The 57,671-nt window shown below is 48.5% G+C and carries 50 protein-coding genes (1 of these 50 running past the window's edge); 17 read left to right on the top strand and 33 right to left on the bottom strand.

What is annotated here, in order from left to right; translation table 11 throughout:
* A protein-coding gene (gene queF, locus ACFQ0N_RS27660; RefSeq protein WP_379332495.1) for a preQ(1) synthase crosses the window boundary here: on the top strand, positions 1–428 show its 3' portion. Its footprint begins 70 nt before the window's first position; 428 of the gene's 498 nt are visible here — the last part of the coding sequence; its start codon lies beyond the left edge, outside the window; the stop codon is at positions 426–428.
* Positions 429–1,153: 725 nt separating this feature from the next.
* Here the strand turns inward: queF and abc-f are convergent.
* Together abc-f and ACFQ0N_RS27650 are read right to left on the bottom strand one after the other, a co-directional pair.
* Positions 1,154–3,079 carry a ribosomal protection-like ABC-F family protein gene (gene abc-f / locus ACFQ0N_RS27655; RefSeq protein ID WP_379332493.1) on the bottom strand — a complete coding sequence of 642 codons (1,926 nt, stop codon included), beginning with the start codon at positions 3,077–3,079 and terminating at the stop codon, positions 1,154–1,156.
* 94 nt (positions 3,080–3,173) lie between these two features.
* Positions 3,174–3,326 (bottom strand): RAxF-45 family protein, encoded by a 153-nt coding sequence (locus ACFQ0N_RS27650; protein ID WP_379332491.1) that lies wholly within the window; start codon positions 3,324–3,326, stop codon positions 3,174–3,176.
* A 185-nt stretch (positions 3,327–3,511) separates the two neighbouring features.
* Between ACFQ0N_RS27650 and ACFQ0N_RS27645 the strand changes: the two genes are divergently transcribed.
* The gene (locus ACFQ0N_RS27645; protein ID WP_379332489.1) at positions 3,512–4,402 is read left to right on the top strand and encodes a diguanylate cyclase domain-containing protein; all 891 of its coding nucleotides are present in this window, start codon (positions 3,512–3,514) and stop codon (positions 4,400–4,402) included.
* A gap of 782 nt (positions 4,403–5,184) precedes the next feature.
* On the top strand, positions 5,185–6,081 hold the full coding sequence (locus ACFQ0N_RS27640) for a putative RNA methyltransferase (protein ID WP_379332486.1): 897 nt from the start codon (positions 5,185–5,187) through the stop codon (positions 6,079–6,081).
* Positions 6,082–6,102: 21 nt separating this feature from the next.
* Here the strand turns inward: ACFQ0N_RS27640 and ACFQ0N_RS27635 are convergent, their stop codons facing one another.
* The 4 genes from ACFQ0N_RS27635 to ACFQ0N_RS27620 all read right to left on the bottom strand — a co-directional run bounded on the left by ACFQ0N_RS27635 (position 6,103) and on the right by ACFQ0N_RS27620 (position 12,833).
* Positions 6,103–7,032, bottom strand: coding sequence for a macro domain-containing protein (locus tag ACFQ0N_RS27635; RefSeq protein WP_379332484.1), 930 nt, complete (start codon positions 7,030–7,032; stop codon positions 6,103–6,105).
* 22 nt (positions 7,033–7,054) lie between these two features.
* On the bottom strand, positions 7,055–10,396 hold the full coding sequence (locus ACFQ0N_RS27630; protein WP_379332482.1) for a hypothetical protein: 3,342 nt from the start codon (positions 10,394–10,396) through the stop codon (positions 7,055–7,057).
* Complete coding sequence (locus ACFQ0N_RS27625; RefSeq protein ID WP_379332480.1) at positions 10,380–12,137, bottom strand: hypothetical protein; 1,758 nt, start codon at positions 12,135–12,137, stop codon at positions 10,380–10,382. Before ACFQ0N_RS27625 ends, ACFQ0N_RS27630 begins: the two co-directional genes overlap by 17 nt.
* A gap of 219 nt (positions 12,138–12,356) precedes the next feature.
* A complete protein-coding gene (locus tag ACFQ0N_RS27620) occupies positions 12,357–12,833 on the bottom strand; it encodes a GyrI-like domain-containing protein (protein WP_379332478.1) in 477 nt (158 codons plus the stop codon).
* A gap of 136 nt (positions 12,834–12,969) precedes the next feature.
* Here ACFQ0N_RS27620 and ACFQ0N_RS27615 point away from each other — a divergent pair, with 136 nt between their 5' ends.
* Entirely contained in the window at positions 12,970–13,254 is a 285-nt protein-coding gene (locus tag ACFQ0N_RS27615; RefSeq protein WP_379332476.1) for a hypothetical protein, read from the top strand.
* Between the two features lie 164 nt (positions 13,255–13,418).
* Here the strand turns inward: ACFQ0N_RS27615 and ACFQ0N_RS27610 are convergent, their stop codons facing one another.
* The 10 genes from ACFQ0N_RS27610 to ACFQ0N_RS27565 all read right to left on the bottom strand — a co-directional run bounded on the left by ACFQ0N_RS27610 (position 13,419) and on the right by ACFQ0N_RS27565 (position 24,241).
* Entirely contained in the window at positions 13,419–14,594 is a 1,176-nt protein-coding gene (locus ACFQ0N_RS27610; protein ID WP_379332474.1) for a bis-aminopropyl spermidine synthase family protein, read from the bottom strand.
* Positions 14,595–15,194: 600 nt separating this feature from the next.
* On the bottom strand, positions 15,195–16,166 hold the full coding sequence (locus tag ACFQ0N_RS27605) for a hypothetical protein (protein ID WP_379332472.1): 972 nt from the start codon (positions 16,164–16,166) through the stop codon (positions 15,195–15,197).
* Positions 16,156–16,734, bottom strand: a complete 579-nt coding sequence (locus tag ACFQ0N_RS27600; protein ID WP_379332470.1) for a sigma-70 family RNA polymerase sigma factor — start codon at positions 16,732–16,734, stop codon at positions 16,156–16,158. Before ACFQ0N_RS27600 ends, ACFQ0N_RS27605 begins: the two co-directional genes overlap by 11 nt.
* A 690-nt stretch (positions 16,735–17,424) precedes the next feature.
* Positions 17,425–17,865, bottom strand: coding sequence for an SRPBCC family protein (locus tag ACFQ0N_RS27595; protein WP_379332468.1), 441 nt, complete (start codon positions 17,863–17,865; stop codon positions 17,425–17,427).
* Positions 17,866–17,867: 2 nt separating this feature from the next.
* Positions 17,868–18,311 (bottom strand): SRPBCC family protein, encoded by a 444-nt coding sequence (locus ACFQ0N_RS27590; RefSeq protein WP_379332466.1) that lies wholly within the window; start codon positions 18,309–18,311, stop codon positions 17,868–17,870.
* On the bottom strand, positions 18,308–18,814 hold the full coding sequence (locus tag ACFQ0N_RS27585) for a MerR family transcriptional regulator (RefSeq protein ID WP_379332464.1): 507 nt from the start codon (positions 18,812–18,814) through the stop codon (positions 18,308–18,310). Before ACFQ0N_RS27585 ends, ACFQ0N_RS27590 begins: the two co-directional genes overlap by 4 nt.
* Before the next feature lie 927 nt (positions 18,815–19,741).
* A complete protein-coding gene (locus ACFQ0N_RS27580) occupies positions 19,742–21,373 on the bottom strand; it encodes an extracellular solute-binding protein (RefSeq protein WP_379332462.1) in 1,632 nt (543 codons plus the stop codon).
* 54 nt (positions 21,374–21,427) lie between these two features.
* The gene (locus tag ACFQ0N_RS27575; RefSeq protein WP_379332460.1) at positions 21,428–22,318 is read right to left on the bottom strand and encodes a carbohydrate ABC transporter permease; all 891 of its coding nucleotides are present in this window, start codon (positions 22,316–22,318) and stop codon (positions 21,428–21,430) included.
* A 19-nt stretch (positions 22,319–22,337) separates the two neighbouring features.
* A complete protein-coding gene (locus ACFQ0N_RS27570; protein WP_379332458.1) occupies positions 22,338–23,255 on the bottom strand; it encodes an ABC transporter permease in 918 nt (305 codons plus the stop codon).
* A 23-nt stretch (positions 23,256–23,278) separates the two neighbouring features.
* Positions 23,279–24,241: a DUF4838 domain-containing protein gene (locus ACFQ0N_RS27565; RefSeq protein ID WP_379332456.1), complete on the bottom strand. Its 963-nt coding sequence runs from the start codon at positions 24,239–24,241 to the stop codon at positions 23,279–23,281.
* A 171-nt stretch (positions 24,242–24,412) separates the two neighbouring features.
* On the opposite strand from ACFQ0N_RS27565, the gene ACFQ0N_RS27560 reads away from it, so the two are divergent.
* A complete protein-coding gene (locus ACFQ0N_RS27560; RefSeq protein ID WP_379332454.1) occupies positions 24,413–25,327 on the top strand; it encodes an AraC family transcriptional regulator in 915 nt (304 codons plus the stop codon).
* Between the two features lie 60 nt (positions 25,328–25,387).
* On the opposite strand, the gene ACFQ0N_RS27555 is transcribed toward ACFQ0N_RS27560, so the two are convergent.
* From ACFQ0N_RS27555 to ACFQ0N_RS27545, 3 genes are all read right to left on the bottom strand, one after another.
* The gene (locus ACFQ0N_RS27555) at positions 25,388–29,992 is read right to left on the bottom strand and encodes a beta-galactosidase (RefSeq protein ID WP_379332452.1); all 4,605 of its coding nucleotides are present in this window, start codon (positions 29,990–29,992) and stop codon (positions 25,388–25,390) included.
* Positions 29,993–30,357: 365 nt separating this feature from the next.
* Positions 30,358–32,424 carry an alpha-L-rhamnosidase-related protein gene (locus ACFQ0N_RS27550; protein ID WP_379332450.1) on the bottom strand — a complete coding sequence of 689 codons (2,067 nt, stop codon included), beginning with the start codon at positions 32,422–32,424 and terminating at the stop codon, positions 30,358–30,360.
* A 294-nt stretch (positions 32,425–32,718) separates the two neighbouring features.
* Entirely contained in the window at positions 32,719–33,069 is a 351-nt protein-coding gene (locus tag ACFQ0N_RS27545) for a DUF2268 domain-containing putative Zn-dependent protease (protein WP_379332448.1), read from the bottom strand.
* A gap of 36 nt (positions 33,070–33,105) precedes the next feature.
* Between ACFQ0N_RS27545 and ACFQ0N_RS27540 the strand changes: the two genes are divergently transcribed.
* Together ACFQ0N_RS27540 and ACFQ0N_RS27535 are read left to right on the top strand one after the other, a co-directional pair.
* On the top strand, positions 33,106–33,417 hold the full coding sequence (locus ACFQ0N_RS27540) for an ArsR/SmtB family transcription factor (RefSeq protein WP_379332709.1): 312 nt from the start codon (positions 33,106–33,108) through the stop codon (positions 33,415–33,417).
* A gap of 74 nt (positions 33,418–33,491) precedes the next feature.
* The gene (locus tag ACFQ0N_RS27535) at positions 33,492–34,661 is read left to right on the top strand and encodes an MFS transporter (RefSeq protein WP_379332446.1); all 1,170 of its coding nucleotides are present in this window, start codon (positions 33,492–33,494) and stop codon (positions 34,659–34,661) included.
* Positions 34,662–34,795: 134 nt separating this feature from the next.
* Here the strand turns inward: ACFQ0N_RS27535 and ACFQ0N_RS27530 are convergent, their stop codons facing one another.
* Positions 34,796–35,554 (bottom strand): class I SAM-dependent methyltransferase, encoded by a 759-nt coding sequence (locus ACFQ0N_RS27530; protein WP_379332444.1) that lies wholly within the window; start codon positions 35,552–35,554, stop codon positions 34,796–34,798.
* 487 nt (positions 35,555–36,041) lie between these two features.
* Here ACFQ0N_RS27530 and ACFQ0N_RS27525 point away from each other — a divergent pair, with 487 nt between their 5' ends.
* On the top strand, positions 36,042–36,386 hold the full coding sequence (locus ACFQ0N_RS27525; protein WP_379332442.1) for a helix-turn-helix domain-containing protein: 345 nt from the start codon (positions 36,042–36,044) through the stop codon (positions 36,384–36,386).
* Positions 36,387–36,702: 316 nt separating this feature from the next.
* Here the strand turns inward: ACFQ0N_RS27525 and ACFQ0N_RS27520 are convergent, their stop codons facing one another.
* From ACFQ0N_RS27520 to ACFQ0N_RS27510, 3 genes are all read right to left on the bottom strand, one after another.
* A complete protein-coding gene (locus ACFQ0N_RS27520; RefSeq protein ID WP_379332440.1) occupies positions 36,703–37,161 on the bottom strand; it encodes a hypothetical protein in 459 nt (152 codons plus the stop codon).
* Between the two features lie 356 nt (positions 37,162–37,517).
* Complete coding sequence (locus ACFQ0N_RS27515) at positions 37,518–38,042, bottom strand: hypothetical protein (RefSeq protein WP_379332438.1); 525 nt, start codon at positions 38,040–38,042, stop codon at positions 37,518–37,520.
* A gap of 292 nt (positions 38,043–38,334) precedes the next feature.
* On the bottom strand, positions 38,335–38,982 hold the full coding sequence (locus tag ACFQ0N_RS27510; protein ID WP_379332436.1) for a hypothetical protein: 648 nt from the start codon (positions 38,980–38,982) through the stop codon (positions 38,335–38,337).
* Between the two features lie 479 nt (positions 38,983–39,461).
* Here ACFQ0N_RS27510 and ACFQ0N_RS27505 point away from each other — a divergent pair, with 479 nt between their 5' ends.
* The 3 genes from ACFQ0N_RS27505 to ACFQ0N_RS27495 all read left to right on the top strand — a co-directional run bounded on the left by ACFQ0N_RS27505 (position 39,462) and on the right by ACFQ0N_RS27495 (position 42,171).
* On the top strand, positions 39,462–39,881 hold the full coding sequence (locus ACFQ0N_RS27505; RefSeq protein WP_379332434.1) for a hypothetical protein: 420 nt from the start codon (positions 39,462–39,464) through the stop codon (positions 39,879–39,881).
* A 114-nt stretch (positions 39,882–39,995) separates the two neighbouring features.
* Positions 39,996–40,487 (top strand): NUDIX hydrolase, encoded by a 492-nt coding sequence (locus ACFQ0N_RS27500; protein WP_379332432.1) that lies wholly within the window; start codon positions 39,996–39,998, stop codon positions 40,485–40,487.
* 397 nt (positions 40,488–40,884) lie between these two features.
* Entirely contained in the window at positions 40,885–42,171 is a 1,287-nt protein-coding gene (locus tag ACFQ0N_RS27495) for a histidine--tRNA ligase (RefSeq protein WP_379332430.1), read from the top strand.
* Positions 42,172–42,825: 654 nt separating this feature from the next.
* On the opposite strand, the gene ACFQ0N_RS27490 is transcribed toward ACFQ0N_RS27495, so the two are convergent.
* From ACFQ0N_RS27490 to ACFQ0N_RS27475, 4 genes are all read right to left on the bottom strand, one after another.
* Positions 42,826–44,199, bottom strand: a complete 1,374-nt coding sequence (locus tag ACFQ0N_RS27490) for an ABC transporter substrate-binding protein (protein WP_379332428.1) — start codon at positions 44,197–44,199, stop codon at positions 42,826–42,828.
* 179 nt (positions 44,200–44,378) lie between these two features.
* Positions 44,379–45,749, bottom strand: a complete 1,371-nt coding sequence (locus tag ACFQ0N_RS27485; RefSeq protein WP_379332426.1) for an extracellular solute-binding protein — start codon at positions 45,747–45,749, stop codon at positions 44,379–44,381.
* Between the two features lie 281 nt (positions 45,750–46,030).
* On the bottom strand, positions 46,031–47,740 hold the full coding sequence (locus tag ACFQ0N_RS27480; protein WP_379332424.1) for a DUF4179 domain-containing protein: 1,710 nt from the start codon (positions 47,738–47,740) through the stop codon (positions 46,031–46,033).
* Complete coding sequence (locus ACFQ0N_RS27475) at positions 47,688–48,323, bottom strand: RNA polymerase sigma factor (RefSeq protein ID WP_379332422.1); 636 nt, start codon at positions 48,321–48,323, stop codon at positions 47,688–47,690. Before ACFQ0N_RS27475 ends, ACFQ0N_RS27480 begins: the two co-directional genes overlap by 53 nt.
* A gap of 285 nt (positions 48,324–48,608) precedes the next feature.
* Between ACFQ0N_RS27475 and ACFQ0N_RS27470 the strand changes: the two genes are divergently transcribed.
* Positions 48,609–49,592, top strand: a complete 984-nt coding sequence (locus ACFQ0N_RS27470) for a MerR family transcriptional regulator (RefSeq protein WP_379332420.1) — start codon at positions 48,609–48,611, stop codon at positions 49,590–49,592.
* Positions 49,589–50,416 (top strand): alpha/beta fold hydrolase, encoded by an 828-nt coding sequence (locus ACFQ0N_RS27465; RefSeq protein WP_379332418.1) that lies wholly within the window; start codon positions 49,589–49,591, stop codon positions 50,414–50,416. The genes ACFQ0N_RS27470 and ACFQ0N_RS27465 overlap by 4 nt, the downstream gene beginning before the upstream one ends.
* 47 nt (positions 50,417–50,463) lie before the next feature.
* Here ACFQ0N_RS27465 and ACFQ0N_RS27460 read toward each other — a convergent pair whose 3' ends face one another.
* Genes ACFQ0N_RS27460 through ACFQ0N_RS27450 form a run of 3 tightly spaced genes read right to left on the bottom strand, consistent with a single transcriptional unit; the run spans position 50,464 to position 52,395 of the window.
* The gene (locus ACFQ0N_RS27460; protein ID WP_379332415.1) at positions 50,464–51,255 is read right to left on the bottom strand and encodes a class I SAM-dependent methyltransferase; all 792 of its coding nucleotides are present in this window, start codon (positions 51,253–51,255) and stop codon (positions 50,464–50,466) included.
* Positions 51,252–51,953: a 2'-5' RNA ligase family protein gene (locus ACFQ0N_RS27455; RefSeq protein WP_379332413.1), complete on the bottom strand. Its 702-nt coding sequence runs from the start codon at positions 51,951–51,953 to the stop codon at positions 51,252–51,254. The genes ACFQ0N_RS27460 and ACFQ0N_RS27455 overlap by 4 nt, the downstream gene beginning before the upstream one ends.
* Positions 51,954–51,996: 43 nt before the next feature.
* Positions 51,997–52,395: a VOC family protein gene (locus ACFQ0N_RS27450; protein ID WP_379332411.1), complete on the bottom strand. Its 399-nt coding sequence runs from the start codon at positions 52,393–52,395 to the stop codon at positions 51,997–51,999.
* A 270-nt stretch (positions 52,396–52,665) separates the two neighbouring features.
* On the opposite strand from ACFQ0N_RS27450, the gene ACFQ0N_RS27445 reads away from it, so the two are divergent.
* The 4 genes from ACFQ0N_RS27445 to ACFQ0N_RS27430 all read left to right on the top strand — a co-directional run bounded on the left by ACFQ0N_RS27445 (position 52,666) and on the right by ACFQ0N_RS27430 (position 54,799).
* Entirely contained in the window at positions 52,666–53,238 is a 573-nt protein-coding gene (locus tag ACFQ0N_RS27445) for a MarR family winged helix-turn-helix transcriptional regulator (RefSeq protein WP_379332409.1), read from the top strand.
* Positions 53,239–53,290: 52 nt separating this feature from the next.
* The gene (locus tag ACFQ0N_RS27440) at positions 53,291–53,656 is read left to right on the top strand and encodes a VOC family protein (RefSeq protein ID WP_379332407.1); all 366 of its coding nucleotides are present in this window, start codon (positions 53,291–53,293) and stop codon (positions 53,654–53,656) included.
* Between the two features lie 116 nt (positions 53,657–53,772).
* Positions 53,773–54,222, top strand: coding sequence for a DUF1569 domain-containing protein (locus ACFQ0N_RS27435; protein WP_379332405.1), 450 nt, complete (start codon positions 53,773–53,775; stop codon positions 54,220–54,222).
* A gap of 265 nt (positions 54,223–54,487) precedes the next feature.
* On the top strand, positions 54,488–54,799 hold the full coding sequence (locus tag ACFQ0N_RS27430) for a TetR-like C-terminal domain-containing protein (protein WP_379332403.1): 312 nt from the start codon (positions 54,488–54,490) through the stop codon (positions 54,797–54,799).
* A 255-nt stretch (positions 54,800–55,054) separates the two neighbouring features.
* Here ACFQ0N_RS27430 and ACFQ0N_RS27425 read toward each other — a convergent pair whose 3' ends face one another.
* The 3 genes from ACFQ0N_RS27425 to ACFQ0N_RS27415 all read right to left on the bottom strand — a co-directional run bounded on the left by ACFQ0N_RS27425 (position 55,055) and on the right by ACFQ0N_RS27415 (position 57,433).
* Positions 55,055–55,519, bottom strand: a complete 465-nt coding sequence (locus ACFQ0N_RS27425; protein WP_379332401.1) for a GNAT family N-acetyltransferase — start codon at positions 55,517–55,519, stop codon at positions 55,055–55,057.
* Positions 55,520–55,594: 75 nt separating this feature from the next.
* Positions 55,595–56,497, bottom strand: coding sequence for an AraC family transcriptional regulator (locus ACFQ0N_RS27420; RefSeq protein ID WP_379332399.1), 903 nt, complete (start codon positions 56,495–56,497; stop codon positions 55,595–55,597).
* Between the two features lie 84 nt (positions 56,498–56,581).
* A complete protein-coding gene (locus ACFQ0N_RS27415; protein ID WP_379332397.1) occupies positions 56,582–57,433 on the bottom strand; it encodes a hypothetical protein in 852 nt (283 codons plus the stop codon).
* Positions 57,434–57,671: the final 238 nt, after the last annotated feature.

Raw genomic sequence — 57,671 nt, 5'->3', positions numbered from 1 at the left:
TTGGCTACGCGCCAGAACTGCTGGAAGTGTTCGACAATAAACATCCGGAACGCGACTATTTCGTCAAATTCAATTGTCCCGAATTTACAAGCCTTTGCCCGATGACCGGACAGCCGGATTTTGCTACACTCTATATCGCGTACATTCCGGATCGCCGCATGGTGGAGAGCAAATCGCTCAAGCTCTATTTGTTTAGTTTCCGCAATCATGGCGATTTTCATGAGGATTGCATCAACATCATAATGAACGACTTGATCAAGCTAATGAATCCGCGCTATATCGAGATTTGGGGCAAATTTACGCCGCGCGGCGGCATCTCCATCGATCCTTACTGCAACTGGGGACGTCCCGGCACCAAATATGAGCAAATGGCGGAATACCGCCTGATGAATCACGATCTGTACCCGGAGAAGGTCGACAATCGTTAAGCAAGGCATGACTACTGGTTGGGGAATGGCTCCAAACTGCAAGATTTGCGCGCGTTCTCCGTTTGTCGGACGGCGGCGGGGGTAGCCGAGGCAAGGCACAATTGTTGCATGGAATACAACATTCGACCCCGGATACAGCCCGATTTGCCGAAAATATTGTACGTTCTCAGAGTGTCAAAAAAGTCCTTTTTTTCGAAAAGATCAAATGGAGTCATTTTTTCGCATCACAATTTGGCTCAGATCAGTTTAAATCGATTTTATTTCAAGAAGACGAGAGCTCAACCTTAAAAGCTGATCCGACTTCCTTTACCCCAAAACTAACTGGATTTTATGTAGGTAGATACGCCAGAACTGACAATTTTTGCAGTCTAACTGGAAATCATCCAGCTAGTTTGAGCCAAATCGAGTCTATCCATCTCTAACTCCCATTCTAACTGTAGGTTTTCCATCTAGTCCGGCTATCTAACGAACAAAACATAAAACCAACTGTAGAAAATCCATTTAGTCCGCCAATAGAAATAAATTCCCAGTAAAATAGAGCTACAAACCAAAACTCATATTGTGGTAAATCAACAGCCTTGCATTTCGTACAACAATTGGGGGATGCGCTAACTTCCCGCCATGGATTGTTGTACAAACTGCAGCATATGAGCACGTTGCCAGACTGGAGATGCCTCCCTCCTCCTATAAGGTGAGAGGGCATCTCCTTTTTTATACGCAAAGTCTTAAGACTCATCCGCTTCCATCCACTCTCGGTATAGTTCATCCAGTTCCTGGCGCAGCTTCGTCTGTTCGTTCAGCAAGCGGGGCCATTCCGCCGCCTCCGCCGGACCGGCGGACAACCGGACCATCTCCTCCTCCAGCAGGCGCAGCAGTTCCTCGACAGCCGCAATCTCCTCTTCCCAGCGCCTTGCCGGCTTGGTACTTCTGCTCGCCGGTGATTCGGTCCGCTTCGCCTGAGATCTCTCCGGCAAGCATACCGGCTCCGGTGGCACCTCCGTCTCAGAACGCTGCAGCAAGTCCTGCAATTTCTCCCGGCATTCCTCATAATTGCCGAGATGAACAGTCAGTTCCGCCTGCTCTAGCAGCCATAACTTCTGCGCGACACGGTTAATAAAATATCGGTCGTGGGAGATGACGAGCAGTGTACCCGGGAACGATTCCAGCGCTTCCTCCAGCGCCTCCCGCGAATCGATGTCCAGATGGTTGGTCGGCTCGTCGAGAATCAGCAGATTTGGCTTGCGGTACATGAGCAGCGCCAAACGAAGCCTGCTCCACTCGCCGCCTGACAATTTAGCCACCCGCTTGAATACGTCAGAGCCGTAGAACAGGAAGCGAGCCAGCTCGCCCCGCGCTTCCCCTTCCTCCATCGCCAAAGCATCGCAGAAGTAGCGCAGCACCGTGGAGTGATCGGCTGGCGGCGCTTCTTCCTGCGCCAGATAACCAATATCCACGCGCGAACCGAGCCGAATTTCGCCCCCGTCGCAGGGAAGCTCACCGATGATCATCTTCATCAGCGTGCTCTTGCCCGCGCCATTGCCGCCCATCAGGGCGACACGCTCGCCATATAGCAGCAGTGCGCTCGCCTCGCGCAACAGCTCCCGCTCGCCAAACGCTTTGGAGATGCGATCCAGTATAATGACCTGCTTGCCGGAGCGGTCCTCCTGCGTCAGCGCCAAGTCGATGGCTCGCCGTTCCAGTATCGGGCGCTTAATCTTGACCATCCGGTCAAGCGCCTTCTGCATTGAAGCTGCCCGGCGATGGAAGCCGGGATTCGGCGGATTGGCGCGGTTGCCCCATTCGATCAGTTGTTTGATCGTTTCCTGCATCTTTTTGATCTTCTTTTGCTGCTCCTGATAGTCGGCAAATTGCTGGAGCAGCCGCGCTTCTTTTTCCTTCTGGTAGCCGGAATAATTGGTACAGTAGACGAAGGCTTCTCCATCCTCAATCTCGATAATCTTGCGGGCGACCCGATCCAGGAAGTAGCGGTCGTGAGACACGGCAACCACAACGCCGGAATATGTGGCAAGAAACGATTCCAGCCATTCGATCGCCGCCATATCCAGATGATTCGTCGGCTCATCCAGCAGCAAGATATCGGGCCGCTTCAATAGCAGGGCCGCCAGCCCTATCTTCGTCTTTTCTCCGCCCGAAAGCGAGGCGAATGGCCTGCCGAACTGTGCGGCGGCTATCCCCATGCCTGCAGCCACCCGGCGGATGGATGCTTCCATCTCATAGCCCCCCGCCTGCTCGAACCGTTCCTGCAGCTGCCCATACTGGTCCAGTAAAGCTTGCATCTTCCGTTCATCCGCACAGACGGAAGGATCGGACATCGTCACCTCCAGGTCCTTCATCTCGCGCTCCCAGCGCCGTACCTGCTCATAAACTTCAGCCAGCACATCATAGACGGTTGCTCCGTCCCGTGCGGCCGGAACTTGGGCAAGCAATCCGACCGTCACCCCTTTGCGAACAAACAGCTCTCCTTCATCCGGAGCGAAAGCTCTGTCCAGCAGTTGCAAAACCGTCGTCTTGCCTGTGCCATTCCGTCCGATCAGGCCGACCTTCTCAGCTTCTCCAATCTCAAACGATACATCGGAGAGCACCAGATCAGCCCCGTAATATTTTTTGACATGCTGCAAATTAATTATCATGATTAACGTCTCCTCCGGGCGTCCTTCTCCCGGACCGGAACAAAAAAAGACTGCAGGGAAGTATCCCTGCAGCCTTAAGCTAGATCATACCCGTTCAGGTCAAGGCAGGAGAATCTTCACGCCATATTGTCGCACTTGTATTCGCAAAAATGGACACACCTATCCCGTTGACCGCTGCATCATGAATAATGCCAAATAATGCCAAAGGCAATTGGCTAATGCGAATCATTGCGACGCTATGTTTCATCTCCTACCTCACCTCCTGTTCATGCTCTGCAATGAGAGCGTAATTACCAGCATTATACCAGAATGATACGGTGCAGTAAAGCAAAACTACAATCTCCGAGAAAGTATTGACTTTCCTGTTATGGTAAGGTTTATGGTAGATAAAAGTCATTCTGGCCGGAATACTTGATGAAAGGGTGTCCCCGTTTGAAAATTGGCGAATTCGCAGAACTGAATAACGTTACTGCAAAAATGCTTCGACATTATGATGAAATGGGACTTCTTAAACCAGCGGAAATAGACCTCTGCACGGGATATCGTTCCTATAAACAGGAGCAGTCTCATCAATTAAACTGGATTATTATCCTAAAAAATCTTGATTTCTCACTAAGCGAAATAAAAGAAGTATTAAATGGACCTACAGAAGGCAAAAAAATCGTTGATCAATTGATACGCAAGCGCATTGAGATCATCTCATCTTTAAATGAGCAGACGCAAAAGAAAATCGCGATTGACCAACTCATAAAAATATTGGAGAAGGAAGGATTTCATATGGAAAAGCAATTTGATTTACTGAACATTGCACAAACCAGTGTGCATGAAATCAAAAAGAACATCCCCAACATGGAAGTGTTTCTGGAATCAGCCAATAGCATCGCCGCTCTATGTTCGGAAAAGGACAGCATTTCCGTTTTTCGGTTTGATATCAGCCACTTCAAACAGGTCAATGACGAGTTTGGCTTTGACGTCGGTGATAGCGTCATTGTCGCTTGTTTTCAAATTATTGAATCTAACGTCAAAAAGCATTTAAGTCATGCAGCAATAGGCCGGGCCCATGGTGATGAATTCGTGGTATTTGCCGCGGCTGGAGTGGAAGAGATTGAAAAGACTGCCCGTTCCATTATCCAGGATATGGGAACTTATAATTTCGCAAAAATTGGTTGTAACAAAGAAATGGGCTGCTATATCGGAGGATTAGTCAGCCAGCAAAAAAGTAATACCGATATACGGAGATTAATCGAAGACTCCATCGAAGCCATTAATCACGCAAGAGAAAAAGGACCAAATGCGATCGCCATAGAAACCATAGAAACATAACTATTACGGATTATTCCCCGCTTTAAGGAAAACGCCCGACGGCGTCATTGAGGCGCAGTAAGTTTCTTCCTAATATCATGCCATCCATTGCCGGAGGTCAGGGTAAAGCCCTGATTAAGGGGCAAACTGCAAAGCGGGTTCATCTAAAGGAAACCACAGACCTTATTTCCCCAATAACCCTCTTTTTGAAATCTAACGGAACTGAGTGATCTTAATTAGACGTTTTCTTGCGAAATCGGGCTCATCTTCATCAAATAGCGGCTCACAGTTCCGTTACAATTTCAAATCGCTCGGATTTTCGCAAATAGCGGCCGTGAGATCCGTTAGATTAGGCCACGAAACTTATAACTCAACTTTCGCAGAACGAAAAAAACAGGTATCCCTTGATGTAGCTAGATAAACCCGAGAATCATTGTTGGAGTTGCTCTTTGATTAACTTTGCGATTTCGCTGCCCGTTTGTTTGGCAACCTTTTTGGGCGGGCTCTAAGCTGCCGCTTACGCACCCGACAACCCTCCTCGGCTCAAAATGGGAACTTTCGGGCTGTAACGAATCTATCGATCGTTCTCGCTTGCCTCAAGCCATGCCTTCCACAAATATGTTATAATCAGTTGGATCAATCTTATAGAGGAGAGTTGCTTATTATGGGCATCTACTTCATTCGTCTGAGGTAATGTGAGGTACAGTTCTTTTATCCCTATTCATTTTTTGAATCAAATGGGTAGGTTTATTTGACTGTGCCTTTTTTCATTCACCGACTACGAATGAATGGGGTGCTTTTTTGTGTCCAAAAACAGCAAGAAAATGATAACTGCCAGGCTTATTTCAACGCACGAAGAGCTTTTTGTTTGTCCTATATGCGCCGGTAAAATGAAGATGAACCATTTACAGAGTTTAGTATGCAGCAATAATCACTGTTTCGATTTATCCAAATCGGGGTATTTGAATTTATATCCCCGAGCTGTAAAAAGCAAATACGATCAATACCTGTTTGCATCCAGAAGGGTTATTTGCAGCAGCGGATTTTTTGAGCCTTTAAATGCTTTCATTAGTGAAAAGATAATAAAGCAATCAGACCTTGGGGAGACACGAAACCGAATGAGCATCTTGGACGCAGGATGCGGTGAAGGCTCTCATTTATCGACTATACGTAAAAAAGTAATTCAAGCCGCGGATACCGATGTTTTGGGAGTTGGCGTCGATCTTGCAAAAGAGGGCATTCATCTGGCTTCAAAAGAATACATGAATATGCTTTGGTGTGTTGCGGATATTGCGAAATGCCCTTTTGCCGGCAATCAATTCGATGTTATTCTCAACATCCTCTCGCCTTCTAATTATGCTGAGTTTCGGAGAATGATCGGCGATCATGGAATAATCATAAAAGTGATTCCTGGCAGAGACTATCTACAAGAGTTAAGAGACGTGTTTTATGAAAAAACAAATAAACGAGTCTATGCAAATGACGCTACGTTAGATCGATTTAAAGATCATTTTCAGCTTCTGGATCTGCAACGGCTGCGATATCAGAAATCTTTGGACAGCGGACTCACGCAGCATCTCATCCGAATGACCCCGTTATCTTGGGGAGCGACAGAAGCACAAAAGCATAAAGTCCTGGAAGCAGCTGCAATGGACATCACTGTCGACCTATCAATTCTTATTGGAAAGAAACCAACTTAACAGCCAAATTGAGAAAAGGAGCTAGCCGCGGCTAGCTCCTGAGTCATTTTCCCCTGCGTATCCGTCACCTTGGCAGAAATTAAATCGACCGGCGCATGAAAGATAAGCTTCGATATCGTTCAGGTTGTACTTATTGTTCAAATACGCCTTTGGATGAATGACGATCGTTAAGTGGCTCGTAAGCTTGCGATGTTGGTTACTCCTCAGAAACGACTGGACGATCAGCGCAATCAGCTCAAGTCTGTTGTGCGCCAGCCGCTGGCGGCCGCTGCCGAGAACGGGAATAATCAACGGCCTTGTATTGCCCCGTTCGCCAATGTGGTTCCATAACGCGGACAATGCCGCCTTCAAATCGTTTATTTGCGCCATGCCTCTTCCATGCTCATTTAGTTCGGCAGAAGCAAGTATATACGCGAATTGTCCTCCGGAACCGGGCATAGCGAGCTGAGCGACCGTCCCAATCGGATACTTGTTGACCTGTTTGCCGTTAATAACGGCGCACTCTGCCGTTTCATGCCGGAGTGCATCAGCCAACGCCTGATCAAACTGAGCGGGACTGGAGAAAAATCGGTTGCGAAATTGGACGAGAATCGCGTCTTCATCCATATGGTCATGCATAAAGCAATTATTGGACGGGATAACCAATGATCTATCCTTAAAACGAAACATATCATCCACCGCAACCTGCAGCAGCATGTCTTTGTCCGGCAGGCAGACCGTTCGCGTTAATCTTGGACGGCTCATCCAAACCGCAATAATAATGCCAAGGCTAAACACCAGCCATACATTTGGTTTGACCGGCTTGTCGCCGATCGTAAAAAAATAACCGATAAAATCTGTGAACGTCCAAATAACTGAAAATACAGCTAGCCAATAACCGAAAAATGCTTTGACCGTTACGGAATGCCGCCATGAGTGCAGTGCAAAAAAGGATTTCCATTTTGAGTTCATATGGAGCAGCTCGCCTTCGCATTTAGGTGGTTGCTGTCACAGGATTTTCTTGATAGGGCGTAAAATGCTGGATATGGATGTTCATTGGGCCTTCGACTTCGCGGCGCAAATGAAAAACCCGGAATTTACGTTCGAGAAAGCTAAATTTTCGCCGGAATAAGGTGGCGATTTGCTGATTTGCCGTTGTAAAAAAGATTTGCGTGCCGCGGGTAATCGTAAGCTGCCTGAGAAAATCAAGCAAGCCCAATACGTTGAGCTCATCCATGTGCGCGACGGGTTCATCCAGCAGTAAAAATTGAGGCGCCGAATCCATAACGAGATGCATAATGAAAAATATAGCCAAATACACGGAGGTTCGCTGTCCTGTGCTCATCTGGTGAATGGCGCATTTTGCCCCGCTGCCTCTGCGCCTTGCCTCAATTTTATTATCCGCGGTCCATTCCAGCCCTTCAAACTCATTCGGCGCATGCAGGGCGACAAACAGTCTGCTGATGGCGTCAAAATTGCTGCGCACGAAGTCGTCTCCGTATTCGGTCAAGCTTTTTAATGCCGAGAGGACATGTATGGCACGGTTGCATCTTTCCAGCTTGACGGCCACTTCATTCAGCTCGCTAACTAAATCGCTAACCTCCCTCTCCTTCTGCTCCACCAGAACAAGCGGCTCCAGCACTTGGCTGAGCTCATCCGCCGCCAGCAGCAGCTTCTGCAAATATAGCTTCCATTCACTCCATGACTGCCGGTTCGGAAGCCGGACGTTCAATTCATTCAGACGGGAGCAGGTTTGCCGCATCTCATCCATATGATTCATAAGAAGCCTGTACTGCCGCTCTTGTTGGCTCAAATTGTCTATTTGATCAGATAAAGCTTGCCGGTTTTGCTCGGCTTGCCCAGCCAAGTCCTGAACGGTTGCATATTCGCCGCGCGCGGCTTCCACCTTTTCCGCTATACGATCTTGTTCCTGCTTCAGTGTTCCCAGCAGCTCTTTGGACTGCCGCTCCGTCTGTTCGCCATGGATAGAAGAAGCAAGAAGCGGATCGGCCAGCAGATCTTCCAGCTCCGAAATGGAGGAAACTGTAATGCCTTGTTCATCCAGCGCTTGTGCTTGTCGGCGCAGCTCATTCAGCAAGCTAGTTTGGTCGCCGATTTGTTGCCGGATGCGGATTAATACGTTCTGTACAGCCTGCAAGCTGGAGCTGCTGTCCAGCGATTTTGTCTCCTCGATATCGCTTCGGTTAAGCAGATAGGTACGGGCTGCTGCCAATTGTTCCTGCCGCGACAACTCATGGCGCAGCTTTTGCCGGTCAAAGTCAATGCCCTGCAGCTTCAGCTTATTCTGCTCCATGTCAGTGAGCAGTTGTGTGAGTTCGTTGTTATCAGCCTGCAGGCGGGAGTCGATTGCGTCCTTGAGAACTTGTGCTGTTTCGTGGTCATGACCGCACAGCGGACACTCCGACTGATCCGGATGCAGGTGAAGAACCTGCTCAGCGGTTGCTTTCAGTTCCGCAACGAGCTTCTGAAGCTTGCCGGTCCGCTCCTTAAGCCGGGCGGCCTGCTCGGCTGCCTCTTCCACAAATGCTTGCACTACCAATCGATTGGCTTCCAGATCGTCCAGCCGGGTTCGAAGTTCGCTGATGTCCGCATCCATAAGCGGGTGTGCGGCAAGATGGCCATAAAGGTTATCGGCATCCGCTAATAGACGGACAGCCGATTCCAGCGACGATATCCGTTCATGCAGCTGCAGTCTGGCTCGTCGCGAATCGCGCTGCTCAACTAAATAAGACAGCTCACTTAGCCGGCTTGAAAGCTTCGCGAGCTTGTCTTGCTCTTCGCGCAAGGCCTGAAAAATAGCCCATCGCTGCTGGACCGTTTGCTCCAGCCCGGCGCGGTCAGGAATCCGGGCCAACTGCTGGCGCAGCTCGGAAAGCCGAATCTGCACGTCCTTCAGCGAAGCCGCAACGGCCTGTTCCTGTTTGTTCAGCCCGTCTATCGTATTAATTTCCGGCAGCACACGATTCATAAATGGCGCGCTGGCAATATCGAGCTCGTGAAGCAGCGGCTTCAAATGCTGCAGCCATTGCCCGATTTCGTCCAAGCTGGCGTTTCCATCAGGAATTGGATAGCTTAACAAGCAATGCTTCATCCATTTATGGATCTGCTGCAGCTGCGCGTGAGCTCTCTCTTGCAACAGCTCGCTATCTTGTATGCCTTCATTATTTTTATTATGTATGTCGGCGGTCAGCTCTCCCTGCTCCTTGCTCAAGCTCCTGGCCTGCCTTTGAAATTCTGCAAGATACTGCTTCCAGCATTGCTCGAAACGCTCCAGTTGTTCGCCGAATATAACGCGGGCGAAAGCGTCGCGATAATCGACTTTACCAGCTTGGCTGAAGCAAAATTGATGGACGGCCTCGGAAGAAAAATAGTTGTATTGATGAAAGGCGCTGTTCAACAGGCTCTGTCCGCGAGGACCTACTTTGTGTTTGTAATAAGCAATTTCCCGCTGCTTCTTTTCCTCCGAATTCGGGGTTCCTTGAAAAGGTTCTTCATCGCCATCCGCAAACCATATGCTGCCGTTCCAGCTCTCATCCCCATTCCGGTCAACAAGCAAATTTCTCTGAATCGAGCCGGTAAAAGCAAGCTCGATGCCTTCCAGCACCGATGTTTTGCCCATCCCGTTGGGGCCGGACAGCAGGTTGACTTGCGTGAAACGGAGCGGCGGCGTATTGGCCAGCACATGCGGCCTGAATTCACCGCCGAACTCCAAAGCGGCGATAGGGCCGATCGGTTTTGCTACTGGTATAGGGCTGGAAATGCGTTCAAGCGGAACATCCTCTGCATGATCGCTATCTTCCAAATAGTTCCTCAGAGACTGCGTTTTGAAATCATCCAGACAAAACATCAACCCCGCAGGAGCCAGCTGGTTTTGCCAATCCGCCAGTGGGTCTCCGGCCGCCGCTCCGCCGAGACGTTCCGGAATTTTGGCCATCGGCAGTTTTTCAGACAGTTGTTCGAACGTGACTACCAGCTTTTTGCCGAACCGTTTCCCGCGTTGAATAATGGACAACCGCTCCGCCGATAAGCCGGACATGTCCGGTACCACAAATACAATATACAGATTCCAGCTCCAATCTCCTCGCAGGCGGAAATAAAAGGGCGAGACAATCTCGTCTTCAAAGCCGCGAAAGCTTTCGACGCTTTCCGTTATATCCGCGATCAGTTCCAATGAAGCAGGAATGAGCAAATAGTGGCCGAGTACGATATCCCGCCAACGATGCGACGTTTCGTACAGCACTAATGTTTCATCGAACGCATGCTTCTCGATTAATGTAAGTCCGCAACCGCGAATAGCTTCAATCCAATCCCGCATCGATCAAAAGGCCTCCTTGAGTAAATTCGGTCGAATGGTTCGAATGCACAGGCGAGGTCCACAGTTCCGAAAAATAGGGATAATGCACCGTTTCGCCCTTGGGGTTTTGCGAAAAAACGCAAATCTTATCTTCCAGAAACAGTTCCACACCTGGAAGCGCTTTATAGATGTCGAAAACAATTTTGTCCATCATCACATCATTATCGGTATAAATGACGAGTGCTCCGTCCTTTTCGTCCCCTGAGCTCGGAAGCAGGTTAATAGGAGCACGCGCTCCAAGCTGAAACAGGAAATTCCCTTCAAATTTTTTCAATTGATTCGGCAGTGAATCCTTTTGTCTCAAGCAGCGAATGAGGCGAACGATGCGGCGTGCCTCCTGCCCTCGTCCAGGCTCACATTGCTCGTCAATATGGCAGCTTAACCTTGTGCTGTGCTCCTGATCCGACAGCGATAACTGCCCGTCCTCAAGGTGGCCCAGACAATAACCGAAAAACTTGTCCAAATTTTCGACTGACGCAGTACGCGGGTAGGCAAATTCCTCAACGGCGTCTTCCGCTAACACGGCGGGGAGTTCGGAAGAGAAGGGCAGCTCTGCATGCTCCCAATTTCCCGAGTCACTGGCAATGAAAGCTTTCTCAGCTTGAACGCCGGCCCTTGGCTGAACGAGCTCTGCACCTCCATCATAAGGCTTGGTCAGCAGGATGAGCTGCAGGTGCTCCGACTTGATAGCGAACCATACCTTGATTTTTTTCGCAGGCTGAAATCCGAGTCCTAGCCCGTGCCGGAAATTAAGGCTTCTCGCTTCACGGAGCTGCTCATTCCAGCTTTGCCGCCCGTCCAAACTAATAAATCTGCGGTAAATGGAGGACCATGGGGCCTGGATCGCAAGCGGTCTGCCGTCTTCGGTCTGAATGATTGTCCCATAAGCCCAGTTGCTAGTGATGTAAATAACGTTTCTTGAGGATGTCTGATCAAAAATGCGGTTTCGCAATGCTGCGATATCCGGGCTGCGGGGAGCCGGATTCAACTGTGGGTGCAAAATGATGTAGCGCCGCGGCTCCCGATTCGGGAAAAACAGGCCGCCGCTTTTAATCTCGGGGTGAAAGGCATCGGCACACATAATCGAAAATAATTGATTGGCCGATTGATCTCCAAACATAATTACTTTTTTGCCTAATGAAAGTCCAGCTCCTTCGCAAACAAATAACGGTTCCCGCATTCGTTGCAATTTCAACTGCGGCACAAGGCATAGCTTGCTGCTTTCTTTGGAGCGAAAAACATATAGCAGGAAGTTGACAAAGCGATTTTCCCGCATCCCCGCAAGCGCTCCGCTCCCGACGATGGCACTATCTCCCCATTGCATCATATGATCGCGAAAGGAATCTAATGACATGCCCTGACAGCCGAGACACCATAATGTATTCGGGCGGGGCTGCAGCTCAGAATTTTGTATAATTTCAATGATTAGTTCGGCAGGGATGCAATATTCTGGCGTCAGCAGCAGGTCAGCACGCTCCATATGGGCTGTCCGCAGCGCTTCCCTGCATTTTTTCAGGTGATGCCCGGATGTGTGCCGTACGCCTTCGTCCGGACTTGCAGCGAGCGCCTCCTTGGGCTGCATTCGCATAAACCGGAACGGTGAATCATCTTCGATGTCCAGAAAATTAAAGTGAGGTACGACGCGGGATCCTTCCTCCGCATCCTTAAAACAATCCTTTATCGCAATGATCGAAATCGTCACCGGCAGTCACTCCCATGTATGAAAATACGCTAAGGAATTCCTGTACTTAACATAACACAAAACTTAAAGGGAATAAATGGATGAAACAAAAAGAAACGGCCTGCGCCGTCGCTTGGGGGCGCGAACAGTTTCTTTGGAGAAAATATAAGTGTGGTTATGGGCATGAAACTTATAAACCCTTATATTTGGAAAAAGTCACCTTGCGGTGACCCGTTTAGATCATTTTTCAATAGGTATCATAATGACAAATTCAGGATCGTTGGAGTACGGATCTTGATGCATCGGGTATTCCTCAAAATGGGTCACATCGCCTTTGTGCAGCTTATAACCTTGCTCCTCGATCCAAGCTGAAATATTGTGATAGGAAGTCTCGATGTTTTGCCCTTTTTGGTGGTCGCATTTCGCATAGGTTAGTGTCGGGAGCGAGATGGTCGTCATTCCGTCGGGAATATCCTCAATGTTACTTACTTCGACAACAGCATAATGGGTAAATCCATCCTCAATGTTATGATTGGACAACCCCAGCAGCGTCTCCGGATGAAGGACATGCTTGATTTCTTTTAAACGATTTTGCATGTTGGCCTGCACAGCGCGAATCCCCCCTGCCCCTGCCTCAGCGAAAGTTCCTGCCCATTTGAATCCTACTGCCTTAAAAGCCTCTTTGGTGACAAGCACAGCTTCATTTTTTTGTTCCATCGAATCGCCTCCAATATGACTGTAGCTTTATTTTCTATTTTACAAGAAAAGTGGGAGCATCTGGTATGTCTGTTTATAGATACTATCCCATATGATACCATAATAATTACGCTAACTGATCAAGGAGGGACACATTTTGGAAAATAAAAATGACAATATGCTTCCTGTATGTCTATCAATTATTTTCCCTGGCGTCGGGCAGTTCTATCAAAGAAAATGGCTTTCAGGAACGATATCTCTACTCATTCATGTTATAACTTCCTTCTTTTTGCTCCGTTATTTCATTAAGTATGTTGCATATTTTACCCTAATGCCAGATGGTGAAATGGGCGGCTCAGCTTCTGCTTTTATAATTTTTATTGCTATCATAATCATAAATATGGCAGCCAGTATTGGACTTTGTCTCTCCAAAACTCACTAATTTCCCTAATATTGTTTTCGCTCATTTGAACACCCCTGTCCGCTAGTCATGACACTTTTTCTTTAGCATACCCTTTACCTCTGTAAGGTTCAATTACAGCTGGAATGCAGCAAGCCGGCATTGCAAAGCGAGATCAGGATGGGACCTGATCTCGCTCAACCTTCCTAGCTATTCTTTTCTTGGGCTACTGTTTTTTTCGCTACCATCTCGAACGTATCGTGACCACAGTCTGCACATCCTTCATTCTTAAGCTGCTCGATGGTTGCGAACTCTCCTGTTATGCCCACATACACATCTTTTGAGCACTGCCTGCAGCGGTAAGTACGCAGTGTTTGTTTCACTTCACCTGTGTACAAAGCATCTGTGAATTTCTCCAGATATTCCGGCTTCGTCTGATCCGTTGTTCGCAGGATGAACATCTGGCTCCGGTTGGCGATCATTTCCGCACCTTCGTAGGCGTTGAATCGCGGAAAATTAGCGCTGACCGTCAGCCCCATGCGGACAAATTCGCGCTGCATCGCCAACATGAACGCCGGAGATTTATGGGCAAAAGACAGAAAAATCGGCAGCCCTTTTTCCTGCTTCAATGCCTGAACGCCGCGCGAGATGAAAAGACTCATTCCCTGGAGCGTATAAGGGGGATCCGTAAAGAAACAATCATACTGCCCGTGCAGTTTATCCGGCAGCGGCTCCCTTAAATCCAGTCGCCGGCATCGAATTGGCAGTCCCCGTTCCCTGGCAATCGTTTCAATATACTGCAAAAATCGTTCGTCAATATCCAATACATCTACATGTGTAACGGTATGCCCGTTGGCCGGAAAGAGCCGCTGTAAGAGCAATCCAATAGACACACTCACCAGATCATCATCGCCGACACATAAAATCTTTTTTCCAATTAGCGCATGCTGCTTCAAACAAAGGACGGCCCGGCGCAGGCTTGTTTCCGGCGTACATTTGGATTGATCGATTTGAACGTCTGCGGTCGGCCGCAGCGGAAACAGTTCCTCCAATATGGCGAGTACATCTTTGAGCCCCTCCGTCCATTCCGTCTCAAGAAGCAAGTCGTGATAAAGCGAACGATTCAGCCCCTCGTATCCCCATTCCCGCTCGATCCACGCGCTCCCGTCAGACGTGCAGCGGACTCCTCGGTCCTGCAGAAGCGCTCCTGCTTTAATCAATTCCCGTTTGATTGCTGCAGCTACAGGAGTCGGCAGCAGCGTTTTACGTGCCAGCTCTTTCGTAGATATCCCCGGATTCAGGTAGCATTCGAGAAGCAACTGTTCTATGGCCTGTGTCCCTTCCTGCAGACGGATGTGTTGGCTTGCTTGTTCAATGTACATTTTACCTAATCCCTCCAAAATATTTATCCATTTCTGATTCTTTCGATCTGCTTGTACGGTAACATCAACGTCGACATATACATCACTCCTGTAAAGAAAATAGAAAAAGGGCAGGAATGAACATACGTCATCCCTGCCCTTTTTTAGAACGCGCCTAAACATACACCATGAGAAGAAACGGCTATCCGTCCTTGACGCTGTCGCCAAGTTTCGTCGCCAAGTTTCTTCCCCTGAAATTTTATAGAATTCAACTTGTAAATTCTATAAAACCAAAAAAATCCGAGCTGAACACAGCACGGATTTAGGTGTACATTGATGGCACCCTAAGGCTTCGATTTTATCCGTTGTTCTTAACTAATTCCGAAGCTTTCAAATGCCCATAACAAAACAAACCATGCTATTTTTAGCATTTGGTCCTGTGGACTGTTTTGAAAACCTCAAGTATGGAATTTGATTAGTTAAGAACGACCCCGGACATCAAAATCTCCCCTTAGAAAAGTTGCTTAAAATTTACCACATACGGTAGCCACAGTCAAGTCATACGTAAAAAACGACTGATCCCCATTATTAGAGGAATCAGCCGTTTCTTAAACTAAATGCTTAAAACAAGCTCTTTACCGCTTCAATCAGTTGATCTTTGGTCAGGTTGGTGGAATCGGTTTGTAAATGATAGACGACCAACTTATCTCCACTTTCCTTGAGCCACATCACATCCTGTTGAATATTGCTCTGCCCGAACAGCGCTTGATCATTCATCATATAATGTGCGTTTAGGCCGTCTATATCGATATCCTCGTATACAGTGTTCGGCGTAGCTGCAAGGAGCATCTTAACATTGGTTTCGTTGTCGGCAATTTGCCAGGTCAAATAGATCGTGTCATTGTCCGAATTGCGATATACGGAAGTGTAGGGGACAATAGGGTTGGATGCGGATGTATTTGTCTTACGCCACAACACCTTGCTTCCCGTCTTCTTGCTTTCAGCTTTCATTTCTTCCAGGAGCCGGTAAGCATCCGTGCCGAAACTGAATTGGTATGGGGAAGTTTCCATGCCTTCCACGAATTTGAATGTTCCGAGGATGGATTCAGGAAGCTTCTCCTCGATATTGTGCTGCTGCAATGTCGCTTTCCATGCCACTAACGGGATAGGAACCGGTTGATGAATACCAAAGACAACTGGCGCTCCTTGAATCCTGAAGTCATAGTCTTTGAGATAGACGACTGCCGTTTCTCCGGGGTTTAATTGTGCTTTAACCTCCTCCAACGAACCGCGAATCATCTCCACATCGCCTTTTTCAAAATGCAGTTGCTGCTCCGTATGATAACTGACAGAGAATTTCTCCTTGCTTTCTATGAACAGGAGCTTGTTCCCTGCATAGCCGAATCCGCAAATTACCATAATGATGACCGCGATCAAGACCACTTTCGGCATTTTTCTTTTTCGCATGAACGGCATTCTCTTTTGCTGCATCACCTGCTGCCTGTATTCCGCCGCTATTCGGAGATCCAGGTCGGGAGAACATTTTCGGGAATCCCGTTTGAACTCCTCTGTCAGCTGCTGCTCAATAGACAAAGCCATCCTCCTCCTTTCGCAAACCCTCTTGATCGAATCGGCGGCGCAAATGCTTAAGTGCATGATGATGTCTGGATTTTACTGTTCCTAACGGAATCTTCAGCAATTCCGCAATTTCCTCCAGGGAGCAATCCTGATAGTAGCGGAGAACGATAACCTCCTTAAATTTGAGCGGCAGCGTTTGCAGGATCGGAAGCAAGTCCAACCGGTCTCTCAGAGCCGTCAACCGTAACTCTGCATCTTCGCCGGATGATTTGGAGGTGCTAAATCTTAGCTTTTCCGCGATGCGAAAAAGGCGCCACTCCTTCCGCTTCCAGTTTCGTACTTGTCTAATAATCAAACCGTTAAGCCATGAAACGAAATTTTTCTCCGGATCATACTTGTTCAGACTTTTGAACAGCTCGAGATAGACTTCGCTCATAATATCTCCAACATCTTGCTTGCGAGGAGCAAGATAGCTGATTAATCTGTACGTATGATCGCGTGTTGATTCGTATACAACTTGGAATGCTTGTTCATCTCCCTGGCTCATCCGGATAAGCCACGGATTCAAGTCTAAGTCCTTCATAGGGCCGGCCTCCATTCGGGTCTTACAACGGATATTGGCTCATTTTACTAAAAAGGTTCAATTGGCAATGAGAAAACCTTGCGCTTATGTGTACGGTTCATCCGTTTTTCTATGATGTAACGCGCCGCGGCTGAAAAATGAAGGTTACCCTAATTAAGGTTCGTTGGGCGCGTTCAGGGGAAAGCCTGGCATATGGCCTTTACACGTTGTATGAGATGGTATGACGTGATAAAATAAAGCCAAACTCACTAATAGACGTTGTATTCTCAAGTATAAGGTTGAGACATTAGGCCGTATACTGAAAAGAGCCTTCACCGCTGGGAACGGTAAAGACTCTTAGGACTTGAAAGGCTGTGGATCACCACGGCGCGCTAAAATAAAATCTTGGTTAAGCGAAATCCACCGTGTAGGGCCTCAACCTATTTTGCGGTGGATTTTCGCTTGTTACGAAACTTGCGCAACCAACGGTAAAGCTTCCGCATACCAAACACAAGGCTTAGTACCGTAGCAATCCATCGCAGCACATCACTGCCACTGCCCTCATGTTACCAAAAAGAAAAGATCGCCGTCCATCTCCGGCAAGGAGTGTGAACGACGATGTCTTTGAGCGCTCGGCTAGGTGGGAGCCTTGAGGCATGCGGACATACGTTCCGCTTGGGTCTGCTCAACTCCGATTCGCCCGTACTTAAGCTAGTAGGCCATTTCCGCCAGTACTTTGCCAAGCCGGTCGAGGTTCTGTTCATTACCTTCAACGCAGTATGCCTTGGCTTGTTCAAACTCCTCTGTTATTTTGAAGTTCTGACGGAAAGTAACTTTGGTACGCCCTTCCAGGTCATCAAAGGTGGCTGTTACCCGAAATTCGTGACCAGATAGATGATCAAGCGCGACCCGCTCATGCGGCACGATCTCAACAAAGACACAATGGTTCGGGTAATCCACGCCATCCGGTCCGTGCATGGTGAATCGCCACGTACCGCCTGGTCTTACATCGCACTCATGAAAAGTGTTCGTGAAGCCATGCGGTCCCCACCAGCGAGCCAACAGCTCGGGGGTTGTCCAAGCTTGAAACAGCAGCTCCCGCGGCACATCGAATACGCGTGAGGCAATAATCTCATTTTTGCCCATTGTCATGTTCATACCTCTTCTTCAAATAATTTGCCCAGTGCGTCCAACATGAGGTTTGTACCGTGTTCCCGTACTTCCGGCGTATCGTGACCGTCAAAATACGCTCCTTGCTCCGTAAAAATCAGTTTTGTACCGCCCTCCACCTTGATAAGCTCGACCGTTGTAATCGAGACGGAGACGCGTGTGCTGCCCGAATCCAGGGTGTACGTATAAACAATGCGCTGCTCCGGAACAATTTCCTGGTAACTGGCATCGAACGTAAAGACCGGCCCTTCCGGCGGCCCGCCGCTGCTGTACTCGCGTCCGCCAACCCGGAAGTCGAAGTTGTCCGGCTTTGAAAACCATTTGGCTTTGACAACCGGGTCGGACCAGGCTTGGTAAACCCGCTCCGGCGAAGCGGTATAAGTCCGCTCGATGACAAAGGTCGCATGCTTGATGAATCGTTCGTTCATTGATTTTCCTCCTTTTGTTTTGGCATTCCGCTCTCTTCGGCAAGAAAGGCTCCCAACAGATCCAAATGCCGCTCCCAAATCGTTTGCCGCTCAATAACCGGCTTCTCAAACTCCATCTTCATCGCTTGCAAAAGACTCGCAAAATCTTCAACCGTTAATTGCGCCTTGTCCTGCATGAGCTTGGATACATACTCGAGCTGCTCCAATAGCTTCTGCTGCAATTTGATCTGCTCTTTGATCCGGCTTTTCTGCAAGTTGACGGTCTCCAACGGACTGATTAGCCCGCCGCTTAAGACCGACTTAATCTCCTCGAGAGAGAACCCCAGCTCCTTAAGCGATAAAATCTGATGTAAACGCGACAAGTCCGATTCACTGTACAGCCTGTGGCCGGATTCCGTCTGCCCAGACGGAGAGAACAGTCCGATTTGATCATAAAACCGCAAGGTTCGGACAGTAAGTCCCGTCAGCTTGGCGAGGTCCCCAGTCTTCAAATATCCTTTCATTGATCATCTCCACTCTTTGGCGCTAGCTTTTTACCGGTAGCTCTATTATAAAACCTTACGTTACGTAACGTGCAAGCATTAAATATTAGCGGAAAAATCACTGGAACTTGAGAGGCCTATAATATCGTAGTAGAATATGGGCAGCAGAAGAAGACCATCTATACAACAAGAAATTGAATATACGGAATTCAATGAGTACTTGAAAGAAACGATTATGAAGTCGGATTGCCAGGTTTACTAGCTCATAGGTCAGGTTCCAGCTTGGCGAAGCCATTGGTCTTTTGGCATCCGCATCGACCTGCTCAAACAAAATAACCCGCACCAATTGATGCGGGCAGATCAGCAGCCGAATTCTGGACAAGCCTGGGAGGCGACAAGCAGAGCCCCATTTCACTTAGAAAATTACCAGGTGATCCATCCATAGGTCCGGTAGTCATGCGGTACGGGCTTATAATACTCTTCAAGAAGTATTACTCTTGCCATTTTTCTTCTAAAACGGCGTTGTGTCAATTTTCGAATATACTTACTCTCATGACTATACCAATATTTCGTTCTTCGGTGATTTCGATACGCTTTGAGTTTCTTTACGCGAGGATCAAAAGCACGTCTGTACTCTTGCTCCCTTAAGAGTCTCTTCTGATTTAAACGCTCTTCCCATCTTTCAATCTCATCTACATCAAACAAAGGAATCCCTGGCAGCTACTTTAAGATTTACCCATAGGCATGAAGTAACGTACCTAGAGGTCTACAACATAAGGAGGGATCATTTGAAGGACACCTCCACATCGTTTTTTCAATTTTACCATATTATCGGCAATTTGGAAATTGTAATGCTATTGCAGCGCGGCAAACCGAATAAGCATCAGATCAGCTATCGTTTCCGCCAGCTTGCCTCAAGCGCCGCCGCGCCTTGTCGTCTCCATCTTCTTAACCTTCATTCAATTGTTTCTTGTAACGATCGTAAGCTGCCATATATATTTCTTCCATCTCACTATATCGCATCGACTTAACTTTAGCGACGTAATCGTCGAAATTGTCTAGCTTCTCTGTCCCGATAATAAATTTCGGGATCATTTCGTCGATGTATGTGAACATCGGCGTCCGAATATCATTCAGCCGCTTTTCCTCTTCTTCCGTGAAATTGAGCGCGAGGAAGAGATCATGGAAATAGTTGTTCTCCACATAAAAGAACATTTGCTTCTCCACATCTTTGGTTACCGCGTACTGCCTTTCGTACTGTTCGTCTTGGCGGAACCCAATCAGCGGGACGATGCCGAGCCGCCATAACGCCTTGGCCGGCCCCTCCGGACTCTTCATGATTTTTTCCGTGAATACAGGCTTGTCGCCCTCCCCGAGCGTGAACGTATCCTCTTCGAACCCGAAGTTTGCCAGCCGCTGACCCTCCTCTCCGTAGATATAATCGAACAGCTTCATCGTCTCTTCCGGATGTTGGTTGTTCTTGCTGATCGCCCAGCCGATCCCGTGGAGCGGTGCCTGCTGCCGGAATGTCATCGGCTGATCTCCTTCCCGCAGCACTGGAGGAGCAACAACCTGCAAGTTGAAGCCCTTGATTTTCTCCGCCGCAGGATTGGCGTTGTAGGCAGCCATATAACCGATCCAATGCTGGCCCGCGCCCATTCGGTCAGAAAACATCATCCGTTCGAGGTCCGGATCCTGGCGCGTCAGAAACTCCTTGTCAAGCAGTCCTTCCGCATACCACTGATTCATCGTCTTCAGATAATCTTTCAGCCGTGGGTCGATCGGAGAAAATTTGATCGTGTCATCCTCTTCGATCCAGCGTGGTCCGGACGGATGGATGTGAATGCCCCAGGCATCGGCAAAGGTGGTATAGGCTGCGTAATCGGTCATGAGCGGAATTTCGTCGTTTGGATCGCCGTTGCCGTTCGCATCCTGATCCTTAAACGCCTTCAAGACGGTGTGCCAATCGTCAATTGTCACCGGCTTCTTAAGACCGAGCCGATCCAGCCAATCCTGGCGGATCATGTACCCTTCAGACGCCCGAATCGCGGTCTGCAGCGGCACACCGTATAAATTGCCGTCACTGGAAAGCGCCATCATCCGCTTTGTCGGATCGTCCAGCAAATATTTCTGAATGTTTGGCCCATGCTGCTTCACCAGATCGTTAAGCGGAATGAAGGCGCCTTGCGGGCCGTACTTCTTGAACAGCTCGGTATTCAAAGCAACAATGTCAGGGTAATCGCCGGAGGCGAGCATCAACTTGAACTTCTGCTCAAGCTGATCGTAATCGCCGGTTACAAACTCGAACTCGATGTTCAGCCGCTTGCCGAGTTCTTTCCAGAACGGCGTCTCCATCGTAAGCGGCGAGTCCGGCACCCTGCTCGTCACCATGATCGAGAGCTTGACCGGCTCCGTCGGCTTGCCCGTTCCGTCGTTACCGCTCTGCCCGCTCGTCTGCCCGTCATTCTTCTTCTCTCCATTCGCGTCCCCGCTGCCTGTGCAGCCAGCCAATATGGCCAGCAGCAGCAGGACGGCGAGCAGTCCGGAAGCAAGCGGTATGATTCGGTTCACCTGTTGCATATCGATTCCCCCATCTTGTTTTTAAAGTCGAAATTGCTTCAAGGCCTCCATCGGTCAGCTTTTGATCGCGCCGATCATAACCCCTTTCACAAAATACTTTTGCAAGAACGGATAAACCAGCAAAATTGGCACGATCGCTACAACGATCGCAGCATACTGAATCGTGATTGGCACAACGTCAACACCTTGCGTAATGGCCCGCTCAATCTCCGAGCCGAACGACTGGTCCTTGACGATGCGCACAAGCAGCACCTGCAACGGCAAATAGTCGTCCCGGTGCAGAAAAATCATTTCCCATAAGTACGAATTCCATTTCCCGACCGCGTAATACAGTCCGATGACGGCCAATACCGGCTTGGAGAGCGGCAGCACGATTTGGAACAACAGCCTGAGATCGCTCGCGCCGTCGATCCGCGCCGATTCCTCTAGTTCCTTGGGCAGACTGTCGAAATACGTTCGCATGACGAAGACAAGAAACGCTGACAGCGCTGCATAGATAAGAATGATAAATCTGGTGTTTAACAACCCCAAATCTTTCACGACCAGATAGAACGGAATCATGCCGCCTCCGAACCACATCGTCACGGCAACGATCAGCGTGGCGGCTGGCCGGAACCGCCAATCCTTGCGTGAGAGCGGATAAGCGGCAAGTACCGTGAGCAGCAGGCTCACAATTGTTCCGATTCCCGTATAGAACAGCGTATTGCCATAGGCGACCCAGATGCCGTTGTAACGGAACACCGTCTCATATGCGGCAAGGTTGAAGCCTTTCGGCAGCAGCGTCACCTCGTTGGCAATGACGCTCGCGGTCTCACTGACAGAGACGGATGCGACATAGACGAACGGGTATAGCGTCACCACGCAAACGAAGACGATAATACATCCCACGATCAGATCAAACAACCTGGAAAACCAATGCTTTCGTTCGCCGGCGCTCAAATTCATGCTCTCCCCCTACTTTCTCTTACCATAGCGAATTTTCCGAAACTTTACGGCTGATTTTATTGGCGGTCACGACCAGCGCAAAACCGATGAGACCCTGAAACAGGCCGACCGCAGTAGCATAGCTGAAATTCGTTTCGAGAATGCCTTTCCGGTACACGTAGGTGTTAAGCACATCGGCGGTTTCAAAAATCGTCGGATTGGAGAGTAAAATAATTTTCTCATAATCCGACTGCAGCATGCCGCCCATGCTCAGAATGAGCAGCATGACGGCGGTTGGCATAAGCGCCGGCAGCGTAATGAAGCGCAGCTGGTGCCAGCGGTTCGCGCCGTCGATGCGCGCCGCTTCATATAGCTCCGGACTGATGCCGGCAAGCGCGGCCATATAGATAATCGCTGAGAAGCCTGCGCTCTGCCAAATGCTCATCGTGACAAAGATGCTACGAAAATAGTTCGGGTCCTGCAAGAAATAGACACTTTCGAACCCAAGCTTGTTCAGCGCCGCATTGACCAGTCCTGTGCTGGGCGACAAAAAATGAATGACGAGCCCGCATACGACGACGGAAGATATAAAATATGGCAAATAACTGATCGTCTGGGAAATCCGTTTGAAAAAGCGCCCACGAATTTCGTTAAACAACAGCGCAAGTACGATCGGGACCGGGAAGCCAAACACGAGTCCGTATACGTTCAAAAGAATCGTGTTGCGCAGCAGCCGCAGGAAATACGGATCGCCGAAGAACGTCTCGTAGTTCTTCCATCCGACCCATTCGCTCCCGCCTATCCCCTTAACGATGCTGTAATCCTGGAAAGCGATCATAAGTCCGTACATCGGCCAATAAGCAAAAATCGCATACCAGATCAGTACAGGCAAAAATAATAGATAAAGCCAGCGATTGCGGATCAGATCCGCCTGGAACGCATGCCGTTTACGCTTCATGCCGGCCCCGGCCCCCTCTCCTCTTATTTTAGCAGCGCCGCATAATCGGCAACCGGCGGCTCGCCATAGCGCTCGAAATAACCGCGGTCCAGAAAAACACCGAAAGTCGTGATCGAGCGGAAGCCCTTTTCCCGGTAAAACGCAATATCGCCGGCCGCCGCTGTGGCGTCGAACGCCAGCATTTCCGCCGGCTTCCGCCACCCAGAGAACAACGAGGCATCGAGCCAATAGTCCAATACCTGCGCATCCTGAGAGCCGAATACACCCAAATTCCGCTCCAAAGCCTGCTTGAACCGTTCATCGTCGTGCATGGCCATCCCGTGCTCGCGTTGTTCAGGGGTACGGTGGATAATCGGGCCGGCCATCTCGAGGAAGATGCCTTCAGCCGGCTTGACCTTCTCCGGCGGCGTATCCAGCGTAAACGCATAGGCCAGATACGCAAGCTTGGCATCGGCATGCACTGAGCGAATCGCCTCCAAGATCGCGTTCATGACTAGCAGCGTCTGGTCGCTCGCCGAATATTGGCGGCAGCGGTCGCACAGACACCACGGCTTGTTGTCATCCTGCCACAAATAATACCGGTTCGTCGTTGACGGCAGCATCCGGACCAGCTTTGCGCTGTTCAGGCGGACAACCTCCATCGCCTCCTCGTTGGACGGACACATGTTGTCTGCAGGCGTGCGTTCACCGTTTTCGTCCATTCGGAACCATGCCGGATACCGCCGGAACCACTCCCTCGGCAGGAGCCAGCTCATGGCATGCAGTTCATATTCGACGTCTATGCCCCGCTGGCGCAGTGATTCCAGCACCCGGCCTCCCTCTGCAGAGCGTGCATGGGCGATTAAGGCATCGATCTTCTCGTCAAAGCGGTTGTCCGGGATCCAATTGTGAATCCCGAGTACGTTAATGCCGGAGCGCTCCAGCAAATCCGGCCATCCTTCATGCAAATCGTCCAAATCCAGTATAATGCCTCTTCTTTCGATCATCTGCAACCTCCCGGCGTACATATGCTGACTGACAGCAAAATTCGAAACGGCCGTTTCATACTCTCATTATAGGTGGTCCATACAAGTGAACGCATTCCATCTTTTCACTTCCGTATCTCATTTTTTTGGTATAATGAAAGCGTATTCGCATCCGAATTCAAGGAGGACGTCATGGCCGATAATCCGATTTATCTTACCGACTACCCGAACATGGACACGGCTTTCCCGTACAGCATCAAGATCGAGACCGTTACGAACGTTATTCCGCACCGGCACGACTTCCTCGAATTCATTCTCGTCCTGGAAGGGAGCGGCGAGCAGATCATCAACGGTATAAGACACCGTATGGAGCCCGGCACGCTGATCTTCCTGCTGCCGTACCAATTTCACGCCATCCAGTGCGAGCCTGGAACCCGAATGCTTCTGTATATTTGCAACTTCGACCTTGAGCTGCTGTTTCATTCTAGGGAAGGCGAATGGGGGCTAGCTTCCATTGTGCTGGACGACTCGGAGGGTCTGCCGCCGTTCGTGCAGTTGAACGAACCGGAAATGACGCTGGTTGCCGGGCTTTTCGACAGTATGATGGAGGAGTATGCCGGCAGTGAGCGGATGCGCAATATTTTCATCAAAGCGAAGCTGCTGGAGGCACTTGTCCTGTTCGACCGCTGCCGATTCAAACGTCATGCAGAGCACGGGAGCGCCTCGGCCGCAAACAAGCATAACGCTCGGCCGGAGAACGTCTGGCAAGTGATTCAATATTTGCATCTGCACTATCGGGAAGATATTACGCTAGAACACCTCGCCCAGAAGTTTCACTACAATATCTCTCATCTGAGCGAGACGTTCAAACAGCGTTTCGGTCAAAATTTCATTCATTTCCTTCATGGCCTGCGAATCCGCCATGCTTGCGGGCTGCTGACCTCGACTGACCTGTCCGTCTCCCATATCGCCTATGAAGTCGGCTTCGGCTCGTTCCAGACGTTCTCCCGCGCCTTTCAGAAAATGAAAGGGGTATCGCCAACGGCATACCGGAAATTAATGCAGAGGGGGATGCCATCTGAAGGCTCGGCCGGATCGGAAATATAGTACGAGCGGGCCAACAGCCTCAAACCGCTTGCAAACCTGACCTCTCGCTGCCTGTGCCGTTTAACGGCTGATGTCGGTCAAATCGGCAACGATCGCTGTTTTAAGGGCGTTGTACTGGCTCTGCTCAACGATCAAAATGATCTTGTTCGCCTGTTCAGAGCCAACGTCGAACTCAATAAAGCCCCCGGCTGCCGAAGCTTGCATCTCATCGTTTTCGATCCATGCGCCATCCTCTACCTGACCGGACACAACCCGCATATTCGTCCACGATGCATCGTTCTTCAGCTTGAAATGGCCGGGCTGTTGCGGCAGGATCGTGACCTGCTTCGAGTCCGTCAGCTTTGCAGCATCCTTGGCGAACACGAACGCATAAGGAGCATTGTCGGCAATCGTGACGTTGTTGTCCTTGACGACTCCCCGGTTGAAGATTCCTTTCAAGTGGCCGCTGCCGTCCACCCACACCATATCGGAATAACCGCCGCCCAGCTCGTGCCGGAAACGCCCGTTTACCGTACCGATATAGTCGGCTGACGGGCTTACGTTCGTCACCGTATATATCCGCCCAGCGCCGTTTTTCAGCGGCAGTTCAAACATCTTCACCCGTGAACGGTCCGGCTCCAATACGGTCGTCGTGCCGATGCCCGCCAGATCCAACACTTTCCGGTACAGTGCAACGTCATGTTCAAGCGTGGACGGGTCGCTGTTGAAAATGCCGGAATTGTAAAAAATTTCGACAGGCACTGTTGAATAAACCACTTTTCCCGCCCCAACATCGTTCTGAACGATAACCGGATTGTCGTTCTCGTCTCTATACAGCACTGTAACGTTGGCACCGAACGCCACCTCCAGATTCGGCTTGACGATATACGGCGTCATTGTGCTACGTCCTTTGTCAGGCGCAGCGGGATCGTAGGCATAGTACTTTGGCGCATAAGGCGCTTTGTGCCAGTTCAGGCCCGTGTAATATACTGTTGGCGCCGCGCTAGTCGCGCCCGCAAGCTCAATCAGCCGTTGTCCTTTTGTGCGCTCATAGTTCTCATCGTACGAAATATCACCCGACAAATACAGGACACCGCCTGCCTGTACCCAGGCTTTGAGCTTGTTATAGACGATGTCGCCCGGATTGTACGGCACAGGATAAAAAATTACCTTGATAGCCGGGTCGATCGGTTCGTTCGGGTCATTCTCCAGTACGTTCTCGTTCAGCGTGCGTATTTGTGTAACATGCGCGGATTGCAAAATATCGAAAGCGTTGACGGATGCCCAGTGTGCCGCAATGCCGAATGTCCCTCCGCTCATTCTCGACCGGTCAGGCTGAATGACGGCCACCTGCGCCGGCTCATAGACCGGTTCGACCTGGCGCGTAAACAGATTCATATTGCGGAACCAGTACAGCAGATCGCGGCCGACGCGATCGCCGGTGAACCGCATACCCCAGGGAAATACGAATCTGGACTCGTCCGCCCAGCTCCACGTTTGCATATGGTTGGCACCCATCGCAAAACCCATACTCATGTAGCCGAAGAAGTTGTTGCGGGCTTCCTCGTAGGATGTCGACGCGATCGTTTCGTACTCGACGTTGGAAAACAGCGGATGCGTGCGTTTGCCGAATTCGCCTACGCCGAACGATTTGCCGATCGCCCTGAGGTCGGCATACTGCAATTGCTCCGGGAATGTGTAATGCAGTTCAAAATTGCCGACATTCGAGTAGGTCAGATTTCCAATCGCCGTGGAGATATCGAAGCCGTAAGCAGGCCAGCGATAAAACTCGCACACAATCGGATGGTTGTCATGTGTCGGATCGCCTGCCCGGATCGCTTCGATCAGCCTCTCTGTCCACCTTGTCACAAGCGCGGTTTTGAACGTATTGTAATCGTAGGCCTTGCGGTCTCCCCATAGCCCGTAGCCATTTGCGTCTTGCGGATCGATTCCGGCATCCGGATAATTTCCTTCCAGCGGGACCTGGCTGAACGACGCATAATTCGTCTTCCAAGCGATATTCAGCTTCGCAACGCTTACGTAGCGGGTTTGCAGGAAGCTACGCCAGATCGGCAGCAACTTTTCCGTCAACGTCGATCTCATGTCCCCATTCAAGTAATAAATCAGGCCGGGTACATCCTTGTAGCGAGCGGCCATCTCCTCGATGAAACCGGCCGTCTGCTCCAATTCTGCATCGGCAGCACCGACATCGTTGCCGATGGCCAGCCCCATTTTGTAAATTTGCTTGTATTTTTGGGATAGATAGACGATATGATCCACCCTGCGTAAATAGGCTTCCTTGGTGTCCGGATCGTCGAAGATGTCGGACCAAGGCGAGAAGGCCGGGTATTGCTGCAGCAGTTCGTAAATAGACATCCCTGCATCGAGATGCTGCTTCATATCTATTTTCCATTGCAGTGCCGTCTGATCCATCGCGAGTGGCAAATTCGCCCCATCGTCCGAGCCGGCGGCGAAGATCGTCTTCACAGTGTTATCCGGCCGCTTGATCTGAAGATAATTGTCCGTATAGCTGATATGCGGGCCAGCATCGACAACCGCCTGATCCCAGATCGAGAAACAGTTCGTAAATTGGTCGATGTCGTTGCCGGCTGCATCCTTCAAAATGGTTCTTACTGTATAAAAATCATCAGTAAACGCCGGCGTGTTCCAGGTCGCGGTTACGGCTGCATGCTTCTTGGCATTGACGCTGTAAGGCACATCCTGCGAGTAGACAAGTTGTCCGGTGTCTTCCGTTATAACTTCGAACCGAACCATCCCGGAGACGGGCCCCTTGCCGCCGTTTCCGATGTAAGCAGTCATTTGCGGCGATTCCCCTTGCTTATAATTGTCCCATCGGTTCGCAACCGTTTCGATGTAGACATCGCGGACCAAAGCTTCAGTCAGCTTACGGAAGCCTGCGCGCAGCGCAGTATTGGCGGGATCGAGCAAATTCCGGTTCGTAACGCCGAAGAAAGCAATGCTGGCACCGGGGTAATCGTGCCACTCGTTGATATTCTCGAGAGCGTACCGCTCGTCCGGTTCGGGGAACAGGCGCATAATCGCGCCGATCGTGCCGCGTGTCTCCCCGTTCTTGTCCTTGGCCGTAATGAGCGGCTGCCAGCGGCCCCGGTTATTGCCCGTGACGGTTACAGCCGAGTAACCTTCGACCGGGGCGGTGAGACTCAGGTTCCCGGCGAAAATTTTCTGGTCCATGGCCGGTTCGATTACAGCGACGTTGCGAAGTGCATGTTCCATATCGAAGATCGGGATGGACGAGGAATCGTATAATGCCTGATCTCCGACATAACTCGGCCGGTCGGAGCCCAGAAATACAGGTTGGCTCGTCTCGACCGGTGCTTCACCGGACAGCCCGAAGACCGGGGATCCGCCAAATGTTACCCGCCGCCAATTCCGCTCCGGCTCGGTCTCTTCGAAATCGTCGGCATAGATCACTTCCGTCCCGGAAGCATTAGTCAGCTTCACTTTATCAAAGTAAGCGATCCCCGATGTGCCTGACAAGCCCAGATTGAGGTCCACCCGCGCCGTTCCGGCCGGCACCTGGAACATATACTCTTGCTTGAACCAGTCTGTTGTCTTCTTCGCTTGCCGCAAATCTTTCCAGCCGAGCCGGGCACCTGATGCGTCGTAAAAGTACAAAGCCGCGAATGCATAACCGCCGACATCGACCTGGTGCGTCTTCATCCAAAGACTCAGCTTGTAATCCGTATTCGGGGCCAGCCTGTAAGGATCGAAAGAAACACTCCATTGCGCAGAGCTTTTAGTCGCTGCGGACAGAGATAGCGAATGGTTCGACCCCTCCAGCTGCGCGGGTACGTCCGCGGCGGTCAGCTCCAGGACAGCGCTGCCCGCGTATTTGACCGGCTGCCAATGGGCAGGAATGCCTTCTTCGAAATCGTCATAGAGCAGTACGACATCGCCGCTTGCATCCGTCAGCAGCACCCGGTCAAAGCGGACCGTCCCTTTGGCCTGGAACAGGCCGAGGTTGATCTGAATCGAGGCGGCACCGGCCGGAACTGAAAAATCATTCTCGTACCGGGCCCAACCGTTTTTCCCGGTCGATTTTTTGAAATCGTTCCAGCTCAGCATGTTCCCGTTGCCGTCATAGATGTAGACCGAGCTATGGGCATAGCCGCCACTCCCGGAAACATCATCGGTCTTCATCCACACAGACAGTTTCAGTTGAGTGCGTTGTGCGAACTTGGCCGGATCGACAGTCGTGCGCCAATGGGCCTCAGCGGGTGCTGCTGCCGATACGGACAAAGCATGATTTGCATTGTTCTCGTTCAAGCGCGAGAATGCATAGCCGCCAAGCGTAATCAGTTTGCCGCCAGCCGCCATGTACGCTTTGAAATTGGGGATCGACTCCAGCGGAAACTTCGGTCCGTAGGGCAGGACCAGCAAATCGCATAAATCGGCATTAAAGCTGGCATTCGAGGATAACTGCGCTCCGTCGACGAGCGTGACCGTATGACCGTCATCCTCATAAAACGCCTTTAATCCGCCGATATCGACCGGTGCCTGCGCATCCTCACTGAGTAATGCGTCGTCGTTAAGAATAAAGATACGATAACCCGCATTCGCCCCTTGTGCCTTACCCGGACTTCCCGAAATCGCCAACACCGCCGCGAAAACCAGCATAACAAGAGGCATCGTCCAACGTTTCATGAAACTCCTCCCGACTTTGATATTGAAACGGCCGTTTCACCTCTTATTATAAAGATAATTGTAAGCGCATTCTTTCCATCTTTTCAGATCAATATCTCATTTTTTCGGCTGGGAGAAAATCGCGGAGGGCGATTTTGCATTCCCTGATGGTTCCGTGGGAGCTGCATGGTGTCTAAATGCAAAATCCCTTTAGTCGTCTTTGTCCCTAATAAAGATCGAAGCGTATAAGGGATATCCATTACATACCTCCAACTTTATGGCATTATCCCGAGTACTCCCCATCTCACAAAAAAGGACTCTCCACATAAGAGAGCCCTGCAATAACCTTCCTTTTGAGTTTCAAAAAAGAAATCGCGGTACAGCCCCTACTCCACCGACCCATACCGAATAGCGTAAACATGTCCCGGCTCATCCATCTGCAGCTCGTAAATACCGTCTTCGATGCAGGCAATATCCCCTTTATTCGCTTCAGGAAGCACATCGCTCTGAAATCTCAAGCGCCCTGCGCCATACGGAACGGATACCTTAATCTCCTGCCGATCCATATAAACGGTTACCTCGCCATGAGGAGTCGGCACGCAGCCTTCCATCCAATCCAATCCTCCGAGACGGGGAACGATCAGCGTCTCTTCATAACCTGGCTTGGCCGGCGTCACACCCAAAAAGTACTTGCCGAGCAAATAAAGCGGGCTTGCTCCCCAGGCATGACAGAGGCTCTTGCCATATTTGCGGCCGTACATCGCATACTGCTCCGGCACGGATTGCTTCGGATCGTACTCTTCCCAGAAGGAGGTCGCTCCCAGCTTGAGCATCCCGCCCCAATAGGCCAACATTTCCTCCCTTACAGCCGATTGTTCGCCAGCTTCACACAGCGCGGCCAGCTCGTAGAAACGCATGTAAGGCGTAGTAATAGCCGGAACATCGGGATTCATCAGCACATTTCCCTTGACCGCTGATCGCTCGTTTGTGTCCAGGAAGTCATACAGCAAAGCGAACATATTGGCATGCCTGGTTACAACTCCGTCAGGCTCGCCATTTCTCCGAGAATGAATGAACAGTTGGCGCTCTTCATCCCAGAATGCCTTCTTCAGCTCCCGCTTCAGCCGCTCGGCCATCGCCCCGTACCGGGCGGCGTCTTCGGCATGTCCGAGCTGCGCTGCGAAGCCGGCAACCGTCTCCAGACTCATGCAGAAAAGTATTTGAATAAAGGACAGCTCGCCGTCCTTGCTCATATCCGCCCAATCGACGAATACCCAATCCTCCGGCTTGCCCTCAAGCATCCCGTTGCCATTCACTCTGGACAGGCAAAATTCAAGCAGGCCAATGATGTTCTCGTACTGTTGCGCGATGAACGCCAAATCTCCCGTGTAGAGATAATAATCTTTCAGCCCGACAAACCAATACAGCGAGTAGTCCAAAATCGTATTCAAATGATGCTCGATCGGGTCTTTGCCTCTCAGTGCAACCATCGTCCTTTGGGTGACAGGGAGCTCGAAAAACAGATAATAATTCATCAGGTAGCTTTGGTAAGCATCTCCCGACCACACCCAGCGGTCTCGCTTGATTCCGTCCAGAAACAGTTCTCTCGTATTCAAATGGAACGTATAGGCCGATACGTCCCAGATCCGGTTCAGCTCTTCATCGGATGAACTGAACTGTCCGCGGTACTGTACGGGCAAATATTCATGCAGCAGGGCGATATTCGCCACAGACATGCCCTGCGAAAACGTCACGCGGACATATCTCATCGCCCGTGACCGTTCAACCGTCAGGACCGAAGCTTCATCGGTCCCGACCGTTAGCTCGTCGAACGTCTCGCAGCAGGCCGAATCGCTCGCCTCTTCCAGCGACTCCCCATAGTCGAGCCGAATCCTCCCTTGACCGCTAACGCCGCGCAGTTGCACAAATCCGAAGGTTTGTTTGCCGAAGTCGGCGAGGATCGTCTCCTCTGTCCGCTCTACATTTACTGGCTCTATTTCCACCGTAGGAAGACGATAATCGGCTGGGGCAATGCCCGGGTCCGTGAAGCCGCCGCAGCCGACTGGCTTATAGCCGTGCATCGTATGGCTGACTTCCCAGGATCCATCTGTCGCAAACGTACTGCCTTGTATGTACAAAGCAGGCAATCCCGTGATATGGCTGACCTCCGCAAGGAGCGTATGCTCGCCCGCTTCAATCCAAAGCTCTTCCGTTCGCTCCATCATTACGCCATCGACTGTCAGTCTCAGCGATCCGTATGTGCAAATCCGCACTTTCTCCCGCTTCGGCAGATCGATTGTTTTCCTGAACCTGACGGAGACATACGGACTATCTACCTTCCATATCGGCGGAGTGACAACGGACCGCTCATCCCGCCTGAATTCCACCTCTCTGCGCAGCCACACCTCGAAATCTCCGGGATACCAGATCCATTCCGCCTGTTGGACACTCATCACACAAACATTCCCTTCCTAGAAAAGTAGCAGGACTTATCCCTACAGAAGCCCATTTTCCGCATTCTGTGCATAGCACAGCCCTTGCGTGTTAAGTTGCACTGTCTGTACCTTGCCTCGCCTTCTTAGCTTTATTATAGAGGACAGCCCGCGCTGGGCTAAAGGAGACAATCATGCTAAAAGGGGGGATTTATTGACGGATGATTGTAAATGGACAGGCGGACAAAACATTCAGCATAACGGGAAATGGGGGAGAGCGCCGCGCGGAGCTCAAACTGCCAACCATCCAGGAACTTACCGACCCCCGAAAACTTGGCTCCCTGCAATGATTTCTGCAGCCGGCAACTGTGTAGCATCATAAACAGATGTCCCTGTCTTTTGCAAAAACTGCTGAACAATATGATCGCCTACCGCATAACCAGCGGCAGCTGAAAGCCCGACAGGCTGATAGCCTTTTTCCTTAGCGATTTCATCACCGAACATGTAACTGCTAACCTCGGCAAATCCTTTTACATCCAAAGCTTGGAGCATAACCTCTATTGAATAGAGCAAGTCTTCTTCATCGAATGAGGACACCCAAGGCCCCATCATATGCTCGCCATATACCGCACTTGCAAAAGAGTCGGCCAGTCCTTCGATAAACATCTTTACAAATCTATAAAAGTAGATATAATAATGGACATGGACCCTTTATTGATTTATAAAGCTTTGTCTAACGAGACGCGCTGTCAAATTATGCAATGGCTAAAGAATCCTGAGGCGTTTTTTGATGAAAAGCCCTATTTGCAGCAGGGGCTAAATTTTCGCATTGGTGTATGCGTGGGCGATATTCAGGCCAAATCGGGACTTGCCCAGTCTGTCATTTCAAGCTATTTAGCCACCATGCAAAAAGCTGGTTTATTGGAATCGGAGCGCATCGGGAAATGGACGTACTATCGCCGAAACGAAAAGACCATCCAGCAATTTTCCGAGTACGTCCAAACTAAACTATAACCGAAAGGAGGCTTTTTTTCGCTTATCATATCTATAATTCTATATATGAATATTAATGGAGGCATACATTTCAAATGAAAAAGGTTCACTCTTCACTTATCATTTTTCTGGCTTTAGGTGTATTTGGCATTATTACAACGGAAATGGGGATTATCGGCGTTCTTCCCCAAGTGACGCAAAAATTTCAGATATCGCCCTCTCAGGCCGGGTATCTTGTCAGTATCTTTGCTTTAATCGTTGCCATTTCAGGTCCATTCCTGACCTTACTCGCGTCCGGCATTAATCGTAAGTTCATCTTATTGACCGCTGTGCTTATGTTTGCCATTTCGAATATTGTCTATGCCTATACAACCAAGTTCGAAATCATGCTGGCTTTCCGGATTGTCCCTGCTATTTTTCATCCTGTCTTTTTTTCAATTGCACTAGTGACCGCGGCCAGCCTTGTTCCTCCGGAAAAAAGCAGCAATGCCGTCACCAAAGTTTTTGCCGGAATAACCGTCGGGTTTGCGTTTGGCGTGCCGCTGACTTCTTATCTCGCAGAAAAAATTTCGCTGGAGGCTGCTTTCCTGTTCGGAGCTGTTGTAAGCATGGTCGCTTTTATAGGGATACTGGTCTGGCTCCCATCCATGCCGGTTAAGGAAAAAATGTCTTTTGGCAAGCAGCTTGGCATATTGCACAAACCTGGACTATGGCTAACGATCTTGACCGTTATTTTCATCTTTTCAGCTATGTTTTCGGTGTACAGCTACTTTGCCGAATATCTTGGACAAGTCACCCATATGAACGGATCATGGATTAGCATGATGCTGATGGCCTTTGGCGTCATCATGATTGTTGGGAACTTTTTGTTTGGGGGCTTTCTGCACAAAAGCATGACAAAGACCGTCATCCTGTTTCCTCTAGTATATGCGGTCATTTATTTATTCACTTATTATCTCGGTTCATATTTCTTGCCGATGGTCGTCATCGTATTTATTTGGGGGGCCGTGCATTCCGGAGGGCTTATTGTCAGCCAAGCCTTGTTGATGACTGAGGCGAAAGAAGCGCCTGAATTCGGCAACAGCTTGTTTGTCTCCTTCTCCAATGTTGGCATTACGGTCGGAACTGCGATCGGAGGCTGGTTTATTTCTCAGTTGGGCACGCATCAGCTCATCTGGTGCGGCATTATGTTTGCATTGCTTGCTTTGGTGCTGATCATCGTAAAAATGGCAATTTCCAAAGCAAAACCGTCCGCCCATTCATGAAGCGAGGGCTGCAGCGGACTGCTTCCTGTCTGATTCATTTCGACTATGTAATGCGCCGCGGCAACAGATGCGGCTGCCCGTCGTACAAAAAAAGGTCTTGGCACATAGCTCCAAGACCTCTTAAATTTGAAATTCTACTTGCGAACAGCTTCAAAAGTGAATGTCTGATTCCCGTTTGTCGGTTCCTTACCGTAAACATAATCGGTAGAGCATACAATATCCGAGAACCCGATGTTCTCCAGCACAAGCTTGAATTCCTCAATACCGTACCAGCGCAGCGCAAAACGCTGCAACTCGGATTGAATGAGCTTTCCTTTGCGCCATTTCTCATACTTTAGGTAGGAAACCGTATAAGAATGGAGCATATTAAATTCTACTAGTTTGTCTTCTAGTGTTATAACATCCCCTGAAGGGAGAGTGTAGGTTGACGTAGAAATCTTTCCTGCCTTTAGGCTATCGGGTAAAATCAGGTCAATAATTACCCGTCCCCCAGGAACCAGGTGATCGTAAAAACATTGCAGCGCGTTAATCGAGTCTTTACGATTTTCAATCAAACAGAAAGAGCCGGTTGGAATAATAATGGCCTCGTACTTATGAGGCAGCGAGAAATTTTGTAATTCTCCTTCATACAAATCCGGCTTTAAGTCCCGCTCTTCGCATCGTTTATGGCACGAAGCCAACATTTCCGGGGAATAATCAATCCCATCCACAAGCAATCCTGCCTCAAGCAGCGGGATAAGCATGCGACCGGAGCCTACGGCCGCTTCCAGAATTCGACCTCGGCAAGATTTGAGTCTATCGAGATAATATTCGATATCGCCATCGATCGAGTAGCCGACTGGTTTGGTAAAATCATATAATTCCGTACACAGATCACTGTAATAACTAAACATTCATTTCTCCTCCGTTTTATAAGACACGGAAGATTCGTAATATGGGATAAACCGATATTATGCCTTCCGTACCTCTGATGTAGTGGTTAGTTGGAAAGAGCTGACTGTCATTTAAATCGCCTACTTTCATTATAATTAGTCCAGATACTACCACAGGTAAAAACAATATGCAACTTTAAATACCCAATTTCCGATATTGGCCAATCTGTTCCTCCGTCACCCATTCACGTAGCGATTCGAATAACAGCACACATCTTTTGAAACATCTATCATTACCGATCTGGTGGGCCAAGGCCAGTGACTGCAGAACCGTGCATGGAAAATCCAATCCCCCTTTTAAGCCCACTTTCAACTGATTGTATAGTTATTCGAAGGAATGGTCAATATAAATTGTACATTTAAGTACTAATATTGTTGATTTTGATTTTGTTTTGATTATCTGTTTTGAGTCCCTAACCTCTTCTAACCTTGAATAGAGGTGATTTCAATGAATTTACCAGAACTTGTTGGGAGCAGGATACGCGAGCTTAGAAAAGCAAAAGGCTGGACGCAAGAACAACTGGCTGAAGCCGCGGCACTTCATTACAGTTATATTGGTGGGGTGGAGCGAGGAGATCGCAATATTTCTTTAGAAACACTGGAGAAAATAATTGCAGCTTTTCAAGTTCCGGCTATTGAACTTTTTCGCTTTGAAGAGGCTTCGGAACGCCGTAAAACTATAGATGAACATATGACATTGATTAGCAGCAGGAGTACGGAAGAAATAGCGGCTATTACTAAGGTTAGTAGGGAGGTTATTGCGGCTATTGAGGTTGGATTGGAGAGGAAATAAAAGATGGAAACCAGGAATAGTGTAAGCAAAGGAACGCCGAGATAGCATGTAGCCACTTACGGCTATATGCTATTGTGTAGATTCCAAAATAGACTTTCGGAACAAAAAGTTCCAATGTCACTTTCCTCGTGCAGAGCCTCTTCGATGGTAGTAAATGCTTGGAACATTCAGATTCCCCCTCACAACGGACACCCTTGCTCTTGGTTAACGGTAGATGCTCGCCTCCCCCCGTTTGGGGCTTTCACCTTAGAGATGGTCGCGGATGCGGCGCACGTAGAAAAACAGTTCCGGATCGGATCGGATCGGGACGGGTTTCTTATTCTTTTTTAATGCGATCCACTAATGCATTTAAAGCTTTTACCTTACTTCGGTCAAGCATATAGCCTTGTTGGGCCTTAATATCTATGAAGGCTGCCCCATGACTACTGAATTTAAGCTTAGTTTCAGAACCATCTTTCATGCTGAATGTGAATAAACCATAGAAATCAGCGGTTGTAGCACCTGAATAGGGACTCGCATTGTTCAAAATTTCGGATAACTCTTTTATATCTGCTTCCTGATCGATGATCCCTTCAATTTCCTCGGTGAGGTCAGTGATTGTCACCCTTACGATGTCTTCTGCATTTATTTGGAAAGGCTTACCTTCTAGTTCCTCCGATGGATCGGGTGGTTTTGGTAAATCAGATGAACTTCTAGAGGCTTCACTACAGGCCAGCAACAGTACAGATAACGTCAGTAAAGTGGCGATCACTCCTAATATTTTTTGGCTCCGCATACATCATCAGCACCCCTCATTGTATTTATTTTATCTAACGGATTCCGGGGTTGAAATGTTACTTCTGTATCTCGATCCGGGTATTGGTTCATCGATTCGTCGGAAGGATTTCACCTCGCTCCTTCCGAAAAGGTTGGCACAAGTGAAACAGTCCCACCCGTACGGCACACAAGCTTTGATGGTACGGAGACTTTTAGGCCATATACATGACTCCGGCAGTACATCCCGCCTTCCGTTCAGCGCCAATCCATTGAACTGAATTTCACCGTCAATAGCAGCCGGACCTAACGCGCGCCGCGCATATCCGGATGCCGAACTGGAGAATTGGCGCTTGCTAGCAATCATTCTTCGGAGATTCATTTCCTGAGCAGTGTTTCATTCATTTTGAACAGTTCTTCATTCAATTTCTCACACCGCTGCATGAAAGGCTTCCAGCTATTCTCAATGCCAGTGTTCAGCTTAAAATTGGCATTGATCAGTGCTTTCTCAACTTCGAGTGCTGTTCTTGTATTATCACTGGTCCAAGAGGCCAGTTCATACAAGGTGTCATTCGGCAATCGCTCCAGGTGGAAGTAGATACCCATTAGCAACTTTTTCTCATCATTGCTAAGAATCGAAAAAGAACGTGAAGAGTTTCCGTAAACGATCGTATTGCGAATCTTGTCCAACTGCTGAATGACTAATCGGGGACTATCCCAATTGTGTTCCTTCTGAGATGCGATGATCCCCTGTAGTTCTATCAAGGATAACTGGATATGATCCAGAAAATATTGCTCTTGTTGAGCTCGATTGTTAACAATAGTATAGATGAGTACAGTTGATACGCTACAAGTAATAATTAGAAGTATTATTGATACTCTTTTCCAGCTCAAGCGAGTCATGACCCTCATCCCCTATCTGCTTGGGCATGCATAAAGTTCCCAATAGCCAATCGGCATTATACAATATTATAAAGTAATACTAAGTGTTCCTCATTCCTTCACAAACAACCCGATTATCCCTTTCGCACGAGCCTGAGGCTTCTATTTTTCTCTATTGGCACAAATGGATACCAATCGGATCACGCGGCAGCAATCAGGCCATGCTGAAGCCCGGACAGGCATCCTGCCTTCTAAGGAAAACTATAAACATTGAAGTATGCTGTAAGCTCAAGGGATGCGAGCAAACGCTATATCACGAAAATTGCCAAAAACCGGCTATTGGATTTTGGATCTCATTCATCCCGATTTTGGCGAAAATATAGAGAGCACCAAAACTAAAAGGATAATTTCTGCAATCATCTTGAAGGAGCGTTTCGGGATAACCGTCTTCATCTACTTGTAATAAAAAAGAGTATGACTCCTCCTGCAGCTTCGTAAAATAATAGTTTTTAGGTTGAATAAGTCTCGGATTTCCGCCTAGTTTGATCAAAAAAGACTCATCCATAGATTTTTGGTCATCGCTTAGTTCCCCGTCTGAAATCGCATGTTTAATAAGATCTGGGTGTGTAAAAATATTTTTGACGCTTTCAGGTGAAATTGGATGTTCAATCACCTTTATCGAGCAATGAGGATAAATATTGTTTTCCAAGTATTCCTCAAATTCTGCGGGGATGAATATCGAAATCATGCTTTTTTTGAAGGGAGTAATGATACTTAAGTAAAAGTAATATTTTTGATCGCCTTCATTTATGAAGTCCGCCTTATCATCAAAGAATTCGGGTGCATTTCCGCCTATCCAGCTTGTGCAATTTTCCGCAGATGGGTTCGGGGTCGCATGATATATTATACAGTCTGTTCTTTCGGTCAAAATTTTAGTGAAATTTTCATGCAAAGGATTCATTCCCCTTCCTTATCAAGTAGTGCCAGGACTTTGTTTTGCCGGTTCCCAAAGAGTCCCCAGCTTCATTTTATATGTCATATTCGTGATCCAGTACCAGTACTCCTTTTTCATTTGCTTGCGCCGCGGCGAAGCACTGGTTTTACACCTCAAAGATAAGCCCTTCTTTTAAACGTATGATTGGACTCATATGTTAAGATAAGAGCATATGCAGTTTCGTTGTAATTTAACTTTAGCGGAGGTGAATGACATTATGAGTAAAGGGGTGAGGCTTATGACAACAACGAAAATTCGGATAGAAGCAAGAGAACTTGTCAGGGAGATTGCCGAGAAACCCGATCATGAACAGATCACTATTAGCGTTGGTTCGCTAAAAAGCTTGGTCAAGTTAATGCGAGACTATGTCATCATTAGGCATGCAACGAATCCGGAAGCCGAGGTTGTGACTGCACTGGAATCGTTAATCGAATACGTGGATTTTAATGAAAGTGAATCTGTTGTTACACAAGGGAACCACTACTTTTCGGACTACCCAACTAGCCGAGATTTTTGATGTATCGGTAACCGCAATCAACAACTGGATTGATGAAGGCCGATTTATTGGTTACCAACGGCAGCCGCACACACACGCACAAATTCCGCATTTCATGCCTTTCAAGCATCGCGACGGAAGTGTTGAACCTCTTGGATTTGTTGTTGAAAGATATAGAAGTCGAGCAAGCGAATCATTCGCTGATAATGACGAAAGAGCAATGCTGATAAGTGAGATCGAATTTCTCCAACAAAAGTACGGTGGGAAAGATTTCGAAGGAGCATTTGATTTTGAAAATCTTACAAGCGAACAGGAAAGTGACGTATCCCGATGGCGGTTTTACCGAAAGAGGCTTGAAGAACTTTCATGAGGTGTGAAACAAACAAGGCATGAACCCTACCTTGAGCATCGTCTGTTTAACTATTCTTTGGTTGCACTTGCATTATGATTGCAATCAGTAACTTTTCGGGAGGAGTAATCGAATATGGAGAAAACAACAGCTGTGGATTGGGGAGGACATCATGTTAAATTAACCTGGTTACCCAGTACAACGCTTCCCGATTTAAAATATGTGACAAGTGTTCACGGTGTTTGTATCCTAGATGGTAAAGTCCTGCTCGCTCGAGTAGCAAGCAGAGGTTTCAATTTGCCCGGCGGTCATATTGAAGAGGGAGAAACGCCAGAAGAGACGCTAATTCGAGAATGTATGGAAGAAGGCTACGTGAAGTGTGATTCAATTTCGTTCCTCGGAATGATTAGAGTCAGCCATGAAGAAAATCCTTTGTTCGACCCCAATGGAAAATACCCGCTAATCGGTTACCAGCTATTTTATCGCACCCGTGTAGTCGAATACTTGCCTTATAAGCGTGAAAACGAATGTCTGGCAAGAATATGGGTTGAACCCGAAGAGATTCCCTACGTAATCGATGATCATGAACTTTCACATTTGATTGTGAATGAAGCATTTAAATCGTAAGGGGCCTATTTAGTGAATATTCATTGGAAGGATATACGGTACCTATCCCAGGGCACAGAGAAGCAGAGACATGCTTTTTTGTGTTTCTCTAACCTAAACATCTTTACGGACCTTGCTGCTTACTCTCCATTATTAGTCGGTACAAATCCCATAATAAAACATTCTTGAATGAGCTGAAGCAATCCGTTATAATCGGTATATTCAACTGTTGAAGGGGATCAAAACCATGAATAGAATCATGCTAAATCAACTTCATCATCACAACCAGCGTTAGCACACCTGTCTAATTCAGGGTGGGCTAACGCTTTTCGCGTTGGCCTCCCTGCGGCATATCGAACGCGCAGGACCAAGAGGTCCGGCGCGTTTTTTATTTTATCAAAAGAAGGGAATGATCTTTGTGCAAAATGTAAAAGGGACCTATGATTTCTTCGGAAAGAAACAAGCTCTCAGACAAAAAGTTCAATCCACACTTCAAGAAGTATTTGAGCTGTATGATTTTGATCGAATGGATTCCACTATATTGAATGAACTCGATCTTTTGACATCGAAGTATGCCGGCGGCGATGAAATATTGAAGGAAATGTACCAATTAACGGATCAAGGGATGCGAAAGCTTGGCCTTCGGTATGACCTCACAATTCCTTTTGCAAAGGTGATCGCCCTAAATCCAGGTATTGAATTTCCTTACAAGAGGTATGAAATCGGGAAGGTTTTTCGGGATGGACCTGTTAAACGAGGTCGCCTGCGTGAGTTTTTACAGTGTGATGTCGATGTTGTTGGCATTTCGGGTCCTGAAGCTGAGGCTGAGTTAATGCAGCTAGCGGTTGAGGTTTTCAACAGGCTGGAAATTCCGATTGTTGTTAGGTGGAACAACAGGCGTTTTTTAGGTGAAGTGCTTGCAGCCATTGGCGTACCTTCTGATGAAAAGTTATCCGTCATGCTGACACTCGACAAAATTGAAAAAATCGGAAAAGACGGGGTCATCAAGGAGCTCGTTAGTAAAGGGCTGGATGCTCAAGTAATCAATGCCATAGCGAATCTAATTGAGTTAGATAACCCAACGTTTGAAAATGTAGCTAGAAAATATGGAATCCAAGAAAACCCCGGTGCGCTGGAAGTCCAGTGCCTTCAGGATATCATTCAGAAATTAGGATTAGCGCAGATATGTAAGTTTGATCCCTTTCTGTCTCGCGGACTATCGTTTTACACTGGAACGGTCTATGAGATCTTTGATGCTTCTAACGCTTTCACTTCAAGCTTGGGTGGCGGCGGTCGTTATGACGCCATAATTGGACAGCTAGTCGGCAGAGATGATATGCAATATCCAACAGTAGGAATCTCTTTTGGCATGGAATCCATCATGGAGATGCTTGAGAATCGCCCAGTGCAAACACCAGGCGCTTTAGTTGTTGTCATCCCTATTGGCCAAACTGTTACAGAAGTGCTTAATACAGCAGCAATGCTACGGGCTAGCGGTATTCGTACAAGTATCGACACAAGTAAACGGAAATTGAAAAAATCACTTGCCACAGCTTCATCTAAAGGAATCCGGTATGTCATACTAATAGGGGAAGATGAAAAAAGTGTTGGGAAAGTGCGTTTGAAAGATATGATCGAGACGACAGAAGTGGAGTTGACCATTCAGGAAGCAATCGGCATCATATCTGAAAAAGCCGCTCATTGAATAGAGGTATGCGGACCTACGATCCGTTATTTGCTCGGAAAACAGGTGATTGGAAGCTTTCGCGGACAGAGAATCCGTTATCTGTGGATTTTGCCTGATTTTCGCGGCGATTTGAGGCCAATAACGGAACCACGGTCCACAGACATACCGTTTTGGCATATTTGTTCACAGATAACGGATCGACGGTCCGCTTAAGTCCGCTTAGATCCGCCTTGGTCGCCTTATTCCGTCCATTCGCGCACAGCTTAGAAATCTAACGAACCCCAGCGACGCTATTCAGCTAAAAACGCACGGATTGTTCCTGTTTTACAGGCCATAGCGCTTCCGGGGAGGCTGTCGATTTTCTATGGACAACGAATTTTTGCCGCAGAAGCGGGCAACTTTGGGCCATGCGGACACAGGATCCGTTATTTGCCGATTTTGCTGGTGTTTAGCAGCGATTTTAGACGTATAACGGATCTATTGTCCGCGAACCTCTCGTTTGGGCACATTCGTTCACAGATAACGGATCTACGGTCCGCTCATGCCCGCTTCGCCTGCGCTTACAGATGTCCATACTTAATCGACAGCCTTCCGGGGTTCGTTACGTTTTTCAAAACGCCATTTTTCCGTGAATAAGCGCACTGGGGTTCGTCACACCCATCGGATCCAAACTCAACCTTCCGGCTGCGCCGCCGTCTTGCTGCGGGCCGCCTTCAGCTCCGCTTGCGCCTTCTGCTGCAGCTCGGCCAACGCCTCGTCCGCTGTTTTTACGTTGTCGGCCACCGCTTGCAACGCTTCGTTCGCCAGCGCTGAATACGCCGTGAAAAAACGATCCGGAATCCGCTTCTTCACGCGTTCGTTATATTGAGCCGCCGGCTTCAGCATATAGAACACTTCGGTATCGGCTTGATTGCCGCCTGTGAAATAACCGGGTATGGCCGGCAGTTCGCTCCCGACCGTGCGCGATCTGGCTTTGGCCACTGCGGGGCCGTTCATAAAGCGGATCAATTCCCAAGCAGCCTGTTTGCGGGGCGAGTCGGCAGCAACCGCTACAATTTTAGGCACGCTGATAAAAGCCGACTCATCCGGCCGCGCCGGATCGACCGGAATCGTCACCATCCCCCAGTTGAATATATTGGGCCGGTTGCGAAGCTGAGCGGCAAAGGAATGATCGCTGAGCAGCATGGCCGCTTCGCCGCCCAAAAACTTGTTTTGAGCAAGAAAATAGCGGGCGCCTTCCGTCCCTTCCCCGGCTTCCTTGGGGGAACGAACCGAGATTGCCTGGTTCCGGACCGCATCGGCCGTCATCTTGAAAGCTTGTTTCCATCCATCCGTTTGCAGCATGATGTTCTCGCCTTGCGAATCGAACAATTGCAGCCCCAAAGTGGACCCAACCTCAGACAGCACATCATACGCCTCATTGCCCATCAAGCCGTAGACAGGAGCGTCCTTGGTTCCTGCATTGGCAAAGCGCGCCGATAGCGCGAACAGTTCGCCCCACTGCATCTTGTTGGAGGGCGGAGCGATGCCATACTTTTGAAACAGATCGGCATTGTAATACAGCACACGCGTCCGGATGAACGGAGCCAGTCCGTGGAGCGAACCGCCTCCTTTTTCCCGCAGCATGTCGATGACGCCCGGCATATAACTGTTCATATCGAATTGGCCTTGCGTCGCGATTGCCTCCAGATTGTACAGTTTGCCGGCCTGAGCAAGCCGTTCATATTCATCCTCGTCCAACAGCAGCACATCCGGTTTGTGTTGCTCGACGAGCCGCTCTATCGCCCCCTCGTCTCCCTGCTGCCGCGCTTCTTCGAGCCATTGACGCGCTCGCAACACCTCGATCTCGATATCGGGGAACTTGGCGGCAAACATTTGCCCATACTTAAGCTGAAAAGGCTCCACGTCCGGGTACCAGACCTTCAAACTTCCAGGGGCATCCTCGCCCAATTTCGACTGTTCGGGCTTGTCTGCGAAGCAACCGTTCAACAGGATTGCAGCGCCAAGCAGCAGCCCGGTCATTTTCCATCTCCCTGTGAGCTTCATCTCTTTCCGATTCTCCCTTGACTTGCGGCGGCACCCCAGACAGAAGAAGCGCCTCCCGCAAGCTTCATTAATCTGCAAACGTAATACGAACGACGCATCGGAGCTTCGTCCGTCCGCCTGCATGTTGTGTATGGATCCGCCGCTTCGCACCGACGGCGTTCGTTGCCGCGTCCCTGCGCCTATTTGCCATTGCGGGCGGCCTGAAGCGTCGCTTGCGCCTGTTGCTGCAGATTGGCGAGCGCCTCATCCACCGTCTTCGTCTCCCCAATCACAGCTTGCAGCGCTTCGTTCAAGAGCGGCGTATAAGCTACCTCAAAAGATTTGGGAACGTTCTTTCCCGCACGCTCGCCGTTCTCCTCCATAGGCGTCAGCGCGTACAACGGTTCCGCGCTTTTCCCGTTGATGTCCTTGACGATCCCGATGCGGGTCGGCAACTGGTAGATCATACCTTGCGCATCCGCTCTCGCCCTATCCGGTCCCGCGGCATACTTGATGAATTCCCAGGCCACCCGATTGTTCGCGGCTTGCGCCGATATGGCGAAGGTTTCCCTGTAAGATGCAAACGGCGTTTTTCCGGGATCCGCACGGTCGACAGGGACCGAAACCATTCCCCATTCGAACTTTTTGGCTTTTTTGCTATACGAGGTATCGTTAATGTTGTAAGCCAGGCTAGGACCCGCAATGACCATGGCCGCCTGCCCATTCACAAATCGATCGTCTGACGGGAAGTAGCTGACGCCCTCGCCTGGCCCGAGAACCTTCACCGCCCCGCTGCGGACAGCGTCAGCCGTCAGACGGAACGCCTCTTTCCAGCCTTCGGATTGCAGCAGCACCTGCTGCCCTTGCTCATCGAACAGTTGCAACTTCATCGTCCGGGCGATACTGTCCAGCAGCGCCGCCGCATCGCCGTCGCTTGCGTCTAATCCATACACAGGCGCGTCTTTCGTCCCCGCCTTCGCGAAGCGCGCAGCCAGCCTGAGAAGCTCTTCCCAAGCCATCCCGTTGTGGGGCGGCTCGATGCCGTTGCCGGTGAAGAGGTCGGCATTATAATACAAGACCCTGGTGAAAAAATACGGCGTCAGCCCGTAAAGCGAGCCTCCCCCGCTCGCCCGCAGTCCGTCGATCAAGCCGGGCATGTAGCCCTCCACATCGAACCGCTCCTGCTTGATGATCGACTCCAGATTATACAGCTTGCCTTCCTGCGCATACGCTTCATAGTCATTCCGGCCAAGCAGCAGCACGTCGGGCTTGTGGAGTTCGATCCATTTCGTCAGCTCGCTTCGGTAATCGAAGCTTTCGTCGTTCGCCCTTTTTTGCATGAGTTCCTTCGTACTTACAACGTTGAGCTCAATGTTGGGAAATTTGGCGTTGAACGCATTCCCGTACTCCAGGTAAAAACTGTCCTCGTCGTAATAAAGTACTTTCAAGATGCCCTTGTCTTCTTCGCCCATCTCTTCCAAAACGGGCTTGGCCCCGAAGCAACCGCTCAACACGACCGCAACGCCAAGCAGAAGCAAACTTAATTTGACAATGGCGGATGATCGCATCATCGTTCTCGTTCTCCTTTTATCTTCATAATTCCCCTCTCCGTCGTTTACGTTTGACGAATCATCGTTTTCGAAGCCGCCCCGCATGTCGTTGCCGACGGGATCCCTTGGACGCGAGCTTCTATATTATGAACACCGCAGGACGGCAAATGGTTCGCTTTCTCAAAAAAAGAGACCAACCCGAAATGATCAGGCTGGTCTGGAAATCCGGTGAATAAGCGGGCGCTATGCGTGTGGACCGTTCTTCCGCCCGTCTCGCGATTTTTCACCAGACTCCTGTGTCGCTATTGCAGCTTCACCGTCAACTTCCGTTCAGGATGGTTGACATAATACATGTAGATATATAGCTCCGCATCCGCGCCTTCGAAGCCAGGGTAGCATTCCACCCGCTTGTTGCCGTCATGGGCAGCGCCGGGGGCTTCTATATAGTCGTATATCGTTTGCCCCGGGATACGCTGCTCGCCCTGGTAGTAGAACGTCTGATTGATCCCGCCGAACCGATCGTCAGGGCTCTCGCTTTCGATATAGAGCTTTCCGTTCCGTTTGTAATACGTCCAGTTGACGGTGTAGCCCCCGACATCGGTCGTGAGCGTCCGCTTTTCATCCGAAATATCGGGCAAGCGCACCGGCTGTTCGTAAAACCATTTCTCTTCTCTTTCGTCCTGCAGCAGCAGTTCCATCGGCATATCCGGCGTCAGGAGCAGGTCGGGCGGAGCTTCGAACAGATAGGTCTGCCTATAAGGAGAAGAAGGCTGATTGCCCGGATCGATTGCTCTCCATTCGCCTTCCAGCTGCCGGCCGGCGACCGACAAATAGACGCGTTTATACGGCAGCCACCCAAATTCCCGCCGATGCTCAATCTCAAGCCGAATCCCGGTCGGACGGATGAACAGCTTGCGGACGGCGGCGTCTCCGTCCGTCGTTCGGAACGGCAAGTCCAGTTCCCGGGTCGCCGACGCTTGCAACGCTTTCTCCTTGTTCAATCGCAACGTCCCGAACGTCCACTCCCCGTCGACCTTCCGTCCGGGCGTCATGTAGGCGAGTTCGAACGTGACGCCTGGCTGACGGATATCGTCCCATTGGTAAATCTCCTTTCCTGTCCATTGCTCACGCAGACGATCGACTCGAATACCGGATCGCTTGATGAGCTTGCCGTCCTTTTTCACTTGAATTTTGGGAGGGTCGTTATTCGCCGTCCGTTCGTCGGTATACGTAAAAAAGGACTTGAGCACCGCCTGCCCGCCTTCTTCCCGCAAAATCTGAATATTCGCCGTTTCAATGCCACCCGCCCGGATCGGAAACGTCTGCACGCCGGTCTCGGACAGGTCAAGTGCAAGCGTCGCCTGATGGCCGTCATACTGTTGCAGTCCCCGTACGATCAATTGCAGTTCGGTTTCCTTGCCGTCGAAGGTCCAGTTGGTTTCCAGAAAGCCGTTGTATCGATTATTCTCCTTATCCCAGGCATGCGAATAGTAGCCTTCGCTCAACTTCATCCCGATCGTCTGAAGATCGTCGATCTTCATGACAGCCTCCCCGTCCGCCTTGCGCAATTCTACCCCGGAAAATCGCCATTCCCGCGGCTCCTTATCCCCCGGATCGAAGCTGTATAACAACGTCGTTCCGTTGTCATCCGCCATCGCCGAATCGATCGTAAACGTCACCCCGCCGTTCCTGATCGACTGGCCGATGGTCTGCCCAAATCCATGATTCAGCGCCGACTCCACTCCCGGCCGGAACGAAAAATCCCACTGTCCCGCCATGGAAGCGAGCACAGGTGTGGCCAGCATCACAAACGCCGCCGTCGCAAACAGCGCTAGCCGGCGTCCGCGCGGCCGTACCGCCCGGGCCTGCCGACCTCTGTCAAACTCCGCTTCGGGCTGATGTTTCGCCGCCTCGATTCTGGCCCACATCGCCTCAAAATCAGGATAGTCGCAGCTTTCCTCATCGCCCATCCGCCGGGCAAGGGCGCTCTCCGCGCGTGTCTTCTTGTCCACTCTCCACACCTTCCTTCCTGCCTCTCGCCGGCTTATGCGCGATGCGCTCCTCCGTCCTGCCGTCGCCGCCGATCCCGTACTGTTCCAGCTGACCGGGGCCAGGCGCCTCCAACATGACCTTCATCAGCTTCACCCCCCGATTCATTCGCGATTTCACCGTACCGACCGGGATATCCAAAATGTCCGCGATTTCCTTGAGCGCCAGATCGTTCGTGAAGCGGAGCGTCATGACCACCCTGACTTTATCCGGTAGCCTCGCCATACGGTCAGCCCATTCGTCCTCCGTCTCCCGCCGCTCCACCGCGGCGAGCAGCGACGGCTCCGTTTGTTCACGTTGGAACAGCTGCAACAGCTTCTCCTTTACCCGCTTTGTCTTTTGGCGGCGCAGATGGTTCAAACAGTGGTTGACGGCGATGCGCATCAGCCATGTTTTCAGATGCTCGACTTGCCTCCAGCCCGAAGTTAACGCCTTCATGAACACCTCCTGGCATATGTCTTCCGCATCCGACGCATCGCGCAGCATGTAGTAGCAGGTCCTGTATACATCTTTGTTATACCGCTCGAAAAATTCCCTGTCCGTCAAAACAGGTCCTCCACCTTTCCCACGCTCTACTTCGACTACATGTACATAGACAACTGAGCGGGGCAAAAGGTTCGATGTAAATTTTGCAATTTCCTTTGCCAAAAAAACGAAGCCGCTCTCACGAGCGGCTTGTTGCAAATTTGATCCATGGGTGTTTTAACCGCCTCCGGAAACTCCCTCTTGCTAACAACCGCCGCGGCATGTCATCGTTTTAATTGTTCGACGCGGCTGCTTGACTCTCCTGTCACGGGAGACTTTATAATGAGGCAGAGGAGGGCAAGCTACATGATGAAAACTTACTACACGATCGGCGAAGTAGCGAAAATAACAGGGGCGACGATCAAAACCATTCGGTACTATGACGAAATCAATCTCCTGCCTGCTTCTCATATTAGCCCCAATGGCTATCGTTACTACAACCACGAGGATATCTGGCAGCTTGAATTGATCTTGTTCCTTCGTTACCTGGGCTTCAAAATCCAGGACATTAAGGGAATGCTGCATCACGAGCTTCCTGTATCGACTTCGATCCAATGGCAGATTGAGGCGGTTCAACAACAGCTGGAGCATCTTCAGCAGATCCAGCTCATCCTCATTCAGGCAAGTCAACAGGGAGATCAGGGGACGCAGCTGAGCTATCTCCACGATATTGCGGAAATGTTGAACAAAAGCCAAAAACAGCGGGAAAACTTCATCGCCTCCAAAATGCAGGATGTGATTGTGGATCAGCATCTTCCGGAGGATTGGCGGGAACAGTTTCTTGCCGCATATATCGGCTTTGTACCCAAAGAAGAGAATTTGACCGCGGCGCAGCTCGCAGCTTGGGCGGAAATCAAGGCGATGCTGAACGATCCTTCCTTTGGGCATGAGATCAGGAAAAAATTAAATCCGCTTTGGCAAGCGGTTCAGAATCAGCAAATTGAGGCATCACGATGGGGAAGGCAGTATAAGCAAATTACGGATAAAATTCTTGCTTTCATAGAGGGCGAAAAAAATGAAAAGGATCCAGATATGCAAGCGGCGGTTCTCGAATACGTCTCGTTATTTCAAAATCAGAGCTCGCCGCTAAAGCCAGACAAACAACTAAAGGCTTTCCTGCAAAATGCCGAAGCGATGTCATCCGCTCGCTTGCAGAAATGGTGGGAGCTTGTTCTAACGCTCAACCCGTCGCTAACCCCGTACGTCCATTTGCAGAACATGATCAAACACACGGCGGAATGGTTAGTGGACCATCCGGACTATTTTACAGCCAGAGGTGTTTCCTTATGAGTGCATCCTTAAACATACCTGTTCCGGAAGGCAACTTGCACATTTCCGTCTATGGCGAAACCAACGCTATTCCTATCGTTCTGCTTCATGGCACCGCAGCTTATCATTATTGCTGGAGAAATGTCGCTGCCGCTCTGGCCGCCAAATATCGCGTATATTGTCCTGACCTGCTCGGTGCAGGCTTCAGTGATAAACCAAAGGATGCCCTATATTCCAAGCACGCGCAGTCGCTGCGGATCATTTCATTGGTGAAATCACTGGATTGCGGGCCCATACATCTCGTTGGACATTCTATGGGCGGAGAAATCGCCGCACATGTCGCTTTGGCATCACCCGAACTAATCCGGAGCTTAACATTGATTGCGCCCGATGGCTTCAGGAAGGGCGTCTCTCCCCTTCTTCAATGGGCCGCTCGAAAAGGCTGGATGAACAGAATATTCCGCCAAGCGATGCGCAGTCAAATGAAACCGAAGGTACTGGCAAGAATCATCGGCATCCCCGCCCAACAGATCACACCCGAATTTATGGCGAACTGGACGAAACCGTACGGCCACCCGAACTTGCCGTATATTATCGAAAGAACATTGGCGGACGATGATACCGGCGTTATTTCAAACCGGATAAACCATTTGATGACCCGGACCCAATTGATCTACGGGACAAATGATAAGATGATCCCGAAACGCGTTTTTGAACAATATCGGCAGTCCCTCCCCAACCTTTGCACCGAGGTTTACGAGAATTGCGGTCATGTACTGATGGAGCAATGCCCCAGTCGATTAGCGGATTCGATTGACCGATTTATTGCAGTTGATAAGAGCTAAAGCGGCTGGGTTAATCATGGGAAATTCCGTAACTCCTGCGGATATATTTACAACTTTCTAAAACGGAATATTACCGCAGGGGGGAGTTCATACCAGTCGAATCGGTTGTTGCTATTTTCATCTTTTTGAAAGCTGGGTTCTTCCCATCCATCCAGCACAAAATTCGAACTTAAAAACAAGTTCACATAGTACGATAAAGGTCTGTGGAATATGATATGCGGGACAGGCTGACCTTTTATTCCTATCGTCTCAAATGGCTCCGGAGCTAAATATTTTGAGATTTGCACACTATTTCTCGTTACAATCTGCCCATTAATATCTTCCGTTTCATGTATCTTCCTTGTGTTAGGCGCTTGAAAACAGGGGTGCGGTATAGAAAAGACAAAAACTCCATTTTGTTTTAATAATTGCTGCAATGCTCTCGTTAAACAAGTGATATCGGCAATATCCATTAAAGCCATATTGGCTACCGCTCTATCATATTTTTCAGTTCCAAGTTCAATTAACGAATCATAGTTTGTAGCATCCACCACTTGATAGTCAATGCGATTTAAATAATCTTTTGACCTTAACTTTGCTCTTTCAATCATTTTGGGACTGTAATCAAAAGCAACCACCTTTGCGCCTAAATCAGCTAATCTTCGCGAGAAATTTCCATTGCCACAGGCAATGTCGAGTATAGTCTGACCCTCAACCACCGCTAATAACTCTTCAGTTTTTGGTCTGACAATTTCCCGATGGAAGCGGTTGCTGTGTTCACCCATATATTCATCCCAAAACTCCGCAATTCCATCCCATCTAGTTTGCGATTCGTTCGTCAACTCTTTCCATTCGCTCAATTTGCCATTCCCCTTTCACCAACGATGGATACGGAATAAACCGTAGGACTACTCAAACGATTGTTCGAATCATACCCAAGCTTTACTACCCCTGCTTCAACAATTTTGCCTCTCTGAGGTCTAAAATCCTTATAACAATATTTCATAGCTTCGACTGCTTGTTCTGCTGACAATTTGATTGCTAACGTACAATGGGGATCCCAGTTCCCGGGAATATAATAGCGGTCTTCATATTCAAGCAGATCACTAAATTCCTTATGATACTGTTTGTGCATGCTAATTAAATCCTCTGTCACTGTCGGCCCAAAAAATAATGTTCCAGTAGTCGGAAAGACGGCTAATACATCAAACTTTATTTCGATGCTCGATACAGAACCAAAAAATGAATAAAAACGTTCTTTATAGGTCTCCAAATCTGAAATATCATTATAGACAGCTAATGTAATATGAGGTCTTAATTCTACGATTTCATACATATTTGAACTGATGTTTTCCTCATTCAAACCTTTCCAAATCTCTCTCACATACTGTTCGAATGGATGATCAAAAAACAACTCAATAGCGTACATAATCATCATCTCGCTTTCAAAAGGACACCAGGCTGATTCTGGAGACAGTGCTGCGGGATCTGGGTAAGCCGCTTTGTACAAGTTGAACAAACCTTTCACACAACGGCTAGAAGGGGTATCACCTGTCATCTTCGGACGACGAGATCCCCCTTCTTTGACGTGCGTGCAAGATTTAGTCTTCTTCCTTTGGCCAACCGCCCCACAAGTTGCCCATATGTCCATCCGGGTCACGGAAGGTAAAGCTGTAGCCGCCTTGGGGTTTGTACACCATTTCGCCAACTTCCGCCCCCTTCTTCTTTAACTCCTCGTATGATTCGTGAATGTTGTCCACCTGAAGTGAGATAATCGGCTGAAGCTGACCCCGGCTGTTCGTAAAGTCTAACTTCGGCACCTCCGGGCAGCTAATAAGCCCTAAACCGACACCCCCGACGTTGAGCCAAGCCTCTTGGTCGCCAGGGGTATATTCGAACGTGAACGGAATGCCAAGCATCTCCTTGTACCACCTTACGGAAGCTTCCAGATCACAAACAGGCAACTGGATGACCGCGAAGTTCTTGATGTTGACTGCCACAAAGTATTCCTCCTTCAAATTGTTCTTCGCCATTTATAATGAAAGCTAATGCAAAAAAAATTTTCAAACTGATATCATATTCGTGATCTCGTACCAAGACCCCTTTTTCGAGAAGTGAGGGAAACTTCCGAAGAGGTCTATGCCCTTTAGTTGAAAAAAAAGTGGAGCAGATGCCGCGGCATTACTGCACCTTGTTAATAAAATAGAGCCATCGTGTTATTTTCATAGAGCCAGGTTTGGAATAAAGCTGACTGGCAGGATAGTGAAAGGATGATGGAAAATATTGGACATTATATTGACAGCATGCTGTCATATTGTTATGATGCAATCATGAATACAATAGACAAACCAGAGTATCCCTTGAGCAGATTTTCATTGAGTATATTCCACATTAATGGGTTACTAATGCGTTCCGGGGACATAATCACGCGTTCAATTAATCAAAGCAGTGCCAGGTGGCAGGTTCTTGGTCGTCTTGGATCCAAACCTCAAACAGTGGCAAAGATCGCTCGTGATATGGGACATGCACGTCAGAGCGTGCAACGTGTTGCAGACGTATTAGTAAATGAAGGCCTGGCTATCTATAAGGACCACCAGACCGATCGACGCACAAAGCTGGTTGAACTTACTCCGAGAGGTGCAGAAGTACTGGGTGCTATCTACGAACAATTAGCTGTATGGAACCAGCATCTAATTACCAAACTTGACCCAGAGCAATTGGATAAGATGGCAGATGCTCTTGAGAATGTCGGGCGAATTCTTGAGAAGGAGGTAAACTTCTTTAGTAATGGGAATTGGAAAAGCATTAATACTGGAGAAAAAAATGATAGTGAGAATAAGTGATTGTTGGTGGTTAAAAGGGGCGTAAGTATAAATCAATAGGAGATGAAGCATCATGCAGCGTTTATTTATTTGGGTCGAAATTCCCGTAGGTAACATGGAACGAGCCAAAACGTTTTACGAGCAGATTTTTAAGATTGAAATGCCAAAAATGGCGATGGGGGATTGTAATTATGCGTTTTTCCCTGTTCAGGAGCAGTTTAATGGGGGGGCTCTGGTTCAGGGTCCGGATCACAAGCCAGCAGTAGATGGCGTCACTGTATATTTGGACGGAAGCCCTGATCTAGCAACAATACTGTCACGAGTTAACGAGGCAGGTGGAAAGGTGATCATGGAGAAAACGTATACTGGTGAGACTGCCGGTTATTTGGGGATGTTTCTAGATTCTGAAGGAAATCGCATCGGACTACAGCATTTGTGAACTTCCGCAAACGAGATATTTTTTCCTGGTTCCCGTTCCAAATTGGAACTTGATGCAGGGATTTTCCAAGTTAAATTCACGAGTGAAAAAGGTAATTTTAATGGAGTGTTGTGCTAATGGAAAATATATACAACCAATTGCATACAGCGGAAATACTGAATCGTATCGAGAATTTAAGTCCAAATTCAAAACCACAATGGGGAAAAATGAATGTTGCTCAAATATTGGCTCACTGCTCATCGTTTCAAGATATCGCAATGGGCAATTCCTTTCCCCCTAGAGATTGGCTAGGAAGGTTAATAGGAAGGTTTGTGAAACCTATTTTTTATAATGACAAACCGGCACCACACAATATGTCAACAATTCCGACCATACTTATTTTAGATGACAAAGATTTTGAGACAGAAAAAGAAAAACTGAAACAAAAGATTTTAACTTTCCAAAGTAACGGTCCGGAAAAATGTTCATCCCATCCACATCCTTTTTTTGGGAAATTCACCCCTGAGCAATGGGGTATAGGAATTTATAAACATCTAGACCATCATTTAAGACAATTTGGTGTTTAGTATTTTTTCGCAATGATTAATAAATGTTCAACGGGTACAAGTGCTCAATAAGCTCCAAAGAAGGCTGCCAGGTTGGCGATTCCGAACGGGAGTTAAGCGTAGTAGCACCACTTCGTTGTGCTAACGGATTACGATAGTTAAATGTTGTCAACAGGAGAGCCATCTTTATTGATGGCTCACCGTACAAACGATTTCCGATCGTGCAGAGCTGAACCGGGCAACCTTCTATTTACATTACGACAACATAGAAGACTTACTGGAGCAGTTGATCGACGAAGTTCTTGATGAGATGTACCACACCATAACGGTGGACGCGATCAGAAATTCACCCTCCTCTTCACATCCTGCTTTGACTGCCTTCCTTGAACATATCTATCAAAATGCGGGATTGTATCATGTCATGTTTGAAAATAAGGCCTTTTATGAGCGGGTTTTCACCATGCTTCTGGATATCATCACCCAGTGGGGGGAGGAAAGAAAACTACAGGGGAGGCCGTTTCATGTCCTTTATGAGGTCATAGCGTCTTCAACGCTTGGGATCATTACTTGGTGGCTAAGCAAAAAAAACGCCATATAGTCCTAACTATATGGCCAGTCAAATATCGTCGTTGGTTAATGGGAGAGATAACAGCTTAGATTGAGCGCATCATTCGATGCTGGCAGGTCATGACGCCGCCGCGCACGCGTGAACTAGAGAAGCTGCTGCCGTGGCGGAACACGTCATCGAGCAGACCGTTGGCCCATATCTTCTCCGCCGCGCCGCTACAAAAACTACAAAAATTCTTCCATTTTGATTCAATTATCGTGTTACGTTAACCGCAATATATATGGTTTAATGATCTAACAATAATTCAAATTCAATTTCATGGCGAACAGGTATCCCATCGAATCCGATCAATGGAATTGATGGCTTCATTTTTCTTGCTTCAGTGATGGCATTCTGATGAACGGCTTTTATGTCAAAACCCTTTTTTTGATAAAAGCGAATAGCCCTTATATTATCGTTAGACGTAATCAACCATAATCTTCGGCATTTTCTTTCTTTCGCTTTTTCAATAACTAAATTAACAAGTTTGGATCCTATACCTTGCCCCTCCACCTTGCTATCCAGGGATACAATTTCGCACTCGTTATTACATATGTTATAAGTTATCAGTCCTTTTATCTCGCTATCAGTTATGACAACATACCCTGGCAGCTTATCCAATGAATGTACTTGTCCTCTGGATATTATAATTGACCCTCGAAAGCTTGTAATCCCTGCTTTGGGAATACTGTCTAATTCTTTTATCACCATCGCACCAACCTCCGTAAGAATAAAAGGTCCGAGAAGCTTCAATCTGCAATTTATTATATCACGGAGATCATGAACCTACAGATCAGTAATTTTTCTTACAGCAAACCATAATTCAACGTAGTTAAGCCCGTCTTGACCGCCATAAATTTCGAATTCCATTCCATCGACCTGCTCATATCCCGCAGTTGGCAGCCATTCTGAAAAAAATCTCCTGTATAACATCTCGATGGTTTCATCAAACTTATCCCATGTGAATGGGTCTGAGGGGAAAATGGCCCAGGTGTGAGCAGGTATCATTATGGCAGTATATCCGTTTGTTTTACTGGATTCACTCTTAAATGCACACAACATGTACGGAAAAGTATCATCTCCAGTTTTTTTGTAGCTGCAAACCGCATGTACTTTATATAAATCTTGGCTAATAAATGAAGGCAAGTCACCAGCATTAGCGGCTAGTCTCTCAACCTCGCCATTTGCATGGCATTGCTGCCAAAATTCTGCCGGCGTATTTGGCGTTTCACCGCCTCCATTTGTTTGAAACACTCCCTCGACTCCAAATACTTGAAAATTCTCCTTTGTTTCAATACGATAATTCATCGCCTCTGCCCCTTTAATTGAGATAAGGAAGGAGAGCCGAGGATAGGCTTTGAGCGCGATTCCTTCTTGACGGGCCATTGCCGGATTGACACCATGTAGTAATTGAAATGCTCTCGCGAAAGAAACCGGCGATTCATAGCCGTACTTAAGAGCAATATCAATAACTTTCGCATCGCTATTTTGCAATTCAATTGCCGCAAGAGTAAGTCGCCTGCGCCGTATATATTCTGCGAGCGTCACATTCGTAATGAATGAAAACATTCTTTGGAACTGATATGACGAACAGCAAGCTTTACGAGCAACTTCAGTCAATTCAATCTCGCCGAATAAATTCGTTTCAATGTAATCCATCGCCCGATTCATCCTCGCAAGCCAATCCATCTGTTTCCCTCCTCTCAATCCAAGTTTAGAGCAGCTGCAGTGTTGTATCGCAACTATTTGTGCACAAGTAAGTTGTCTCTTTCTTTAATTATACGATTTCAATGTAATAAGACTTTTTAGTGTTTTATAGGCTCTCCATTCTAATCTCGCCATCTCGCCTGGTGGCTCCCATTGAATTTGCCAGCCGCCATCCTCCTCTTGCTGTGACTCAAGCACCTTTAAATGATCCTGAATGGTCTTATCTGAGAAAATCCTTCTGCAGTATGAATCTGAGGTGGGGGAAAAATCTAGCGGAGTGAGACCATATGTCTGAGGTGGAGCCTCTAAACTGAAAAATTGCGCTTGAAAAAGTTCATCGGATAGTTTTGTGTAAATCATCTTAATTTCATCAGTTTGGGGTAAGCTTTCAAGGAGACAAAATGCATTAAGTATTGTATGGGAGTCCTCATACCTCGCCGAAGAAATATTATTCAAGCAAATATCTACAGCTTTATCCAACCAAGGATGCTTAATATCTTGCCATTTCAAAAGACCAACTAAACTAGTCAGCCTGCTAAATGATGGTTGTTCAGATACTGGATTATTCCAATGTCCAGCCCGAGGATAGCTGCTTGAAGAAGCAGTTATAGTTGCAATCCCTTTCTCAAGATCTGCAATCCGTGAAACGTAATCGCAAACTTTATACGCTAAATCTGAATCTTGTATCTTCGCATCGTATAGCGTTCTAAGGCCAAATTCCACATAGAGCGGTTGACTCTCCGGTGCTCGTAAATCCGGTTCCAGTGCGTGCCCAAATCCGCCATCTTCATTCTGATATGCCTTAATTGCATCCAGTACACTACTTTTGGAACCCTCAAAAAAGAAGTATTCAAATACTATTCTTTCCAAAAGTCTTCCATTTTTCCAGATGAAATTTGCCGCTTTCTCAAAGTTCATATGCCACCTCCAAAAGTGTATATTATCACTGTATAAAGCAATCATATCACGATTTGGAAAATGATGGACCAGAATTACTTCAGTATCGCAGATCCTTTTTATATCTTAACTCACTAGCGTTGCATTAATGTTCTCTGAATCTTCATAACTTTCTGTCATATCCGAATTTTGACATGAAAAAATCCTTTACAATAGATTGGAGAGGTAGACCTGTCCATAAATCCATTGAAAAGGATAT

The sequence above is a fragment of the Paenibacillus sp. GCM10027626 genome (assembly GCF_042676285.1).
Lineage (GTDB): Bacteria > Bacillota > Bacilli > Paenibacillales > Paenibacillaceae > Paenibacillus_Z.
This window is presented reverse-complemented; position numbering and strand designations above follow the sequence as displayed.

Excerpts from the sequence above, each read along its gene's own strand:
- ACFQ0N_RS27515 (WP_379332438.1), bottom strand. The coding sequence starts at position 38,042 with ATGACTCGCTTGAGCTGGAAAAGAGTATCAATAATACTTCTAATTATT.
- ACFQ0N_RS27420 (WP_379332399.1), bottom strand. The coding sequence starts at position 56,497 with ATGGATTGGCTTGCGAGGATGAATCGGGCGATGGATTACATTGAAACG.
- ACFQ0N_RS27635 (WP_379332484.1), bottom strand. The coding sequence starts at position 7,032 with ATGAACTCAAAATGGAAATCCTTTTTTGCACTGCACTCATGGCGGCAT.
- ACFQ0N_RS27530 (WP_379332444.1), bottom strand. The coding sequence starts at position 35,554 with ATGTTTAGTTATTACAGTGATCTGTGTACGGAATTATATGATTTTACC.
- ACFQ0N_RS27555 (WP_379332452.1), bottom strand. The coding sequence starts at position 29,992 with ATGAAACGTTGGACGATGCCTCTTGTTATGCTGGTTTTCGCGGCGGTG.
- ACFQ0N_RS27575 (WP_379332460.1), bottom strand. The coding sequence starts at position 22,318 with ATGAATTTGAGCGCCGGCGAACGAAAGCATTGGTTTTCCAGGTTGTTT.
- ACFQ0N_RS27470 (WP_379332420.1), top strand. The coding sequence starts at position 48,609 with ATGATGAAAACTTACTACACGATCGGCGAAGTAGCGAAAATAACAGGG.
- ACFQ0N_RS27560 (WP_379332454.1), top strand. The coding sequence starts at position 24,413 with ATGGCCGATAATCCGATTTATCTTACCGACTACCCGAACATGGACACG.
- ACFQ0N_RS27465 (WP_379332418.1), top strand. The coding sequence starts at position 49,589 with ATGAGTGCATCCTTAAACATACCTGTTCCGGAAGGCAACTTGCACATT.
- ACFQ0N_RS27540 (WP_379332709.1), top strand. The coding sequence starts at position 33,106 with ATGGACCCTTTATTGATTTATAAAGCTTTGTCTAACGAGACGCGCTGT.
- ACFQ0N_RS27620 (WP_379332478.1), bottom strand. The coding sequence starts at position 12,833 with ATGGAACAAAAAAATGAAGCTGTGCTTGTCACCAAAGAGGCTTTTAAG.
- ACFQ0N_RS27610 (WP_379332474.1), bottom strand. The coding sequence starts at position 14,594 with ATGTACATTGAACAAGCAAGCCAACACATCCGTCTGCAGGAAGGGACA.
- ACFQ0N_RS27505 (WP_379332434.1), top strand. The coding sequence starts at position 39,462 with ATGAAAGTGAATCTGTTGTTACACAAGGGAACCACTACTTTTCGGACT.
- ACFQ0N_RS27445 (WP_379332409.1), top strand. The coding sequence starts at position 52,666 with ATGATGGAAAATATTGGACATTATATTGACAGCATGCTGTCATATTGT.
- ACFQ0N_RS27600 (WP_379332470.1), bottom strand. The coding sequence starts at position 16,734 with ATGAAGGACTTAGACTTGAATCCGTGGCTTATCCGGATGAGCCAGGGA.
- ACFQ0N_RS27510 (WP_379332436.1), bottom strand. The coding sequence starts at position 38,982 with ATGAATCCTTTGCATGAAAATTTCACTAAAATTTTGACCGAAAGAACA.
- ACFQ0N_RS27595 (WP_379332468.1), bottom strand. The coding sequence starts at position 17,865 with ATGACAATGGGCAAAAATGAGATTATTGCCTCACGCGTATTCGATGTG.
- ACFQ0N_RS27565 (WP_379332456.1), bottom strand. The coding sequence starts at position 24,241 with ATGATCGAAAGAAGAGGCATTATACTGGATTTGGACGATTTGCATGAA.
- ACFQ0N_RS27630 (WP_379332482.1), bottom strand. The coding sequence starts at position 10,396 with ATGCGGGATTGGATTGAAGCTATTCGCGGTTGCGGACTTACATTAATC.
- ACFQ0N_RS27580 (WP_379332462.1), bottom strand. The coding sequence starts at position 21,373 with ATGCAACAGGTGAACCGAATCATACCGCTTGCTTCCGGACTGCTCGCC.
- abc-f (WP_379332493.1), bottom strand. The coding sequence starts at position 3,079 with ATGATAATTAATTTGCAGCATGTCAAAAAATATTACGGGGCTGATCTG.
- ACFQ0N_RS27520 (WP_379332440.1), bottom strand. The coding sequence starts at position 37,161 with ATGCGGAGCCAAAAAATATTAGGAGTGATCGCCACTTTACTGACGTTA.
- ACFQ0N_RS27525 (WP_379332442.1), top strand. The coding sequence starts at position 36,042 with ATGAATTTACCAGAACTTGTTGGGAGCAGGATACGCGAGCTTAGAAAA.
- ACFQ0N_RS27440 (WP_379332407.1), top strand. The coding sequence starts at position 53,291 with ATGCAGCGTTTATTTATTTGGGTCGAAATTCCCGTAGGTAACATGGAA.
- ACFQ0N_RS27650 (WP_379332491.1), bottom strand. The coding sequence starts at position 3,326 with ATGAAACATAGCGTCGCAATGATTCGCATTAGCCAATTGCCTTTGGCA.
- ACFQ0N_RS27535 (WP_379332446.1), top strand. The coding sequence starts at position 33,492 with ATGAAAAAGGTTCACTCTTCACTTATCATTTTTCTGGCTTTAGGTGTA.
- ACFQ0N_RS27500 (WP_379332432.1), top strand. The coding sequence starts at position 39,996 with ATGGAGAAAACAACAGCTGTGGATTGGGGAGGACATCATGTTAAATTA.
- ACFQ0N_RS27585 (WP_379332464.1), bottom strand. The coding sequence starts at position 18,814 with ATGAAAGGATATTTGAAGACTGGGGACCTCGCCAAGCTGACGGGACTT.
- ACFQ0N_RS27490 (WP_379332428.1), bottom strand. The coding sequence starts at position 44,199 with ATGAAGCTCACAGGGAGATGGAAAATGACCGGGCTGCTGCTTGGCGCT.
- ACFQ0N_RS27570 (WP_379332458.1), bottom strand. The coding sequence starts at position 23,255 with ATGAAGCGTAAACGGCATGCGTTCCAGGCGGATCTGATCCGCAATCGC.
- ACFQ0N_RS27485 (WP_379332426.1), bottom strand. The coding sequence starts at position 45,749 with ATGATGCGATCATCCGCCATTGTCAAATTAAGTTTGCTTCTGCTTGGC.
- ACFQ0N_RS27455 (WP_379332413.1), bottom strand. The coding sequence starts at position 51,953 with ATGACAGGTGATACCCCTTCTAGCCGTTGTGTGAAAGGTTTGTTCAAC.
- ACFQ0N_RS27435 (WP_379332405.1), top strand. The coding sequence starts at position 53,773 with ATGGAAAATATATACAACCAATTGCATACAGCGGAAATACTGAATCGT.
- ACFQ0N_RS27550 (WP_379332450.1), bottom strand. The coding sequence starts at position 32,424 with ATGAGTGTCCAACAGGCGGAATGGATCTGGTATCCCGGAGATTTCGAG.
- ACFQ0N_RS27425 (WP_379332401.1), bottom strand. The coding sequence starts at position 55,519 with ATGGTGATAAAAGAATTAGACAGTATTCCCAAAGCAGGGATTACAAGC.
- ACFQ0N_RS27545 (WP_379332448.1), bottom strand. The coding sequence starts at position 33,069 with ATGTTTATCGAAGGACTGGCCGACTCTTTTGCAAGTGCGGTATATGGC.
- ACFQ0N_RS27590 (WP_379332466.1), bottom strand. The coding sequence starts at position 18,311 with ATGAACGAACGATTCATCAAGCATGCGACCTTTGTCATCGAGCGGACT.
- ACFQ0N_RS27415 (WP_379332397.1), bottom strand. The coding sequence starts at position 57,433 with ATGAACTTTGAGAAAGCGGCAAATTTCATCTGGAAAAATGGAAGACTT.